At 65.8% G+C, this 48,065-nt stretch carries 41 protein-coding genes; 30 read left to right on the forward strand and 11 right to left on the reverse strand.

The genetic code is table 11. The features are described from left to right. Positions 1-399 precede the first annotated feature (399 nt). The 3 genes from Q358_RS0112195 to Q358_RS17400 are packed head-to-tail and all read right to left on the reverse strand — an operon-like array spanning position 400 to position 3,628. Entirely contained in the window at positions 400-1,803 is a 1,404-nt protein-coding gene (locus tag Q358_RS0112195) for a bifunctional DedA family/phosphatase PAP2 family protein (RefSeq protein WP_027962264.1), read from the reverse strand. A gap of 33 nt (positions 1,804-1,836) precedes the next feature. Then, positions 1,837-2,763: a diguanylate cyclase domain-containing protein gene (locus tag Q358_RS0112200; protein WP_027962265.1), complete on the reverse strand. Its 927-nt coding sequence runs from the start codon at positions 2,761-2,763 to the stop codon at positions 1,837-1,839. Continuing rightward, a complete protein-coding gene (locus Q358_RS17400; RefSeq protein ID WP_051530361.1) occupies positions 2,750-3,628 on the reverse strand; it encodes a hypothetical protein in 879 nt (292 codons plus the stop codon). Before Q358_RS17400 ends, Q358_RS0112200 begins: the two co-directional genes overlap by 14 nt. A 102-nt stretch (positions 3,629-3,730) precedes the next feature. On the opposite strand from Q358_RS17400, the gene Q358_RS0112210 reads away from it, so the two are divergent. The 11 genes from Q358_RS0112210 (at position 3,731) to lipB (ending at position 14,567) form a co-directional block, all read left to right on the forward strand. Then, positions 3,731-5,041: a glutamate-5-semialdehyde dehydrogenase gene (locus tag Q358_RS0112210; protein WP_027962266.1), complete on the forward strand. Its 1,311-nt coding sequence runs from the start codon at positions 3,731-3,733 to the stop codon at positions 5,039-5,041. A 47-nt stretch (positions 5,042-5,088) separates the two neighbouring features. Continuing rightward, on the forward strand, positions 5,089-5,730 hold the full coding sequence (gene nadD / locus Q358_RS0112215; RefSeq protein ID WP_051530364.1) for a nicotinate-nucleotide adenylyltransferase: 642 nt from the start codon (positions 5,089-5,091) through the stop codon (positions 5,728-5,730). A gap of 248 nt (positions 5,731-5,978) precedes the next feature. After that, complete coding sequence (rsfS, locus tag Q358_RS0112220) at positions 5,979-6,341, forward strand: ribosome silencing factor (protein ID WP_027962268.1); 363 nt, start codon at positions 5,979-5,981, stop codon at positions 6,339-6,341. Further along, positions 6,338-6,805 carry a 23S rRNA (pseudouridine(1915)-N(3))-methyltransferase RlmH gene (rlmH, locus tag Q358_RS0112225; protein WP_027962269.1) on the forward strand — a complete coding sequence of 156 codons (468 nt, stop codon included), beginning with the start codon at positions 6,338-6,340 and terminating at the stop codon, positions 6,803-6,805. The genes rsfS and rlmH overlap by 4 nt, the downstream gene beginning before the upstream one ends. Positions 6,806-6,844: 39 nt before the next feature. Further along, positions 6,845-8,701: a penicillin-binding protein 2 gene (mrdA, locus tag Q358_RS17405; RefSeq protein ID WP_043488268.1), complete on the forward strand. Its 1,857-nt coding sequence runs from the start codon at positions 6,845-6,847 to the stop codon at positions 8,699-8,701. A 54-nt stretch (positions 8,702-8,755) separates the two neighbouring features. Beyond that, positions 8,756-9,916, forward strand: coding sequence for a rod shape-determining protein RodA (gene rodA, locus Q358_RS0112235; protein ID WP_027962270.1), 1,161 nt, complete (start codon positions 8,756-8,758; stop codon positions 9,914-9,916). A gap of 129 nt (positions 9,917-10,045) precedes the next feature. Then, positions 10,046-11,113 carry a lytic murein transglycosylase B gene (mltB, locus tag Q358_RS0112240; RefSeq protein WP_027962271.1) on the forward strand — a complete coding sequence of 356 codons (1,068 nt, stop codon included), beginning with the start codon at positions 10,046-10,048 and terminating at the stop codon, positions 11,111-11,113. After that, positions 11,113-12,045, forward strand: a complete 933-nt coding sequence (locus Q358_RS0112245; RefSeq protein WP_027962272.1) for a septal ring lytic transglycosylase RlpA family protein — start codon at positions 11,113-11,115, stop codon at positions 12,043-12,045. Before mltB ends, Q358_RS0112245 begins: the two co-directional genes overlap by 1 nt. 97 nt (positions 12,046-12,142) lie before the next feature. Continuing rightward, positions 12,143-13,312, forward strand: coding sequence for a D-alanyl-D-alanine carboxypeptidase family protein (locus Q358_RS0112250; RefSeq protein ID WP_156940916.1), 1,170 nt, complete (start codon positions 12,143-12,145; stop codon positions 13,310-13,312). Between the two features lie 263 nt (positions 13,313-13,575). Continuing rightward, positions 13,576-13,887 (forward strand): HP0495 family protein, encoded by a 312-nt coding sequence (locus Q358_RS0112260; RefSeq protein ID WP_027962274.1) that lies wholly within the window; start codon positions 13,576-13,578, stop codon positions 13,885-13,887. Next, positions 13,887-14,567: a lipoyl(octanoyl) transferase LipB gene (gene lipB, locus Q358_RS0112265; protein ID WP_027962275.1), complete on the forward strand. Its 681-nt coding sequence runs from the start codon at positions 13,887-13,889 to the stop codon at positions 14,565-14,567. The genes Q358_RS0112260 and lipB overlap by 1 nt, the downstream gene beginning before the upstream one ends. On the opposite strand, the gene lipA is transcribed toward lipB, so the two are convergent. After that, positions 14,554-15,621 (reverse strand): lipoyl synthase, encoded by a 1,068-nt coding sequence (gene lipA, locus Q358_RS0112270; RefSeq protein ID WP_027962276.1) that lies wholly within the window; start codon positions 15,619-15,621, stop codon positions 14,554-14,556. The two genes, lipB and lipA, sit on opposite strands and share 14 nt — an antisense overlap. Positions 15,622-15,947: 326 nt before the next feature. On the opposite strand from lipA, the gene Q358_RS17410 reads away from it, so the two are divergent. The 7 genes from Q358_RS17410 (at position 15,948) to Q358_RS0112305 (ending at position 25,388) form a co-directional block, all read left to right on the forward strand. Next, complete coding sequence (locus Q358_RS17410; protein ID WP_425402557.1) at positions 15,948-18,485, forward strand: DUF3141 domain-containing protein; 2,538 nt, start codon at positions 15,948-15,950, stop codon at positions 18,483-18,485. A gap of 241 nt (positions 18,486-18,726) precedes the next feature. Then, positions 18,727-21,357, forward strand: a complete 2,631-nt coding sequence (topA, locus tag Q358_RS0112280) for a type I DNA topoisomerase (RefSeq protein WP_027962277.1) — start codon at positions 18,727-18,729, stop codon at positions 21,355-21,357. Further along, positions 21,354-21,851, forward strand: a complete 498-nt coding sequence (locus Q358_RS0112285; protein ID WP_027962278.1) for an NYN domain-containing protein — start codon at positions 21,354-21,356, stop codon at positions 21,849-21,851. Before topA ends, Q358_RS0112285 begins: the two co-directional genes overlap by 4 nt. 47 nt (positions 21,852-21,898) lie before the next feature. Then, on the forward strand, positions 21,899-22,330 hold the full coding sequence (locus tag Q358_RS0112290) for a hypothetical protein (RefSeq protein ID WP_027962279.1): 432 nt from the start codon (positions 21,899-21,901) through the stop codon (positions 22,328-22,330). Positions 22,331-22,609: 279 nt separating this feature from the next. Further along, the gene (locus Q358_RS0112295; RefSeq protein WP_027962280.1) at positions 22,610-24,202 is read left to right on the forward strand and encodes an ABC-F family ATPase; all 1,593 of its coding nucleotides are present in this window, start codon (positions 22,610-22,612) and stop codon (positions 24,200-24,202) included. Between the two features lie 127 nt (positions 24,203-24,329). Continuing rightward, the gene (locus Q358_RS0112300) at positions 24,330-24,944 is read left to right on the forward strand and encodes a L,D-transpeptidase family protein (RefSeq protein WP_027962281.1); all 615 of its coding nucleotides are present in this window, start codon (positions 24,330-24,332) and stop codon (positions 24,942-24,944) included. Between the two features lie 180 nt (positions 24,945-25,124). After that, positions 25,125-25,388 (forward strand): Lpp/OprI family alanine-zipper lipoprotein, encoded by a 264-nt coding sequence (locus Q358_RS0112305; protein WP_027962282.1) that lies wholly within the window; start codon positions 25,125-25,127, stop codon positions 25,386-25,388. Positions 25,389-25,511: 123 nt separating this feature from the next. Here Q358_RS0112305 and Q358_RS17415 read toward each other — a convergent pair whose 3' ends face one another. Together Q358_RS17415 and mfd are read right to left on the reverse strand one after the other, a co-directional pair. Then, positions 25,512-26,537, reverse strand: a complete 1,026-nt coding sequence (locus Q358_RS17415) for a L,D-transpeptidase family protein (protein WP_051530362.1) — start codon at positions 26,535-26,537, stop codon at positions 25,512-25,514. A 136-nt stretch (positions 26,538-26,673) separates the two neighbouring features. Next, on the reverse strand, positions 26,674-30,123 hold the full coding sequence (gene mfd, locus Q358_RS0112315; protein WP_027962283.1) for a transcription-repair coupling factor: 3,450 nt from the start codon (positions 30,121-30,123) through the stop codon (positions 26,674-26,676). Positions 30,124-30,333: 210 nt separating this feature from the next. On the opposite strand from mfd, the gene Q358_RS0112320 reads away from it, so the two are divergent. From Q358_RS0112320 to nqrM, 8 genes are all read left to right on the forward strand, one after another. Then, complete coding sequence (locus tag Q358_RS0112320) at positions 30,334-31,797, forward strand: glyceraldehyde-3-phosphate dehydrogenase (protein ID WP_027962284.1); 1,464 nt, start codon at positions 30,334-30,336, stop codon at positions 31,795-31,797. A gap of 265 nt (positions 31,798-32,062) precedes the next feature. Next, positions 32,063-33,412, forward strand: a complete 1,350-nt coding sequence (locus Q358_RS0112325; protein WP_027962285.1) for a Na(+)-translocating NADH-quinone reductase subunit A — start codon at positions 32,063-32,065, stop codon at positions 33,410-33,412. Then, entirely contained in the window at positions 33,412-34,638 is a 1,227-nt protein-coding gene (locus Q358_RS0112330) for an NADH:ubiquinone reductase (Na(+)-transporting) subunit B (protein WP_027962286.1), read from the forward strand. The genes Q358_RS0112325 and Q358_RS0112330 overlap by 1 nt, the downstream gene beginning before the upstream one ends. Beyond that, the gene (locus tag Q358_RS0112335; RefSeq protein ID WP_027962287.1) at positions 34,638-35,459 is read left to right on the forward strand and encodes a Na(+)-translocating NADH-quinone reductase subunit C; all 822 of its coding nucleotides are present in this window, start codon (positions 34,638-34,640) and stop codon (positions 35,457-35,459) included. The genes Q358_RS0112330 and Q358_RS0112335 overlap by 1 nt, the downstream gene beginning before the upstream one ends. A 2-nt stretch (positions 35,460-35,461) precedes the next feature. Then, complete coding sequence (locus Q358_RS0112340) at positions 35,462-36,130, forward strand: NADH:ubiquinone reductase (Na(+)-transporting) subunit D (protein ID WP_027962288.1); 669 nt, start codon at positions 35,462-35,464, stop codon at positions 36,128-36,130. Between the two features lies 1 nt (position 36,131). Next, positions 36,132-36,749, forward strand: coding sequence for an NADH:ubiquinone reductase (Na(+)-transporting) subunit E (gene nqrE, locus Q358_RS0112345; protein WP_027962289.1), 618 nt, complete (start codon positions 36,132-36,134; stop codon positions 36,747-36,749). Positions 36,750-36,815: 66 nt separating this feature from the next. Then, positions 36,816-38,048 carry an NADH:ubiquinone reductase (Na(+)-transporting) subunit F gene (gene nqrF, locus Q358_RS0112350; protein ID WP_027962290.1) on the forward strand — a complete coding sequence of 411 codons (1,233 nt, stop codon included), beginning with the start codon at positions 36,816-36,818 and terminating at the stop codon, positions 38,046-38,048. A gap of 131 nt (positions 38,049-38,179) precedes the next feature. Next, complete coding sequence (gene nqrM / locus Q358_RS0112355; RefSeq protein ID WP_027962291.1) at positions 38,180-38,434, forward strand: (Na+)-NQR maturation NqrM; 255 nt, start codon at positions 38,180-38,182, stop codon at positions 38,432-38,434. 308 nt (positions 38,435-38,742) lie between these two features. Here nqrM and Q358_RS0112360 read toward each other — a convergent pair whose 3' ends face one another. The 5 genes from Q358_RS0112360 to Q358_RS0112380 all read right to left on the reverse strand — a co-directional run bounded on the left by Q358_RS0112360 (position 38,743) and on the right by Q358_RS0112380 (position 43,418). Then, a complete protein-coding gene (locus Q358_RS0112360; RefSeq protein ID WP_027962292.1) occupies positions 38,743-39,321 on the reverse strand; it encodes an OmpW/AlkL family protein in 579 nt (192 codons plus the stop codon). A gap of 246 nt (positions 39,322-39,567) precedes the next feature. Next, on the reverse strand, positions 39,568-41,685 hold the full coding sequence (locus tag Q358_RS0112365; RefSeq protein ID WP_211248333.1) for a YjbH domain-containing protein: 2,118 nt from the start codon (positions 41,683-41,685) through the stop codon (positions 39,568-39,570). Next, complete coding sequence (locus Q358_RS0112370; RefSeq protein ID WP_027962294.1) at positions 41,682-42,494, reverse strand: capsule biosynthesis GfcC family protein; 813 nt, start codon at positions 42,492-42,494, stop codon at positions 41,682-41,684. Before Q358_RS0112370 ends, Q358_RS0112365 begins: the two co-directional genes overlap by 4 nt. Then, positions 42,485-43,198: a YjbF family lipoprotein gene (locus tag Q358_RS0112375; RefSeq protein ID WP_084286549.1), complete on the reverse strand. Its 714-nt coding sequence runs from the start codon at positions 43,196-43,198 to the stop codon at positions 42,485-42,487. The genes Q358_RS0112370 and Q358_RS0112375 overlap by 10 nt, the downstream gene beginning before the upstream one ends. Positions 43,199-43,211: 13 nt before the next feature. After that, on the reverse strand, positions 43,212-43,418 hold the full coding sequence (locus tag Q358_RS0112380) for a hypothetical protein (RefSeq protein WP_027962296.1): 207 nt from the start codon (positions 43,416-43,418) through the stop codon (positions 43,212-43,214). 328 nt (positions 43,419-43,746) lie between these two features. On the opposite strand from Q358_RS0112380, the gene Q358_RS0112385 reads away from it, so the two are divergent. The 4 genes from Q358_RS0112385 to Q358_RS0112400 form a co-directional block, all read left to right on the forward strand. Beyond that, on the forward strand, positions 43,747-44,871 hold the full coding sequence (locus Q358_RS0112385; RefSeq protein WP_027962297.1) for a polysaccharide export protein: 1,125 nt from the start codon (positions 43,747-43,749) through the stop codon (positions 44,869-44,871). Then, complete coding sequence (locus tag Q358_RS0112390) at positions 44,871-45,302, forward strand: low molecular weight protein-tyrosine-phosphatase (RefSeq protein WP_027962298.1); 432 nt, start codon at positions 44,871-44,873, stop codon at positions 45,300-45,302. The genes Q358_RS0112385 and Q358_RS0112390 overlap by 1 nt, the downstream gene beginning before the upstream one ends. Positions 45,303-45,359: 57 nt before the next feature. Further along, positions 45,360-47,570 carry a polysaccharide biosynthesis tyrosine autokinase gene (locus Q358_RS0112395; RefSeq protein ID WP_027962299.1) on the forward strand — a complete coding sequence of 737 codons (2,211 nt, stop codon included), beginning with the start codon at positions 45,360-45,362 and terminating at the stop codon, positions 47,568-47,570. A 277-nt stretch (positions 47,571-47,847) separates the two neighbouring features. Continuing rightward, a partial coding sequence (locus Q358_RS0112400; RefSeq protein ID WP_043488269.1) for an ISAs1 family transposase occupies positions 47,848-48,065 on the forward strand: 218 nt, incomplete at its 3' end.

Below are 48,065 nucleotides of genomic sequence, written 5' to 3' on the forward strand. Positions count from 1 at the left end.
TGAAGATGAGGGTTGCCAAGCAGGCGGTCGACACACTTTATCGCATGCTTGGGCTGAATCCGGCGCGGGAGCCGTCGTCCGACCGCGGTCAGAGACAGGCATTGCCCCGATAATAACGCCTCGACACATGTCGCGAGGGCGTTGAAGCGGGCTGAATGCAGAAGGGTGGCTGAAGTCGCCAGAATCCTGTGCAAGAATTGGGGCGTCTGCATGGGCTCCTCGGCATATTGTTTGTTTCGCGATTAACAACATGCCTGCCCATGCAGACTTTTTTCAATCCTAATGTACTGATTTTCTTATTCTATTCGTGGGGAGGCCTCAGGGACAGTCCCCTTGGCTGAGGGGACAGTCCCCCAACCCCACGGGGACAGTCCCCTTGGCTGTCCCCTTAGCCTCGGATCAGACCGGCGGCAGCCAGGCGACTCGCGCCGCGACCAGGCAGAGGGATGCCGTCGCGAGCCAGGGCCAGGGGCAGGGGGCGAGGGTGGGTCGTGGTCGGGCCTGCCAGGCCAGCTGTACCAGGGCGCAGATGACCAGCCCCAGCAGGGCGCCGCCGATCAGGTCGCTGAACCAGTGCACGCCGATCACCAGGCGGGACAGCGCCATCAGGGTGGCGGCGAGGATGGCCGCCCAGTAGGCCCAGTGGCGCCAGGCGGGGCTGAGTTCGCGGGCGGCGAAGGCGGCCGCCAGGCCGAACAGCACCACGGCGCTCGAGGTATGGCCGCTGGGGTAGGAGAAGGAGTCCGCCAGGTAGGCAGGGGCATCGGGTCGCGGGCGCGCGAAGAGGGCCTTGCTCAGGGTGTTGAGCGCCGCGCATCCCGCGAGTCCCGCGGTAATATGCCAGAAGGCATCGAAGCGTCGCCGTCCTGTCAGCCAGATGCCCCAGGGCAGGCAGAGTGCCGCGATACCGAGCAGATCCCCGATTCGAGCCAGCCCTTCGCCGACATGGGTCAGAGCGGGGTGGGCCAGGCCATCGAAGAGTGCCTGGATCTGGCGATCCAGGAGCAAGGGGCCGTGCTGGCCCTGGTGCATGACCAGCAGGGTCCAGCCCGATACGCCACCCAGCGCGAGTATCAGCAGTAGCAGGCTGGCCAGGGGAACCTCGCCATCGCTGCTCTGACGCAGCCATAGCGCCCGCAGCAGGGGGTGGCGCCGAGCCAGGCCGACACTCAGTCGATAGGCACGCCCGTGGCGGCCCGCGTGATGGCGAAGCCAGGAGAAGGCCACCGCCAGGGCGAGCAGCATCACGACCAGTATCGCCAGCGGCTTGTGGAGGGCGGAGGGGACGTCGAGCAGCTGCTCCCAGGTGCGCCCCAGCAGATAGCCCGGCAGCACATAGGCGGGGGCCCATAGCGCCGCGGAGGAGAGGTTGGCCCAGATGAAGGTTCGCGGTGGCATATGCAACATGCCGGCAATCAAGGGCACCATGGGGCGCACGGGGCCCACGAAGCGGCCCAGGAATACCGACAGCACACCATGGCGCTGAAAGAAGCGCGCGGCCCGGGCAATAAACTCGGGGTGGCGCGAGAAGGGCCAGCAGCGAGTAACCCGTTCACGCTGGGTGTGGCCGATCATGAAACTGGCACTATCGCCGACGACCGCACCGCTAAAGGCGGCCATCAGGGTCGCCGGCAGGGCCAGCTCCTGATGCCCCGCCATGGAGGCGGCGGCGGTGATCAGCAGGACGCCGGGCACCAGCACCCCCACCAGCGCCAAGGATTCCAGCGTGGCGATGCCGGCGATGATCAGCAGCAGTACCCCCGGTGATGGGGTGAGCTGGTAGAGGAACTCGGCGGGGTTCATGGCGAGCCTCCGGAGAGCGCTGCGAGCAGGGCGTCAGCCATCGGCGAGGCGCCGGGTCGTACTCTCCAGGCGACGCCTGAATGCCATGAAGGATTGTCCAGGGGTGTGCGCGCAGGTGGTTCCCCGTACCTCCAGGCCTCCCGTGGCGTGGAGCCTGGCATCGGCCACGGCATCCTCGATGCGCTGGCGAACCAGCAGGGCCCCGCTCTCGCTGGTGTTGGGCAATACCAGCCAGAAATCGGCCTCGCCGATGCGACCCAGCAAGTCGTGGTCGCGGCAGTGTTGTTCCACTATCTTGCAGAAGGTGTTCAGCAGGGCGTGGCGCGCCGGTCCGCCGAACTGTTCGCCGGCCATCTCCAGCTGAGGAAGGTGCAGCAGCGCCACGGCAAGCCGTTGGTCCAGTAGTTCGGTGCGCTGCATCTCGCTCTCCAGGCGCTCCAGCAAGGGCTCCGCCTTGAGGGCGGAGCACTCCTGGTCCCAGGGGTCGGTGGCCAGCAACAGGGCATGCTGATGGCGAACGCCCCAGGGGGCGAGACCGGCGGCCATCACCAGGGCCAGATATGCCATGGCCGTCGGTGCCGACAGGCCCTCGCTCGCCAGCAGCAGCCAGATCGGTGCCAGGATGACGTTGAGCAGGGTGGCGGTTCCAAGCGGTAGCAGCAGCAGGGTCAGGACCGCCGGCAGCCCCAGCCATAGCAGGGTCAGGCGGTCTTCTCCCGGCAGGATGGTGGCAATCAGCAGGTAGCCGCATGTCAGCACCAGGTAGGCCGAGAGGCGCGCGGTTTCCTGTTGCCCCAGGCTCATCAGGGCGGCGGTCAGCAGCAGCGGCGAAAGCAGGGCCGGCAGCAGAATCCGGTGATAGTCGCCGACCAGATAGTGCCACACGGCCTGGCCGACCAGCAGCAGGGCGCCGAGCGCATAGAGGGCCGCCAGCAGCCGCGGCGAGTCAGACGTCGACATCGGTCGTGGCTCCCCGGGTCGTGGTGAAGGGCTGTTCTTGTCGATCCAGTGCCTGGCGTTCCAGGGTGATCGAGCGAGTTGATGGCAGGGTCACCAGTCGCACTCGCACCACCCTGTCCAGGTGGCGCATCAGGGTCTCGCGCCGGGTCTGCGCCTGGTCGGCATCGCGGCAGATCAGTATGGCCCCCAGGGTATGGCTATCGAGGCGATAACAGTGCTCGAAGCGCTGGGTCATGTCGCATAGTTGCCCGGCTACCCTCCACAGGTGGCGCCGGCGCGTGCGGAGCAGCAGGAGCTCGGTGTGGGTGCCGTCGCGCCGGGCCCGGGTGCTTTCCCGGACCAGGTCGCCGGTGAGCCTGGCCTGGGGCCAGAGGCGTCTTCCGGGGGCCAGGCTGCCGCGCTCCCTGGCCTGTCGGTACAGGGGCGCCAGGCGCCGCGCCCGAATGAGCCCCAGGGCCAGCAACAGGGCGAGCACCAGGCCGCTGGCCACTGCCTGTTCCACGGGCAGCAGGCGGGCGACCCAGGCCCAGGAGAGCATCGCCAGCAGGGTGTTGAGAGCGGTCATCCAGGCGGGTTGAGGCAGCATGATCAGGGCGGCCCAGGCCCAAAGCCAGAAGGGGTAGCGCTCGGCAAAGGTCCATATCAGCGCGCCGAGCAGCAGGCTGGGGAGTAGCTGCCAGGGAATCATGGGCGGGCGTCGATGGTTGAACTCGACCAGGGCGGCACTGGTGCCGAGCCAGGCCGCTGCCAGGCCGAGCAGCCATCCTTCCGACGGGGCCTGGGCAGTAGGTATCATGAGTGTCGGAAACAGTGCCGCCAGCAGCAGATAGAAGCGCAGCAGGTTGACTTTGTACTTGCTCTGCATGGTGGCTTAGTATGACTCCCTATTACGCAGTGTGCCGATGTAGCGCCAGTATAGCGCCGTTTCGGTACCATCAGGCCAAGTCCACAGGAGACTCTTTCTGGCATGTCAGCTCAAGTCCAGCGTAACGGTACCGCAACCGGCGGTGTCGAGGAAATTCGCGATATCGATGCCTACATGACTGGCCTGGGGCAGTCGGCGCGGCAGGCCGCCGCGAGCCTGCGTCGCACGCCCACCGGCTCCAAGAACGGCGCCCTGCACGCCATGGCCGAGGCACTGGAAGCCTCCCGGGGCGAGGTGTTGGCGGCCAACACCCGGGACCTGGAGCGCGGGCGCGAGAGTGGCCTCGATGCCGCGCTGCTCGACCGCCTGGCCCTGAACGACGATCGTATCGATGCCATGATCGAGGGGCTTCGCCAGGTCGCGGCTCTGCCGGACCCGGTGGGGGAGGTCGACGGCCTGCGTGCCCGGCCCAGCGGTATCCAGGTCGGTCAGATGCGCGTCCCCCTGGGGGTGATCGGCATCATCTACGAGTCTCGTCCCAACGTTACCCTCGAGGCAGCCAGCCTGTGCCTCAAGTCGGGCAATGCCGCCATCCTGCGGGGCGGCTCCGAGGCGCGCGAATCCAATGCGGCGATTGCCGCCTGCATCCGCGAGGGCCTGGCCGCCGAAGCGCTGCCCGCCGGGGCCGTGCAGGTGGTGGCGACCACCGACCGCGCCGCCGTGGGGCGCTTGATCGCCATGCCCGAGTTTGTGGACGTGATCATTCCGCGGGGCGGCAAGTCCTTGATCGAGCGCATCACCCGGGAGGCTCGAGTGCCGGTCATCAAGCATCTCGATGGTGTCTGCCACGTCTACCTGGATGCAACGGCGGATCCCGAGAAGGCGCTGGCCATCGCGGTGAACGCCAAGACTCATCGCTACGGCACCTGTAACACCATGGAAACGCTGCTGGTCGATGCCCCCCTGGCGCAGGCGCTGTTGCCGAAGCTGGCCGCGGCCTACGCCGAGCATGACGTCGAGCTACGCGGCTGCGAGCGCACCCGGGAGATCCTCCCGGAGGCCTCGGCGGCCGGCGAGGAGGATTGGCAGACCGAGTATCTGGCGCCGGTGTTGGCGATCCGCGTGGTCGACGGCATCGAGGCCGCCATGGCACATATCGAGCGTTACAGCTCCCGGCACACCGATGCCATCGTCACCGAGTCCTGGACCCTGGCGCGGCGCTTCATGGCCGAGGTGGACTCGAGTTCGGTGATGGTCAACGCCTCGACCCGCTTCGCCGACGGCTTCGAGTATGGCCTGGGGGCCGAGATCGGCATCTCCACCGACAAGCTGCATGCTCGCGGCCCGGTGGGCCTCGAGGGCCTCACCACCCACAAGTATGTGGTCATGGGCGACGGCCAGGTTCGCCAGTGAGCCGGAACCTTGCCTCGGGCGCCGGGGAGCGCCCGGTGCGCCTCGCCATGCTGGGCGGTACCTTCGACCCGGTGCATCTGGGGCATCTGCGCAGTGCCGTCGAGCTTCACGAGGCGCTGGCCCTCGACCGCGTTCACCTGATCCCCGCCAAGGCGCCGCCGCTGCGGGGGGAGCCCAGCGTGGCACCCGAACAGCGACTGGCGCTACTGCGCCTGGGGATCGGCGATACCCCGGGCCTGGTCGCCGATGATCGCGAACTCTCTCGTGTAGGGCCCTCGTACAGCGCCGATACCCTGGCCTCCCTGCGCGAGGAGTGGGGGCCCGATGCGCGGCTGGTCATGGCGCTCGGCCATGATGCCTTCCTGCGACTTGCCGAGTGGCACGTACCGCAACGGCTATTCGACCTGGCCCACCTGGTGGTGATGGATCGCCCCGACCACCAGGCAGCGCTGCCGGCGGCGCTGCGCGAGCTGATCGACGGGCGTGAGAGCGAGGATGTCGAATCGCTGATGAGGCGTCCCGCCGGCGGCCTGCTGCGCCTGCGGCTGCCCTCGCGGATGGCGATCTCGGCGACCGCGCTGCGTGAACGGCTCGCCGGCGGGCGCAGCGTTCGTTATCTGCTGCCCGAGGCGGTGGAGCGGCATATCATCGCCAACGCTCTCTACAGGCCAGACCGAGACTGCACCTAGGACTACAGCCCAGGGCTACAGCGTCCCGGGGCTAATCTGGCGACAAGCCTACGAGGAGGCGCTGTGAATACTTCCTTGTACGCTACCGACGCCTTCCCTGGCGTAGGACCTCCTCTTCGACTTGTCCCCAGCGCCCCGGGGCTAATCTGGCGAAAGTCGAAGAGGAAGCATGACCTTGGGAACGGACCCTGTCAGACGGCGGTCAAGGCGTTACAATGGTCATTCAACGACACCTGACAGAAGACCCTATGCATAACGATGCTCTCAAGACCCTGGCGGTGGACGCGCTGGAAGAACTCAAGGCCAAGGATATCGTCCAGCTGGATGTGTCGCGGCTCACCAGCGTGACCGACCTGATGATCATCGCCAGCGGCACCTCGACCCGCCACGTATCGGCACTGGCCCAGCGTGTGGTGGAGCGCGCCAAGGAACAAGGCAGGCAGCCGCTCGGCGTCGAAGGCGATGCCGAGGCCGACTGGGTACTGGTGGACCTGGGCGGAGTGATCGTCCATGTGATGGTGCCCGAGACCCGGCAGCTCTACGACCTGGAGCGGCTCTGGGCCGACCTCCCCAGCGACCTGGAACGTGAAAACGAGCTTTCCGGCGTATGAGGGTCCGCCTGCTGGCGGTAGGCACCCGCATGCCCGCCTGGGTCACGGAAGGCGTCGAGGAGTACCGCAAGCGCCTGCCCCGTGACTTCGCCCTTGAGGTCGAGGAAATCGCCCCCGGGCAGCGCGGCAAGAATGCCGACCTGGCTCGAGCCATGGCGAGCGAGGCCGAGCGGATCCGGGCCCGGCTGCGTGGCAATGAGCACCTGGTCGCCCTGGAAGTGGGCGGCAAGGCCTGGAGCACCGAACGCCTCGCCGAACAGGCCGAGAACTGGCGCCTGGCCGGCCGGGATGTGGCCTTGCTGGTCGGCGGCCCCGACGGCCTGGCGCCGGAGCTCTCCGCCGCCGCCGACCAGCGCTGGTCGCTGTCACCGCTGACGCTGCCCCATCCGCTGGTACGTATCCTGCTGGCCGAACAGCTCTATCGCGCCTGGACACTGATGGTCGGTCACCCCTACCACCGCTGAGTCGACGCCTCGCCGCTTTCTCGTCACACCGGACATTCGATGCGCAAGTCACGCCACAATCTCAAGAGCCCCGAGCAGGAGTTGCGTATCTTTCGGGTGCGTGCGCTGCTTGCCCTGCTGCTCGTGTTGCTCCTGACCGGCCTGCTGGTGGGGCGCCTGGCCTACCTTCAGGTGGCCCAGCACGAGGTCTACACCACCCGCTCGGAGAAGAATCGGGTACGTGTCGAGCCGCTGCCGCCGACCCGGGGGCTGATCTACGACCGCAACGGAGTGCTGCTGGCCGAGAACCGCCCGACCTATAATCTCACCCTGGTGCGCGAGCGCGTCGAGGACCTCGAGGCCACCCTGGACCGCCTGGTGGCGATCCTCGAGCTCTCCGAGGAAGAGGCGGAGGCGTTCCGCGTGCGCTCGCGTCAGCGTAAGCGTCCCTTCCAGCCGGCGCTGCTGATGAGTGACCTCAACGAGGGACAGATCGCGCGGCTGGCGGTCAATCGTCACCTCCTGCCGGGGGTCGAGGTCGAGGCGCAGCTGCTTCGCTATTATCCCGATGCCGAGGTGATGGCCCACGCCCTGGGCTATGTGGGGCGGATCAACGCCGAAGAGCTCGAACGCCTGGATGCCGGCCGCTATGCCGGCACTCACTTCATCGGCAAGACCGGCGTCGAGCGTTTCTACGAGGAGGAGCTGCACGGCGAGGCCGGGCTGAGAAAGGTGGAGACGAATGCCCGGGGCCGAGTGTTGCGGGAGCTGGGGCGAACCGACCCGGTGCCCGGCAAGGACCTGACCCTGACACTGGACAAGTCGCTGCAGGAACTGGCCTTCGAGCTGCTCGACGGCCGACGAGGCGCCATCGTCGCCATCGAGCCGGCCACCGGCGGCATCCTGGCCATGGCCTCGGCACCCGGCTATGACACCAACCAGTTCGTGACCGGCATCGATGTCGCCTCCTATCGCGGGCTGCAGGAGGACATCGATCTGCCCCTCTATAATCGGGCGATCCGTGGCCATTACCCGCCCGGCTCCACGATCAAGCCTTTTCTGGCCATGGCCGGGCTGGCCGAGGGGGTGATAACGCCGGGCAAGACCATTCATGACCCCGGTTACTTCCAGCTGCCCAACGACGATCGTCGTTACCGTAACTGGCTGAGCTGGGGGCATGGCCGTGTCGACCTCGAGCGCTCCCTCGCCGTCTCCAACAACACCTACTACTACACCCTGGCGCATGATCTGGGCATCGATCGCATCTACAGGAACATGACCAACTTCGGTTTCGGCACTCGGGTCGCGCATGATGTCTTCGGCCAGAGTCGTGCCCTGATGCCGTCCCGGGACTGGAAGCGGGAGCGTTACGATCAGGCGTGGTATCCCGGCGAGACGCTCTCGGTGGGCATCGGGCAGGGCTACTGGCAGGTCACGCCGCTGCAGCTGGCCACTGCCACCGCGGTGTTGGCCAACCGCGGGGACTGGGTCAAGCCGCGCCTGGCCCAACGCCTCGGCGATGAGGCGTTACCCGAGGCTCTCCCGGATACCCCCGAGGATATCGATCTGGCCAACGAAGGCTGGTGGGACAGTGTCTTCTCCGGCATGGAGAAGGTGGTCTCCGGCCATGAGGGGACCGCCAGGCGCACCGGGGTGGGGCTCGAGTATCGCATGGGCGGCAAGTCGGGTACCGCCCAGGTCTTTTCGCTGGGTCAGGACGAGAAATACAATGCCGATGAACTGGCCGAGCGGCTGCGCGACCACGCCCTCTTCGTGGCCTTCGCGCCGCTCGAGGCGCCGCAGATCGCCGTGGCGGTGATCGTCGAGAACGCCGGAGGCGGCAGCACCCATGCCGCGCATCTGGCGCGGGCGATGACCGATGCCTGGCTGCTGGAAGACGAGGAACCCGATGCCTAGAACGTTCGTGGGGAGAAGACGCAAGACGATGGACGCCTGCCGGAAGACAGTCCCATGGGGCTGAATGACCTGTCGCGCTCCTGGCGATCGCACCCGGTCGGGGCGCCGGCCAGCGGCATGGCGCGGCGGCGCGGGTTCTGGCAGCGGGTTCACCTGGATCCCTGGCTGCTGGGCATGCTGCTGGTGCTGATGGTCGCCGGCCTGGTGGTGATGTATAGCGCCAGTGGCCAGCGTATCGACACGGTCGCTTCCCAGGGCATCCGCTTTGGTGTGGCCCTGGGCGTGATGATGATCATTGCCCAGTTCTCGCCGAGCACGCTGATGCGCTGGGCGTTGCCTGCCTACCTGCTGGGTGTGGTGATGCTGGTGGCGGTGGAGCTGGTGGGGGACATGGGCATGGGGGCTCAGCGCTGGCTGGTGATCCCCGGGGTGATCCGCTTCCAGCCGTCGGAGCTGATGAAGCTGGCGATGCCCATGATGGTCGCCGCCTTCCTGAGTCGCCGCGAGCTGCCGCCGGGCCTCAAGGACATCATGGTGTGTGGGGTGATCATCGGAGTGCCCGTGGTGCTGATCGCCAAGCAACCCGACCTCGGCACCTCGCTGCTGGTGTCGGCCTCGGCGGTCTTCGTGGTGTTGCTGGCGGGGCTGTCCTGGCGCGTCATCGGCCTGCTCGTCGTCCTGTCGGCGTCGGCGTTGCCGCTGCTGTGGATGAACATGCACGAGTATCAGCGCAAGCGCGTGCTGACCTTCCTGGATCCGAACAGCGATCCCCTGGGGGCGGGCTGGAATATCATCCAGTCGACGACCGCCATCGGGAGCGGGGGCGTGCTGGGCAAGGGCTGGCTGGAAGGCACCCAGTCCCAGCTCGAGTTTCTGCCCGAGCGGCATACCGACTTCATCGTCGCGGTGCTGGGCGAGGAGTTTGGCCTGGTGGGGATGCTGGCCTTTTTGCTGCTCTACCTGCTGATCGTGTGTCGTGGCCTGTGGCTCGCCGCCCAGGCTCAGGAGACCTTCGGGCGGCTGTTGGCGGGCAGCATCATCCTGACCTTCTTCATCTACGTGTTCGTCAATGTCGGCATGGTCAGCGGTATTCTCCCCGTGGTGGGCGTGCCGCTGCCGCTGGTCAGCTTCGGCGGCACCTCCAGCGTGACCTTGATGGCCGGTTTCGGTATTCTCATGGCCATTCATGCCCACCGCCGCCTGCTGCCTCGCTGACGGCGCCCGGGACTGTCCCCGGCAGTGGTGCCGATGCTGGCGACGAGCATAAACATTGACCGGATGGCGCGGCCGGGGACAGTCCCGATGGGTGCCAATCGGATCAGAGATCGACAGAGGGAATCGTACATGACGCCGTCACGTATTCATGGAAGGAAGAGGCGCCTGGCGACGGTGGCCTGCGCCGCCTTGCTGGCCAGCTCGACACTGGCCGCTCAGGAATTTGCCCCCGAGGGTCATGAGGGGGCCCAGGCGCTGGTCGATGAACTGGCCGGCGAGACAGCCGATCGCGCCTGGCTGGAAGATGCCATGGGAGAGGCACGTTATCGCCAGGAGGTCCTCGACGCCATGTCGGGCGCCGCCGAGGGACGCCTGCGCTGGGATGAGTATCGCGGGATCTTCCTGGACGACAAGCGCATCCAGAATGGCGTCGCCTTTATCGAGGCACACGCCGATGCCTTCGCCCGCGCCGAGGCGGAGTATGGCGTACCCGAGGAAGTCATCGCCGCCATCCTGGGCGTGGAGACCCGCTACGGGCGCATTACCGGCGACCATCGCGTGCTCGACTCCCTGGCCACGCTGGCCTTTCATCATCCGCGACGCGGCGATTTCTTCCGCGGTGAGCTGGCGGCCTTTCTGGAAATCGCCTACGAGCAGCAGGTGGCCCCGGGCGAGCCCCTGGGCTCCTATGCCGGCGCCATGGGGTATCCGCAGTTTATTCCCACCAGCTACCTCGCCTATGCCGTCGACTTCGACGATGATGGCCTGCGCGACCTCTGGACCAATCCGGTGGATGCCATCGGCAGCGTGGCCAACTACTTCGCCGAACACGGCTGGCGCGGCGATGAGCCGATCCTGCATGAGGCCACGGGACCGGCGTTGCCTCCCGAGGGTATCGACTTCAATCGCGCGGCGCGTCGCCCCGCGGTGAGTGCCGAGGCGTTGCGTGATGCCGGCATCGAGGTTCCGGCCGCGCTGGGCGATGAACGCCGCCTGCTGCCGGTGGCCCTGGAAGAAGGGGAGGGCAACTGGCGCTATGTGCTGGGTGACTTCAACTTCTATGTCATCACTCGCTACAACCATAGCCATCTCTACGCCATGGCGGCGGTGGAGCTTGCCGAGGCGATCGCGGCGACGCGTGACCTCGAGGCCCACTGGCTCAAGGCGGTGGATGCCGATAACGAGGAGGCGTCCTGATGCTGTGGCGCTGGCTGCCCGTCGCTCTCGGAGTCGTCCTGGCCGGCTGTGCCGGCGACGGCGGGTCCGTCCCCTCGGATGCCGATACGTCCGACACGGCATCTTCTTCCGGGCGCTATGCCATGTCGGGTGATGCCTACCCCCAGGAGCCGCCGGACGTCAGCCGGGTGCCCGATGCCGTGCCTCGCAAGGAGCCGCTTTCACGCGGCGGCAATCGCTCCACCTATGAGGTCTGGGGCAAGACCTACCATGTCCTGCCCGACGCGAGTGGCTACGTGAAGCAGGGTACCGCCTCCTGGTATGGCGAGAAGTTTCATGGCTATGCCACCTCCAATGGCGAGATCTATGACATGTACAAGATGTCGGCGGCCCACCGCTCGCTACCGCTGCCGTCCTTCGCCCGGGTGACCAACCGGGATAACGGCCGCTCGGCGATCGTCAGGGTCAACGACCGGGGGCCCTTTCACAGCGAGCGGGAGATCGACCTCTCCTACGCCGCGGCGGCGCGACTGGATATTCTCGACAACGGCACCGGCCGGGTCACGGTCGAGGCCATCGATGTCGATCGCTGGCTCGCCGAGAACGGTGAGGGCGGTGCCGGCACGAAGCGGGCGGCCGATACCGCACGCCAGGGCGTGGTCCCCGCGGCGACCGCCACGGCGACCCAGGCGCCTGCCACGCAATCCCGGCGGCCGGAGGACAATGCCGTGAAGCCTCCGTTATACCTGCAGGTGGCGGCGTTGAGTTCCGCTCATGGTGCCCGCGACCTGCGGACTCGCCTGGAGAGTGATCTGTCGCGGCCGGTGCGGGTCGCCGAGGCCGCGGGGACACATCGCGTGCAGGTGGGCCCCATCTCCCGCCTGGACCAGGTCGAGCCACTGCGCGAGGCGTTGCGGCGCGCCGGCTTCGCCGAGAGTTTTATCGTCAAATGAGGTCGGCTGACTGGCCTCGATCCCCTTTACAGAATGACCTGACGAGAGTCGCCCCATGAAAGAGCTGTTTACCCTACGTCCTGGCCGTCTGCTGCCGATGCTGATGGCCTGTCTGGTACTTGTCGTTGCGGCGCCTGCCGTGGCACAGGAGGTGCCGGTACCCAAGCCCCGGACCCTGATTCCTTCTCCGCCACAGCTGGCGGCGAGTGGCTGGATCCTGATGGATGCCGACAGCGGCCGCGTATTGACCGCACACAATTCCGACGAGCGTCTGCCGCCGGCGAGTCTGACCAAGCTGATGACCGCCTATCTGGTGGAGCGCGAACTCGATCGTGGCAATATCGCCATGGACGACATGGTACCGGTGAGCGAGAACGCCTGGCGCACCGGTGGCTCCAAGATGTTCATCGAGGTGGATACCGAGGTCTCCATCCGCGACCTGCTCTACGGCATCATCATTCAGTCGGGCAACGATGCCAGCGTGGCCGTGGCCGAGTACCTCTCCGGCGGCGAGGCCCCCTTCGCCGACCTGATGAACCAGAATGCCGATCGCCTGGGGCTGAGCAATACCCACTTCCGTAATGCCACGGGGCTGCCCGCCGAGGATCACTATTCCACGGCTCGCGATCTCGCGCGGCTCTCGCGCCATATCATCCAGGATTACCCCGAACACTATAAGATCTACGCCGAGAAGTACTTCACCTACAGCGATATTCGCCAGCCCAACCGCAACCGCCTGCTGTGGCGCGACCCCAGCGTCGATGGCCTCAAGACGGGTCACACCGAAGCGGCGGGCTACTGCCTGGTGGCCTCGGCCAAGCGCGACGACATGCGCCTGATTTCGGTGGTGATGGGCGCCAACTCCGAGGAAGCGCGTGCCCAGGAAACCCAGAAGCTGATCAGCTACGGCTTCCGCTACTTCGAGACCCTCAAGCTCTACGATCGTGGCTCGGTGCTCAATACGCCCCGGGTATGGGGCGGCGATATCAACGAGCTGCGCGTCGGCGTCGACGAGGACGTGGTGATGACCGTGCCCCGCGCTCGAAACGACGAACTCACCGTCAGCCTGGATATCCAGACCGATATCGAGGCGCCTGTCCAGCAGGGCGAGCGCGTCGGCACCCTGGAGGTACAGCTGGGTGACGAGGTGGTCGGCGAGCGGCCCCTGGTGGCCCTGGACGCCGTGGAAGAGGGCGGCTTTATCAAGAAGCTGATCGACCGGGTGCAGCGCTTCTTCTCCAGCCTGATCGGCGGCTGGTTCGACTGATAGGTCAGGCGGGGCTAGCCATCGAGCTAGCGCCCCAGAGCCAAGGGGCGCTGGGGATAAGCCGAAGAGGGGGTCCTATGCCATGGACGGCATCGGTAGCGTACAGGGAAGTATTTACAGCGCCCCCTCGCAGGCTTGTCGCCAGATCAGCCCCGAGCCGTCGAGCTTCCAGTTTGCTGGCCTGATCGTCTGGAGCCTGGCATTGGTCACCCGGGCAGGGCTCGAGTAAAATGGCCGTATATTCACGACTCTCTGGAACAAGCATGAACGACAAGTCGCTGCGCGACCTGCGTCGCCCGAGCAAGCCGGCCTCCGGCGAATCGCCCAGGATCACCTTCCCGTGCCAGTATCCCATCAAGGTGGTCGGAGATGCCGCCGATGATTTCACGGCGGTGGTGTGCCAGATCATCACCCGCCATGACCCCGAATTCGATGCCGCGACCGTGAAGGTCGTCGATAGCCGCAATGGTCGCTTTCAGTCGGTTCGGCTGACCATCACGGCCACCGGCGAACCCCAGTTGCAGGCGCTGTTCGAGGAGCTCAAGGCCACCGGCCGCGTGCATATGGTCGTGTGATGGCCGAGGATTCCACGCTGCCTCCCATCGAGCCGCCTCCCATCGAGCTGCATCGCCTGGGGCGGCGCCCCTACGAACCCGTGTGGCGCGCGATGCGCGAGCTCACCGACGGGCGCGATGCCGCCACGCCCGACCAGTTCTGGCTGGTAGAGCATGACCCCGTCTTTACCCAGGGCAAGGCGGGCAAGCCCGAGCATCTGCTGATGCCGGGCGATATTCCGGTGGTCCAGACCGACCGCGGGGGCCAGGTGACCTATCATGGCCCGGGCCAGGTGGTGCTCTACCCGCTGATCGATGTGCGTCGCGCCCGGATGGGCGTTCGCGAGCTGGTCAGTGCCCTGGAAAACGCGGTGATCGCCATGCTCGCCGACCATGGGGTCAAGGCCCGGGCGCGGCCCGATGCGCCGGGCGTCTATGTGGATGGCGGCGCCATGGGCGAGGCCAAGATCGCCTCGCTGGGACTGCGCATCCGCCGTGGCGGCAGCTTCCACGGCGTGGCCCTCAACATCGATGGCGACCTGTCCCCCTTCCAGTGCATCAACCCCTGTGGTTATGCGGGGATGGCGATGACGCGCCTGGCCGACCGGGTCGACGATTGCCCCGACATGGAGACGGCCGGCGAGCGCCTGGCGGAGTGCCTGGCGCTCGAGCTGAAGCGCGAACTGATCACCCCACGTTGATCGCGTCGATGCGGTTGGTGTCCTGCTCCTGACCGGGCACCTCGGCGGGGGCGGCCAGTCCCAGGTTGTTCTTCTCGAACACCCGGTCGGCGCGATAGCTGGAGCGCACCAGCGGACCCGACGCCACCTCCATGAAGCCCTTCTCGAGCCCCAGGCGGCGATAACGGTCGAACTCCTCGGGGCTCACCCAACGCTCCACCGGCAGGTGGTTGCGAGTGGGGCGCAGGTACTGGCCCAGGGTGACGATATCCACGCCGATGGCGCGCAGATCATCGAAGGTGGCCAGTATCTCCTCGTCGGTCTCGCCCAGGCCCAGCATCAGGCTGGTCTTGGTCAGCACGCGCGGATTATGGGCCTTGGCATGGGCCAGCACATCCAGCGTCTTGCGGTAGCCGGCACGCGGGTCGCGGACCCGCTCGGTCAGGCGCTCGACGGTCTCGACGTTCTGGGCGAACACCTCGAGACCGGAGTCCACGACCCGCTCGATGGCGGTGTGGACGCCGTCGAAATCGGGGGTCAGCGCCTCGACCACCACCTCGGGGGTCCGGGACTTGATGGCGCGAATGCAGTCGGCGTAGTGAGTAGCGCCGCCATCCTCGATGTCGTCGCGGTCCACCGAGGTCAGCACGATATAACGCAGTCCCATCAGCTCCACCGACTTGGCGGTGTTGGCCGGCTCCTCGGCATCCAGCCAGCCGCCGGGGTTGCCGGTGTCCACGGCGCAGAAGCGGCAGGCGCGGGTGCACACGGAGCCCATCAGCATGATGGTGGCGGTGCCGTTGCTCCAGCACTCTCCCATGTTGGGGCAGTGGGATTCGGCGCACACCGTGCTCAGGCGATGCTCGCTGACGTTGCGCTTGACGGCTTCGAAGCGCTCGCCGCCGGGGATCTGGGCACGCAGCCACTTGGGCTTGCGTCCCGGGTCGACGCCGCCTTCATCGCCGGCATCAGGCTGGCGGCGCTGTTTGATACCATCCTTGATGGCGGCGAAGCCGTGCTCGGTGCGAAACTTCTTGCCGCTGGAAATGGTGGTTTTCGGGGTGCTGTCGCTCATAGGGTCTGACCCCCTCCGCTCGGCGTCTTGTGGGCTGGCATGGCCGGGGTGCCCCGCTCGGGGTCGCCGGTCCGGCCTGGCCCGCCTTGGCGCTGTTGGGTTGCTGGTAACAGGCGCCAATCTACCATAGCTGCACGCGCTCGGCATGGGGGAGCGGCGTTTCGATCGACACCGGCGCCGGCCGTTTTGGTCCTCTGGAAACCCCTCGGGAAACCAGAAGGGGCTCGTCGGCGGAATCTAATTGCGTTATATTGCGGTGCAACAAAGGGCGAATGCTACATTCTTGCCGATCCTAATTCCCTGACCGCCAACACCAGGAGGTCACCATGATGACCCTACCCATGCCGACGCCACCGGCCGCTGCGCTCAGCCTTGTCGACCCCTTCGGCTTCGGCCGTGCCGCGGGGCGCTACTGGCTCGACGCATTCGAACGCAGCGTCCTCTACCTGGATGTGATGCGTGAGCGTGGCAACCAGTATCTGGAACACATCGAGCAGACCCGGCTCAGCGTGCTGGGCTTCGATACCGAGCTGTTGATGGACGGCTTCGACCTGCCGCGGCCGGTCAACTACGAGCTCTTGCGTATCGTGCCGCCCGACGGGCAGCCCACCGACCCGCAGATGCGCCCCTTCGTGGTGGTGGATCCGCGTGCCGGTCATGGACCGGGCATCGGCGGCTTCAAGGCCGACAGCGAGATCGGGGTGGCGCTGCGGGCCGGTCATCCCTGTTATTTCATCGGGTTTCTGCCCTATCCGGTGCCCGGCCAGCAGGTCGAGGACGTCGTGGAGGCGGAAATCGCCTTCCTGCGTCATGTCAACGAGCGCCATGGCGAGATTTCCGAGAAGCCCATGGTGGTGGGTAACTGCCAGGCGGGCTGGCAGGTGATGATGGCCGCCTCCCTGGAGCCCGACCTGTTCGGACCGATCCTGATTGCCGGGGCGCCGCTCTCCTATTGGGCCGGGGAGCGAGGCAATGCCCCCATGCGCTACTCCGGCGGCATGACCGGGGGCAGCTGGCTCACCTCGCTGTTCAGCGACCTGGGCAACGGCCAGTTCGATGGTGCCTGGCTGGTGCAGAACTTCGAGAACCTCAACCCGGCCAATACCTTCTGGTCCAAGCAATACCGCCTCTATTCCCGGGTGGATACCGAGGCCCAGCGCTATCTCGACTTCGAGCGCTGGTGGGGCGGTCATGTGGTGCTCGGCGGCGACGAGATCCAGTATATCGTCGACAACCTGTTCGTCGGCAACCGCCTGTCCACCGCCCAGCTGGTCACCTCCGACGGCCGGCGTATCGACCTGCGCAACGTGCGTTCGCCCGTGGTGGTGTTCTGCTCCCGGGGTGACGACATCACGCCACCGCCCCAGGCGCTGGGCTGGATACGCGACCTCTACGAAGGCAGCGAGGATATCCTCGCCAACGAGCAGACCATCGTCTACTGCGTGCACGACACCACCGGTCATCTCGGCATCTTCGTGTCCGGCAGCGTGTCGCGCAAGGAGCACACCGAGTTCACGGCCAACATGGACTATATCGATGTGCTGCCGCCGGGCCTCTACGAGACCACGATCTCGGAAGCCGAGGAGCGCGATGACAGCGAGCTGATCGAGCGTGACCATCTGCTGGAGTTCACGCCGCGCAGCGTCGAAGAGCTCGACCAGGTGGTCAAGCCCAGCATCGAGGATGACAGGCGTTTCGCCACCGTGGCACGGATCTCGGAAATCAACCTGGGCCTCTATCGGGCCTTCGTGCAGCCCTGGGTTCGCGCCATGGCGACGCCCGAGTCGGCTCACTGGATGCGCCGCCTGCATCCCAATCGCCTGGGGTATCGTCTGCTCTCGGATCAGAATCCGCTGATGACGCCGGTCCCGGTGCTGGCCGAGCGGATTCGTGCCGATCGTCATGCCCTGGATGAGGCCAACCTCTTCCGGGAGCTGGAGTCGGTCGCCTCGGACCAGATCACCCGAAGCTTCAATGCCTGGCGCGATCTGCGCGACGGCAGCGTGGAGCGCCTGTTCCTGGATGTCTATGGTCAGCCGTTCCTCCAGGCCCTGGTGGGGCTGGGGGGCGATGCCCATGTCCACCGCCGGCGTCCCGGCGCCGAGCCCGAGCATCGTCGCTTCATCGAACGGCGTCGCGCCGAGCTCACCGAGAGCATCGCCGATGGTGGCAGCCACGAGGCGGTCATCCGGGCCTTGATCTTCGTGCTGGGCGGGGCGACCTCCACCGATGAGCGTAACTTCAAGCGGCTGCGTGCCTCCCGCGCCGAACTGGATCCGCAGCTCTCGCTGGCCGACTTCAAGCGCCTGATGCGCGAGCAGTTCTTTATCCTCAAGCTGGATCGCAAGGCGGCCATCGAGTCGCTGTCGACCCTGCTCGAGGGGCAGAGCGCCGAGCAGATTGCCGCCCATCTCGAGCATATCGAGCATGTGCTGGCAGCCAGTGGTGGCCTCTCCGAGAGCTCCGCCAGGCGGCTCGAGCGGGTGCGTGAGCTCTTCGAGCGCGCCATCGATCACGCGCCCCGGATCGAGGCGGAGTCCCGTGCCGAGGCCGAGGCCTGGCTGGGTGAGCGGGCCCAGGCCCAGCACCTGGCCTACAGCGAGCTCGAGGGATTCATGGATGAACGCGAGCCCGAGGTGAAGGAAGTCGAACCAGAGGTAAAGGAAGTCGAGCCCGAGGTGAAGGAAGTCGAGGCCCCGCACGTTGAGCAGGCCGCCAGCAAGGCGGAGAAGCCCGAGAGGCCGGAGGCGTCACAGGAGCCGGAGGCGTCGCAGAAGGCCAGGCCGGCGGGGAAGCCATCGTCATCGCGGCGGCGTGGCGGTGCCAATCGCCGCAAGCCCAAGGGCGGTAACGGCTCGCGCTGATCGCTCACCAGGCGCTATTCGACGCCCCCATTGCCCGGTGCAATGGGGGCGTCGTCGTTTGGGGGATGCTTGCCCGGGCATGTTCCTCGGTCTAGGGTCAAGGGGCCCGACCCCGTCGTGCTACTGGCGTGATGCCTGGCGCTGGGGTAGGGTAAGCGCATTTTTCATACGCCCTGGTTGGGCGGCAGGAACTCGCCAGGCACGGCACCGGGTCCGTGTCACCGACACTTAGTGGAGCACTATGGGCAAGTCACTGGTCATCGTTGAGTCGCCGGCCAAGGCGAAGACGATCAACAAGTATCTCGGTAGCGACTTCATCGTGAAGTCCAGCGTAGGTCATATCCGCGACCTGCCGACCAGCGGCTCGGGAAAGACGGCCACCGATCCCAAGGAGCGGGCCCGGCAGGCGGCGGCGACCCGCAAGATGTCGCCGGAAGAGAAGGCGGAGCATCGTCGGCAGAAGGCCGAGGCTCAGCTGATTCGGCGCATGGGCATCGACCCCGAGCACGGCTGGAAGGCCAATTACGAGGTCCTGCCCGGCAAGGAGAAGGTCGTTGCCGAGCTCAAGAAGCTCGCCGAGAAGGCCGATGCCGTCTATCTCGCCACCGACCTCGACCGCGAGGGTGAGGCCATCGCCTGGCACCTGCGCGAGACCATCGGCGGGGACGAGACGCGCTACAAGCGGGTGGTGTTCAACGAGATCACCCAGAACGCCATTCAGGAGGCGTTCCAGGACCCCGGCAGCCTCAATATTCCCCGCGTCGAGGCCCAGCAGGCGCGGCGCTTCCTCGACCGGGTGGTGGGCTTCATGCTCTCGCCGCTGCTGTGGGCCAAGGTGGCCCGGGGGCTCTCGGCGGGGCGCGTGCAATCGGTGGCCATGCGCCTGATCGTCGAGCGTGAGCGAGAGATCCGTGCCTTCGTGCCCGAGGAGTTCTGGGACGTTCACGCCGGCCTGACGGTCGACGGCGGCGAACCGGTGCGTTTCGAGCTGGTGCGCCAGGATGGCAAGGCCTTCCGGCCCACCTCCGAGGCCGAGACCCTGGAGCGCATCGCGGCGCTGCGCGAGTCGGCGCTTGCCATCACCTCCCGGGAAGACAAGCCGACTCGCTCCAGGCCCAACGCCCCCTTCATCACCTCGACCCTGCAACAGGCCGCCAGCGGCCGCCTGGGCTTCTCGGTGAAGAAGACCATGACCCTGGCCCAGCGTCTCTACGAGGCGGGCTACATCACCTATATGCGTACCGACTCCACCAACCTGTCCAAGGATGCCGTGGCCAGCGTGCGCGACTTTATCGGCGATGAGTTCGGGGCGCGCTACCTGCCCGAGACTCCGCTTCGCTATTCCAGCAAGGAAGGCGCCCAGGAGGCCCACGAGGCGATTCGACCCTCCGAGGTGGGGCGGCGTGCCACCGACCTGGCCGGCATGGAACGCGATGCCGAGCGCCTCTATGAGCTGATCTGGCGCCAGTTCGTGGCCTGCCAGATGACCGCCGCCGAGTACCTCTCCACGACGCTGACCGTGGAGGCCGATGGCTATGAACTCCGGGCCAAGGGACGGGTGCTGAAGTTCGATGGCTACACCCGGGTGATGAAGCCCATGGGCCGCAAGGATGAGGATCAGTCGCTGCCGGACCTGGCCCAGGGCACGTCCATGAGCCTGGCGAGCCTCGACCCCCGCCAGCACTTCACCAAGCCGGCGGCGCGCTATACCGAGGCGAGCCTGGTCAAGGAGCTGGAGAAGCGCGGCATCGGCCGTCCTTCCACCTATGCCGCGATCATCTCCACCATCCAGGACCGGGGCTACGTCAAGCTGGAGAACCGCCGCTTCTATGCCGAGAAGCTGGGCGATATCGTCAGCGAGCGCCTCAAGGAGTCGTTCCCCGACCTGATGGACTACTCCTTCACGGCGCGCATGGAGGATGGCCTCGACGAGGTGGCCGAGGGCGAGCGCAACTGGCAGGCGCTGCTCGATGCCTTCTATGCCGAATTCAAGAAGGAGCTTCAGGCCGCCGAGAGCGAGGAGGGCATGCGCCCCAATCAGCCGGTGCCGACCGATATCGACTGTCCCAGCTGTGGTCGCAAGATGCAGATCCGCACGGCGTCCACCGGGGTCTTCCTGGGCTGCTCCGGCTACAACCTGCCGCCCAAGGAACGCTGCAAGACCACCATCGACCTGTTGCCGGGCGAGGAGGCCGTGGCCGCCGACGCCGACGAGGCCGCCGAGACCGATGCCCTGCGCGCCAAGCATCGTTGTTCGACGTGCGGTACCGCCATGGACAGCTACCTGATCGACGAGACGCGCAAGCTGCATATCTGTGGCAACAGCCCGGACTGCGGCGGCTACGAGATCGAGCAGGGCAAGTTTCGCATCAAGGGCTACGATGGCCCCACCATCGAGTGCGACAAGTGCGGCAGCGAGATGCAGCTCAAGAGCGGGCGCTTCGGCAAGTATTTCGGCTGCACCAGCGACGCCTGCAAGAACACCCGCAAGCTGCTCAGGAGTGGCGAAGTGGCGCCGCCCAAGATGGACCCCATCGACATGCCGGAGCTGGCCTGTCAGAAGGTCGACGACCACTATGTGCTGCGCGACGGCGCCAGCGGCCTCTTCCTGGCCGCCAGCAAGTTCCCCAAGAACCGCGAGACGCGCCCGCCGCTGGTCAAGGAGCTCAAGGCGCATGCCGAGGAGCTGCCCGACAAGTATCGGTACCTGCTCGACGCCCCCAGCGAGGATCCCGACGGTCGTCCCGCCCAGATCCGCTTCTCGCGCAAGGCCAAGGAGCAGTTCGTGATGACCGACGAGAACGGCAAGGCCACCGGCTGGAAGGCCACCCACGACGGCAGCAAGTGGCAGGTGGAGGACAAGCGCAAGTGACACCGGGCGTCAGCGGCCAGGGGGAGCGCCTGGCCGTCTTCGTCGACGTCCAGAACGTCTACTACACCGTGCGTGAGGCCTACGGCCGTCACTTCGACTACAACGCCTTCTGGGCGCGGTTCGCCGCCGCCCGGGAGGTCGTGGTGGCCAATGCCTATGCGGTGGAGCGCGGCGACCCTCGTCAGCGCCACTTTCAGGGGATCCTGCGGGCCATCGGCTTCAATGTGAAGCTCAAGCCCTTCATTCAGCGCCGGGATGGCTCGGCCAAGGGGGACTGGGATGTGGGGATCACCCTGGATGCCATGGAAGCCGCGCCGGGGGTCGACCGGGTGGTGCTGGTCTCCGGCGACGGTGACTTCGACCTGCTGGCGAGCCGCCTGCGAGAACGCTTCAAGGTGAGGGTCACCGTCGTCGGGGTGGCGGCGTTGACCGCGGACTCCCTGGTGCGTGCGGCGGATGAATTCGTGCCCATCGAGGGGGCGCTGCTGCTCTAGTTCGCTCGTGATATGCTGCCCTGAAGAAGACAACAGAGGAGACCGCCATGAACGACCAGATTCTTTCGCCCAAGATGCTGGGTTACTGGAACGACGAGGATATTGCCCAGGCCACCGACGAGCCGGGTATCTACTGCATCTATCGTGCCGCCAGCGACCCGGAAACCGGTAACCTGGAGGTCCAGGAGCTGCTCTTCGTGGGCGAGAGCGGCAGCGCCCGTCACGGTATCCAGCATGGTGAGTCGCGTCCCGAGTGGGAGGCCTGCCTGGAGGAGGGGGAGGAACTCTGGTATTCCATTGGCCCCTGTGGCCGGGTCAATCGTGAGCGTCTCATGGCGGCCATGATCCACGCCCACAAGCCGCGCCTGAACCAGCACAGCTCCTTCCTCGAGCGCTTCCCCTTCGACCGCACCACCGTGCATCTCTATGGCAAGAAGGACAAGCTCCAGGCCATCTTCACCGTTCAGCGCCTGGACTGAGCGGAGGCCCACACGCTCCGGCATGATGCCAATGGCTCCAGCAGGGCTGTCGCAGTCATCAGCCGCGAGGGGCGCTGGGGGTAAGCCGTAGAGGAGGTCCTATGCCATGGAAGGCATCGGTAGCGTACAGGGAGGTATTCACAGCGCCTCCTCGAAAGCTTGCCGCCAGAACAGCCCCTGAGCGTGGCAAAACGCAGGGTGAACCAAACCGTGACACTGTGAGGCGCGATAATAATCGGTACAATCGCGCCCCCACACTGTTTCGACCGGACACCCGCCTTGATCGCTACCGCCAACATCACCATGCAATTCGGGGCCAAGCCCCTGTTCGAGAATGTCTCCATCAAGTTCGGCAACGGTCACCGCTACGGCCTGATCGGTGCCAACGGCTGCGGCAAATCCACCTTCATGAAGATCCTCGGCGGCGACCTGGAGCCCTCCTCGGGCCAGGTGATGGTCGAGGCCGGGGCACGGCTCGGCAAGCTGCGCCAGGACCAGTTCGCCTTCGAGGACGAACGGGTCATCGATACCGTGATCATGGGCAATACCGAGCTGTGGAGGGTGGCCGCCGAGCGTGAGCGGATCTATGCGCAGCCCGAGATGAGCGAAGAGGACGGCATGACCGTGGCCGACCTGGAGGTCCGCTTCGCCGAGCTCGATGGCTACACCGCCGAGGCCCGGGCCGGTGAGCTGCTGCTGGGGCTGGGCATCCCGCTGCACCAACATGCCGGCCCCATGAGCGAGGTCGCCCCGGGCTGGAAGCTGCGCGTGCTGCTCGCCCAGGCGCTGTTTGCCGACCCCGACGTGCTGCTGCTCGATGAGCCCACCAACCACCTGGATATCAACACCATTCGCTGGCTGGAAGGCATGCTGACGGCGCGCAGCTGCACCATGATCATCATTTCTCACGACCGGCACTTCCTCAACAGCGTCTGCACGCATATGGCGGACCTGGACTATGGCGAGATTCGGCTCTTCCCCGGGAACTACGATGAGTACATGACGGCCGCCACCGCCGCCCGGGAGCGCCAGCACGCCGACAATGCCAAGAAGAAGGCCCAGATTGCCGACCTGCAGGCCTTCGTCAGCCGCTTTTCGGCCAATGCCTCCAAGGCCAAGCAGGCCACCTCCCGGGCCCGTCAGATCGACAAGATCAAGCTCGAGGAGATCAAGCCGTCCAGCCGGGTCAGCCCGTTCATTCGTTTCGTGCCCGCGAAGAAGATTCATCGCAATGCGCTCAATGTCGAAGGGCTCACCCAGGGCTTCGCCGGCGAGGCCCCGCTGTTCGAGAGGCTCGGCATGACCGTCGAGGCCGGCGAGCGCATCGCCATCATCGGCCCCAACGGCATCGGCAAGACCACGCTGTTGCGCACCCTGGCCGGCGAGCTGGCCCCCCAGGCCGGCAGCGTGAAGTGGACCGACAGCGCCGATCTCGGCGTCTTCGCCCAGGATCATGCCGATGACTTCGCCAACGAGGCAACGCTGTTCGAATGGATGGCCCAGTGGACCGACGGCGGCGAGCAGGAGGTGCGTGGCGCCCTGGGCAGGATGCTGTTTTCCAGCGACGATATCGACAAGTCGGTAAAGGTGATTTCCGGCGGCGAGCAAGGGCGCATGCTGTTCGGCAAGCTGGCCCTGACCCATCCCAATGTGCTGCTGATGGACGAGCCCACCAACCACCTGGACATGGAGTCCATCGAGGCGCTCAACCTGGCGCTCGAGAACTATGCCGGCACCCTGTTCTTCGTGAGTCACGACCGTGAGTTTGTCTCCTCGCTGGCGACCCGGGTCCTGGACATGAGTCACGAGGGGATCATCGACTTCAGCGGTGGCTACGACGACTACCTCAGAAGCCAGGGGGTATTCGCTTGAGGCCACCGCAGCCGGGTCGATATTCTCGCCGGCCTGTCGGGTCGTCCGGGGATGCGGTATAACTTGTCCCGTCGTGTTGTCGGTCACCCTCGACGACGCCCGATCAACGTTCAAGAGTTGCCCAACGATGACTTCACTCTCCCGTCGCCGCTTCAGCCGACTCGCCCTCGCCGCGCCGCTGGCGCTGCTGGCCATCGAGCCGGCCCGTGCCAACCTGATCGAGACACAGCTCTCCCGGGCGCACCTGCCGCGCCACAGCGAGGAGCTGTGGGTGCTGGTGGACGACGACGAGGCCACCCTGACCGTCTATCGGGGCAACCGTGAGCTGGCCCGTTTCAGGCCGATCTCGCTGGGGCGGGGTGGCGCCCGGCCGATGCGCCTGGAGGGCAGTGGGGCCACGCCCAAGGGGGAGTTTCGCGTCAATCGTTTCAACCGCGAGAGCGACTGGCACCTGTTTATCGGGCTGGATTATCCCACGCCGACCCATGCGCGGGTGGCCCTGGAAGAAGGCATCTATACCCAGCAGGACTATGATGACTACTTTCGTTACTATCGCAGGAAGGGCCACCCGCCCCAGCATACGGCGCTGGGAGGCTTCATCGGCCTGCACGGGATCGGCAAGGGGGACCCCGATATTCATCGCCGGTTCCACTGGACCCAGGGGTGCGTGGCGGTGACCGATCAGCAGATCGAGCAGCTGGAGGGGCTGATCGATATTGGCACACGCGTCGTGATCCGCTAGGCTGTATCACGCGCAAGGGACGTTGGAAGCGATGGACAAGCGCCGTTGTGTATAATAAAACAGCGCTGACCCTGTGCCCCGAGCACGAGTCGCTCAAGACGCGCCTGCATGTTGCAGGCAAGACACCTGTCTTATCAGGTTTCTTTCAATGCAGTACCAAGGAAGACCAAGGAGAACATCATGACTCTGAAGACCACCCTGAAGCTGACCGCCGCTGCCGCATCTCTGGCCGTTCTGGCTGGCTGTGCTTCCACCGGTGCCCTGGAAGAAGTCCGTACCACCGCCGAGTCCGCACAGGCCGACGCTGCAGAAGCTCGTAGCATCGCTGTTCAGGCGCAGAACACTGCCAACCAGGCCCAGCGTGATGCCCAGGCGGCTCTGCAGATGTCCGAGCAGAACCGTGACGAGATGAACCGCATGTTCAGCCGTTCCATGCAGAAGTAAGACTGCAAGGAAGGCTGGCATCGCCCCAGGGCGATGGCGGTTCTGCAGAAAAGGAAGACCCCGCCTCAGCGGGGTCTTCCTGTTTGCGCCTGCCCGCCTCGGGGCGGCTCGACTTGTATCCGCTCAGTTCTCGGCGATGCCCTCGTAGAGGCCCGGCGGTTCGTCCATGGATTCATCCTCGGCCGACTTGAGCAGTGAGACCGCCATGCCGTCGGGGGACTCGACCACTTGCCGCAGGCGCTTGTAGTCCACCGCTGGCTGCTCCTCGCCGAAGGCCTTGGCCAGCTTGTCCATGGCAAACATCAGCGGCTCGAAGCCTTCCCGGTTTTCTTCCAGGGCCGGATAGGACTCGGCCAGCAGTTCCTCGTCTTCCGTCCAGCCGGTCTTGAAGGGCTGGTCGATGATATTGACGCGCGTCCCGCTGGGCACGCGCTCATACAGGGACTCGATATCCTGGGGGAACATGCGGATGCAGCCGCGGCTGACACGCATGCCGACGCCATCGGGCTTGTTGGTGCCATGGATCAGGTAGCTGGGGAGTCCCAGCAGGATGGCGTGGCGTCCCAGGGGGTTGTCCGGGCCGGCGGGCACGACCGACGGTGCCGGCTCGCCCCGGGCGGCGGCTTCGCGGCGCATCGAGGCGGGCGGCGCCCAGGCGGGGTCCTTGACCTTGATGGTGGTCTTGGTCACGCCCTGGGGGGTGGCGAACTCGTCGCGGCCCACGCTGATCGGGTAGGTCTCGACCACGCCGGACTCGGAGTAGTAGTAGAGGCGCAGCTCCGACAGGTTGATCACGATGCCTTCCTGCTCGGCGTCGGGGAGTACCCGGCGGGCCGGAATGGTGACCTCGGTATCGGCATAGGGGGCCCAGATGCTGACCTCCGGATTGGCCATCCGGATCGCCTCGTAGCCCACGTTATGCTCGCGGGCGATATCGACCAGGGTGTCTCCCTCTTCGACGGTGACCGTATAGTCCTCGCCGATCACGCTGCCTTCCTCGGGTAACGCATAGTGGCCGCGGGGCAGCTCATGGACCTCGTCGTAGCCAGGGGTGGCCGCCAGTGCGCCGGAGGCAAGCAGGGGGCCAAGTCCCAGGGTCAAGGCCAGGGCCAGGCGGGCGCCTTTTCGGCTCGGTGTCAGGGTGTTCATAGGATCGTTCAACTCCCGGGGCTTGTGGGGCACCGGTAACTCCCTTGACCGGTGCCCGTGGGCGGTGAGATGCGGCGTATGATAACAGTATAGGGGAGCGCGATCGCCGTTAAATCGCGCTCCCGCAACAGTCGCGTCAGGCGGCCTGGGCCTTGTGGTTCAGGGTCTCGAGCAACTGCTCCACGGCCTGGAAGCGTGCCTCCTCGTTCTCGGTGGCGGCCTCGAAGCGCAGGGTGTCGGCGCCGTCCAGGCGATAGCGCCCGGGTTCGTGCTGAATCAGCCCCACCAGGGTCATGGGGTCGACGCGGGTGTGGGCGCCGAAGATGATGCGGCCCCGCTCGGGGCCGGCCTCCAGGCGGGTGATACCCAGGCGCTCGGCGCGCTGGCGGAGCCGGGTCTGGCGCAGCAGGGTCTTCACCGGCCCCGGCAGCAGGCCGAAGCGGTCGATCATTTCCACCTGCAGTTCCTTGAGCTCGGCCTCGTTACCGGCGCTGGCGATGCGCTTGTACATCACCAGTCGCTGCTGGACATCGTGGAGGTAGTCGTCCGGGATAAGGGCCTGCAGGTCAAGGCTGATCTCCACGCCCTCATCCAGGGGGGCCTCGATGTTGGGGGTCTTGCCGGCGCGGATGGCCGCCACGGCGCGGTCGAGCATTTCCATGTAGAGGCCATAGCCGATCGCCTCCATCTGGCCACTCTGGTCGTCGCCGAGCAGTTCCCCGGCGCCGCGGATCTCCATGTCGTGGCTGGCCAGCGTGAAGCCGGCGCCCAGGTCCTCGGCGGCACCGATGGCCTCCAGGCGCTTGATGGCATCCCGGGTCATCGCCTTGGGCGGCGGGGTCAGCAGGTAGGCATAGGCCTGGTGGTGGCTGCGCCCGACCCGGCCGCGCAGCTGGTGGAGCTGAGCCAGGCCGAACTTGTCGGCGCGCTCGATCAGGATGGTGTTGGCGCTGGGCACATCGATGCCGGTCTCGATGATGGTGGAGCACACCAGCACGTTGTGGCGCTTGTGATAGAAGTCGGACATCACCCGCTCCAGGGCGCGCTCGGGCAGCTGGCCGTGGGCCACGCCGACCCGGGCATCGGGCACCAGTTCGCGCACCGTCTCGGCGGTGGTCTCGATGGTCTTGACGTCGTTGTGCAGGAGATACACCTGCCCGCCGCGGAGTATCTCGCGCAGGATCGCCTCCTTGAGCACCGCCTGATCGTGGCGCTGCACGAAGGTCTTGACCGACAGGCGCCGCGCCGGTGGCGTGGCGATGATCGACAGGTCGCGGATGCCGCTCATCGCCATGTTCAGCGTGCGGGGGATCGGCGTGGCGGTCATGGTGAGGATGTCCACCTCGGCCCGCAGGCTCTTCAGGCGTTCCTTCTGGGCGACGCCGAAGCGATGCTCCTCATCGATGACCAGCAGGCCCATCTCGGGGAGCCGCATGGATTTCGAGAGCAGCTTGTGGGTACCGATCACGATATCCGCCTGGCCCTCCTGGATGCGCTTCAGTGTTTCGGCCTGGCCCTTGCCGGCGGTGAAGCGCGAGATCAACTCGATATTGACCGCGGTGTCGGCGAAGCGGTCCCGGAAGTTGTCAAAGTGCTGGCGAGCCAGCAGGGTCGTGGGCACCAGCACCACCACCTGGCGGCCGGAGTGCACCGCCAGGAAGGCGGCCCGCATGGCCACCTCGGTCTTGCCGAAGCCCACATCGCCGCATACCACGCGATCCATGGGGCGCGGCGCGGTCATGTCCTCGATCACGGCCTCGATGGCGGCGCGCTGGTCGGGGGTCTCCTCGAAGGGGAAGGCGGCGGCGAAGCGTGAATATTCGGCGTCCGGCGGCTCACAGGCAAAGCCCTGGCGGGCCTCGCGGCGGGCATAGATATCCAGCAGCTCCGCGGCGGAATCGCGGATCTTCTCGGCGGCCTTCTTCCTTGCCTTCTGCCACTGCTCGGAGCCCAGTCGGTGCAGCGGGGCGAGCTCGTCATCGGCGCCGGCATAGCGCGAGATGAGGTGCAGGCTCTCCACCGGCACATAGAGCCGGGCCCCGTCGGCGTACTCCAGGGTGACGAACTCGGCGGCCTGGCCGCCGGTCTCGAGGGTCTCCAGGCCCCGGTAGCGCCCCACGCCATGGGCCTGATGGACGACCGGCACGCCGGGGCGCAACTCGGAGAGGTGGCGAACGGCCAGTTCATCGGCATCGGTGGCCTTTTCCCGGCGGCGGGACTGGCGTACCACCTCGCCGTAGAGTTCGGCCTCGCTGATCACCGCGAGGTCGGGCTCGGTCAGCCAGAGCCCGGCCTCGAGCTCGCCCTCGGTGATGGCGGTGGGGGCATCGCCTGCGAGGAAGTCGGCGAAGCCCTCGACGTGGGGCAGCGCCAGGCGCAGGGGCGCCAGGGTCTCCTCCAGGGCCTCGCGGCGCCCGCGAGACTCCGCCACGAACAGCACCCGGGTATCGCCGCGGGCCTCCAGGAAGCGGGCCAGGGGGGCCAGCGGTTCCCTGGCCCGGGCGTTGATGCCCACCTCGGGGGGGGCCTGGGTGGCCGGGGCCAGGGCGTGGCGATGCTCGCTCTCGGCGGTGAGTTCGACGCGCGGATGGCGCTTGATCGCGGCGAACAGCTCGGCGACCGGCACGAAGGCGCGATGGGGCGGCAGCAGCGGCCGGGTGGGGTCGACCCCCAGGTTGTCGAAGCGGCTCTCGATGGAGGCCCAGTGGTGCTCGGCGGCGGCCAGGCAGCCCGGCAGCAGCGCGACGCGGGTGCTCTCGGCGAGGTGCTCGAAGAGGGTGGCCGTCTCCTCGAAGAACAGCGGCAGATACTGCTCGAGGCCGGGGGAGGGGATGCCCTTGAGCGCATCCAGATAGAGCGGGCACTGGCGCGGGTCGACATCGAACAGCGTCTCGAAGCCCTCGCGGAAGCAGGCGATGGCGCCGCGTGACAGCGAATACTCGTGGGCCGGCAGCAGCTCGACGCGCTCCACCTTGTCGGCGCTGCGCTGGGTGTCGGGGTCGAAGGTGCGCAGGGTGTCGATCTCGTCATCGAACAGGTCGATGCGCAGCGGCGCCTCCGTGCCCATGGGGAACAGGTCGATCAGGGCGCCGCGCAGGGCGTATTCGCCGGGCTCGTAGACGGTCTCGACGGCCCGATAGCCGGCCCGGGAAAGGGCGTCGCGAAAACCCTCGCGGTCCAGGGTCTGGCCGACCTCCAGGGTCATCACGCGCCCGGCGATATACTCGACCGGGGCCAGGCGCTGCATCAGGGTGTTGATGGGTACCAGCACGATGCCGTGGGCGCCATCCTGGAGCTGGCGCAGGGTTCGCAGGCGCGCGGAGACGATGTCCTGATGGGGAGAGAAGCTGTCGTAGGGCAGGGTCTCCCAGTCGGGGAAGGGCAGCACCGGGACCCGGCTGAAGAAGCGTAGCTCATTCTCCAGGCGCAACGCCTGGGCGGTGTCGGCGGTGACCACCAGCAGCGGGGCGTCGCCGGCCAGGCGTGAAAGGGCCAGGGCGGCGGCGCTGCCCTGGGGCATCTGCCAGTAGCGTGTTTCGCGTAGCCCCTGGGGGGGCGGGGGATCGAGCGGCGTGAATGTTGGCATGGTCTCGTATTGGGCTGTCGGCGGGCGCGGCCCGACGGATCCTGTGGGGTTCCTCGAGGACGGTCATCATACCAGTCCTCCCGAGTCTTGTAGTCAAACGCCCGGTCCTGTAACCCGCCTACAGCGGGTGCGACCATCCAGCAATTGCCGCGGGGCCCCGGCCCCGGGATAATGACCGGGAACCCTTCGATTCCATCAGCGAGGCCACACGTGAGTCAGCAACCCTCTGATATCGTCTTCCAGGAATGGCACGACAACCAGGCGTTAGTCGAACAGATGATCCCGATGATCGGTAGCCTCTACCGTCATAACAACGTGGTTACGACTCTCTACGGGCGGTCGCAGTTCAATCGCAGCGTGATCCGTATTCTCAAGGATCACCGCTTCGTGCGGAAGGTGGAGGGCACCGAACTCTCCGTTCAGGATACCTACCCGCTGGTCAAGGCCATGACCGAGCTCAACCTGGGGCCGGCCCATGTCGATATCGGCAAGCTGGGCGTGGCCTTCAAGAAGCAGGGCGGTGGCGACGCCGTGGCCTTCCTGCGCGAGGAGCTCGCCGAGATCGTCGACGCCCATGGCGCCGATGCCGGCAACGGCGAGCCCAAGGACGTGGTCCTCTACGGCTTCGGCCGCATCGGCCGCATCCTCGCCCGCGTGCTGGTGGAGAAGGCCGGTGGCGGCAACCTGCTGCGCCTGCGTGCCATCGTGGTGCGCGGCCGCGGTGACATCGCCAAGGACCTCGAGAAACGCGCCAGTCTCCTGCGTCGCGACTCCGTGCATGGCCCCTTCGACGGCACCATCAGCGTCGATGCCGAGGCGCGCACCCTCACGGCCAACGGCAATGTCATCCAGGTGATCTACGCCGACGCCCCCGCCGATGTCGACTACACGGCCTACGGCATCGACAACGCCGTGGTGGTGGACAACACCGGTATCTGGCGCGACGAGGCCGGCCTCGGCCAGCACCTGCAGTGCAAGGGCGTGGCCAAGGCGCTGCTCACCGCCCCGGGCAAGGGTGATATCAAGAACATCGTCTACGGCATCAACCACGATGCCCTGGGCGACGATGACCGCATCATCTCCGCGGCCTCCTGCACCACCAACGCCATCGTGCCGGTGCTCAAGGTGCTCAACGACGAGTTCGGCGTCGAGCATGGCCATGTCGAGACGGTGCACAGCTACACCAACGACCAGAACCTGATCGACAACTACCACAAGGGCGACCGTCGCGGACGCAGTGCGCCGCTCAACATGGTGTTGACCGAGACGGGGGCCGCCAAGGCGGTGGCCAAGGCATTGCCCGAGTTCGATGGCAAGCTGACCGGCAACGCCATCCGGGTGCCGACCCCCAACGTCTCCATGGCGATCCTCAACCTGCGCCTGGAGACAGCCACCGACGCCGACGCGCTCAACGACTTCCTGCGTCGCATGTCGCTGGATTCGCCGTTCCAGAAGCAGGTCGACTATGTCGACTCCCCCGAGGTGGTCTCTACCGACTTCGTCGGCAATCGCCATGCCGGCATCGTCGATGCCAAGGCGACCATCGCCAACGGCCGGAACGCGGTGCTCTACGTCTGGTACGACAACGAGTTCGGCTACAGCTGCCAGGTGATTCGTATCCTGCAGCACATGTCCAATGTCAGCTTCCTCAAGCTGCCCCGGGCGAAGGCGTAGGCCCGACGGCCTGCCTTTGAAGGGGTGATGTCGAGGGGCAGGGAGAGAAATCTTCCTGCCCCTTTCTCATTTTGCGGCATGGCCGGAAAGCGCGGCATGCCGCCCCCTGCGACCCTCTTCCCCTTGCCTCGGATCACCACCTGCGACCTTCGCTCAGGTGGTCATCACCCTGCCTTGTCTTTATAATATGGTGGATTTTTGGGGTGGGCCGGGTGTGCGTCCTAGCCCTTTCCTTCGTTTTCCGATCCATCAACTGGGCGAGACTATGATCGAAGTCAAGAAAGGCCTGGATCTCCCCATCACGGGAGCGCCCGAGCAGCGTGTCGACGACGCGTTGCCGGTGCGCCACGTGGCGGTCCTGGGCACCGATTATGTCGGCATGAAGCCGACCATGGAGGTCAAGGAGGGAGATGCCGTCAAGCTTGGCCAGCTGCTGTTTACCGACAAGAAGATCGACGGCGTGCGCTTTACGGCGCCGGCCGCCGGCAAGGTGGTGGCCATCAACCGCGGGGAGAAGCGTCGGCTGCTCTCGGTGGTGATCGAGGTCGACGAGTCCGAGCAGGCGGTGGAATTCACCGCCCATGGCCGCGACAAGCTGGCCGGGCTGGAGCGCCAGGCCGTGGTCGATCAACTGGTCGAGTCGGGCCTGTGGACCGCACTGCGCACCCGCCCCTACTCGCGTACGCCGGCCATCGACGGCGTGCCCGCCGATATCTTCGTGACGGCCATCGATACGCACCCGCTGGCGGCCGATCCGGCCATGGTGATCCACGAGCGGTCCCAGGCCTTCGAGGATGGCCTCAAGGTGCTGACTCGCCTCACCGAGGGCAATGTCTATCTGTGCAGTGGCCCGGACAGCAGCATCCCCGGCGGCAACATCGACGGTGTCCAGGCCCAGACCTTCGCGGGACCGCACCCGGCAGGCCTGGTGGGCACGCACATCCACCACCTGTCCCCCGTCGCCCTGCACAAGCGCGTCTGGACGATCGGCTATCAGGATGTCATCGCCTTCGGCAAGTTCTTCGTCGAGGGCAAGCTGGACGTCAGCCGAGTGGTGGCCGTGGGCGGGCCCCGGGCCGAGAAACCGCGCCTGCTGCGCACCCGCATCGGCGCCAGCACCGAAGAGTTCCTGAAGGGGGAGGTCATCGACCCGGACGATACCCGCGTCATCTCCGGTTCCGTCTTCTCCGGCTTTACCTGCGAAGGCAACCTGCGCTATCTGGGTCGCTTCCATAATCAGGTCAGCCTGCTCGAGGAAGGCAACAAGCGGGCCTTCATGGGCTGGATCTCGCCAGGCAAGCATCGTCACTCGGTGATGGGCATCTATCTCTCGAAGCTGACCGGCCTCAAGGACTATGCACCGACCACGTCGACCAATGGCTCCGAGCGCGCCATGGTGCCGGTGGGCGCCTACGAGCAGGTCATGCCCCTGGATATCCTGCCCACACAGTTGCTGCGCTCGCTGATCGTCGGCGATATCGAGACCGCCATGCAGCTCGGGTGTCTGGAGCTGGATGAAGAGGACCTGGCCCTGTGCACCTATGTGTGCCCCGGCAAGTACGAGTACGGTCCCATCCTGCGTGACAACCTCACCACGATCGAGAAAGAGGCTTGATGATGGGTATTCGACAGACACTCGACAATCTCGAGCCGCACTTCCACAAGGGCGGCAAGTACGAGAAGTTCTATCCGCTCTACGAGGCGGTGGACACGATCTTCTACGCGCCCCCCGATGTCGCCAAGACCACCGCCCATGTGCGCGACGGCGTCGACCTCAAGCGCATCATGATCACCGTCTGGCTGTGCACCTTCCCGGCGATGTTCTTCGGCATGTGGAATGCCGGCTGGCAGGCCAACATGGCCATCGCCGAGGGCTATGGCTCCATGGCCGGCTGGCGCGAGGCCATCATGATGGTGCTGTCTTCGGGCCATAACGCCGACAGCCTGTGGGCCAACTTCGTGCTGGGGGCGACCTACTTCCTGCCGATCTACCTGGTCACCTTCGTGGTCGGTGGCTTCTGGGAGGTGCTGTTCGCCATCAAGCGGGGCCACGAGGTCAACGAGGGCTTCTTCGTGACCTCCGTCCTCTATGCGCTGATTCTCCCCGCGACCATTCCGCTGTGGCAGGTGGCGCTGGGCATCACCTTCGGCGTGGTGATCGGCAAGGAGATCTTCGGCGGTACCGGCAAGAACTTCCTCAACCCGGCACTGACCGGCCGCGCCTTCCTGTACTTCGCCTATCCGGCGCAGATTTCCGGTGATGCGGTGTGGGTCGCCGCCGATGGTTTCACCGGTGCCACGGCACTGTCCACGGCCTTCCAGGATGGCATGACCGCGCTCAGCGACAAGTTCAGCTGGTGGGACGCCTTCCTCGGCTTTATCCCCGGCTCCGTGGGTGAGACCTCGACGCTGGCGATACTGATCGGCGGCGCGGTACTGCTGTGGACAGGCATCGCTTCCTGGCGGATCATGCTGGGAGTCTTTTTGGGCATGGTGGCGACCAGCGCGCTGTTCAACCTGCTCGGCTCCGACTCCAACCCGATGTTCGCCATGTCATGGTACTGGCACCTGGTGGTGGGCGGCTTCGCCTTCGGCATGGTGTTCATGGCCACCGATCCGGTGTCCGCCGCCATGACCAACCAGGGACGACTCATCTTCGGCGCCCTGATCGGCGCCATGACCGTGCTGATCCGCGTCGTGAACCCGGCCTTCCCCGAAGGCATCATGCTGGCGATCCTGTTCGCCAACCTGTTCGCGCCGCTGATCGACCACTTCTTTGTTCAGGCCAACATCAAGCGCCGACTCAAGCGCACCGGTGCACCGGCCGAGGAGACTGCCTGATGGCACAGAGCAATAACTCCATCAAGAAGATCCTGACGGTGGCGTTCGCACTCTGCATCGTGTGTTCGGTCATCGTCTCTACCGCCGCCGTGGCGCTGCGTCCGCAGCAGCAGCTCAACCAGGAACGGGACCGCAAGTCCAATATCCTGGCCGTGGCGGATCTGTATGAGGAAGGCGTCGATATCGAAGGGACCTACAGCGAGAAGATCACGCCCCGCGTGGTCGAGCTCGAGACCGGCGAGTACTCGGACGAGTACGATCCGCAGACCTTCGACAGCTTCGAGGCCGCCAAGGATCCGGCGCAGTCGCGTACGCTGTCCGGCGAGAAGGACATCGCCGGCCTGTCGCGCCAGGAAAACTACAGCACCGTCTATCTGGTCGGCGACCCGGATGATCCCGATCAGATCATCCTGCCGGTCCGCGGCCAGGGCCTGTGGGGCCTGATGCGGGGTTACCTGTCCGTTCAGGGTGACGGCAATACCATCGAAGGCATCACCTTCTATTCCCATGGTGAAACACCGGGCCTGGGTGGTGAAGTGGACAATCCGCGCTGGAAGGCCCAGTGGGATGGCAAGGAGGTCTTTGCCGACGCCGACAGCGTTCAACCGGCGATTTCCCTGGTCAAGGGTGGCGCCAGCGGCGAGAACGAGGTCGACGCGCTGTCCGGTGCCTCGCTGACCAGCAAGGGTGTGACCAATCTCGTCCAGTTCTGGCTGAGCCCGGCCGGCTTCGGTGAATACCTGGCCAAGTTCCGTGCCGAGGTATCGCCGCAGAGCGTCGAGACGGCGTCCCCCGTGACCGATGAGAGTGAAGGAGCCTGACGATGTCCGAACCGACCCCCAAGGGCGTCCTGACGACGCCGATCTTCAAGAATAACCCCATCGCCCTGCAGATCCTGGGGATCTGCTCGGCCCTGGCGGTGACCAGCAGCATGAGCGTGTCGCTGGTCATGACCATCGCGGTGATCTTCGTGACGGCCTTCTCGAACCTGTTCGTGTCGCTGATCCGTCATCATATCCCGTCGTCCATCCGCATCATCGTGCAGATGACCATCATCGCCTCGCTGGTGATCGTGGTGGATCAGATCCTCAAGGCCTACGCCTACGAGATGTCCAAGCAGCTCTCGGTGTTCGTCGGTCTGATCATCACCAACTGCATCGTGATGGGCCGCGCCGAAGGCTTCGCCATGCAGAACAGCCCCCAGCTGTCGTTTCTGGACGGCGTCGGCAACGGGCTGGGCTACGGCTTCATCCTGATGACGGTGAGCTTCTTCCGCGAGCTGTTCGGCTCCGGCAGCGTCTTCGGCATGACCGTGCTGGAAACCGTGCAGAACGGCGGCTGGTATGTGCCTAACGGCCTGCTGCTGCTGCCCCCGTCGGCCTTCTTCATCATCGGCCTGATCATCTGGGTAATGCGCTCGCTCAACCCGGAGCAGATCGAGGAGAACGAGTTCAAGATGAAGGCCAACACCGAACCGAAGGAGGCCGTGTAACATGGAACACTATCTGAGCCTTTTCGTGGCCTCGGTCTTTGTCGAGAACATGGCCCTGGCGTTTTTCCTCGGCATGTGTACCTTCATCGCCGTGTCCAAGAAGGTGTCTTCCGCCATCGGCCTGGGCATCGCCGTCATCGTGGTGCTGACGGTGACCGTGCCGGTCAACAACCTGGTCTACACCTTCCTGCTCAAGGAAGGGGCCCTGACCTGGACCGGCATCAGCGGCGCCGAGAACATCGATCTTTCCTTCCTCGGCCTGCTGAGCTATATCGGCGTCATCGCCGCCATCGTGCAGATCATGGAGATGTTCCTCGACAAGTATGTGCCGGCGCTCTACAACGCCCTGGGCGTGTTCCTGCCGCTGATCACCGTGAACTGTGCCATCCTGGGTGGCGTGCTGTTCATGGTCGAGCGTAACTACAACTTCGGTGAGTCGGTGGTCTACGGCTTCGGGGCGGGTACCGGCTGGGCGCTGGCCATCACCGCGCTGGCCGGCATCCGCGAGAAGCTCAAGTACAGCGATGTTCCCGGCTCCCTCCAGGGGCTGGGCATCACCTTCATCACCGTGGGGCTGATGTCGCTGGGCTTCATGTCCTTCTCCGGCATCCAACTCTGAGCCGTCTTGAGGCCCCGGCGCCGGCGGCGCCGGGCACCCGACAACGTCTAGCAATAGGAAACCGACATGGTTGATACATCAGTCATCTTGCTCGGTGTGGTCATGTTTACCGTGATCATCATCGGTCTGACGGCGGTGATCCTGGCCGCGCGCAGCCGGCTGGTCAGCACCGGCGATGTGCAGATCGAGGTCAATGGTGATCCCGAGAACACCATCACTACCCAGGCCGGGGGGAAGCTACTCAACACCCTGGCCGCCAACGGCATCTTCCTCTCGTCCGCGTGTGGCGGCGGCGGCTCCTGCGCCCAGTGCAAGTGCCGCGTCGAGGAGGGGGGCGGTGCCATCCTCCCCACCGAGGAGGCCCACTTCACCATGCGTGAGAAGAAGGACGGCTGGCGTCTTTCCTGTCAGGTACCGGTGAAGCAGGACATGAGCATCGAGGTGCCCGAGGAGGTCTTCGGCGTCAAGAAGTGGGAATGCGAGGTCATCGAGAACCCCAACGTCGCCACCTTCATCAAGGAGCTCAACCTCAAGCTGCCCGAGGGCGAGGACGTGGCCTTCCGCGCCGGCGGTTACGTGCAGCTGGTGGCGCCGCCCTACGATATCGCCTTCAAGGACTTCGATATCGATGAGGAGTACCGGGGCGACTGGGAGAAGTTCGGCCTGTTCAACGTCTCCCACAAGAACAACGAGGAAATCATCCGCGCCTACTCCATGGCGAACTACCCGGAAGAGAAGGGCATCCTCAAGTTCAATATCCGCATCGCCACGCCGCCGCCCAACACCGACCATCCCCCGGGTCTGATGTCGACCTATGCCTTCAGCCTGAAGGCGGGCGACAAGGTCACGGTGATGGGGCCCTTCGGCGAGTTCTTCGCCAAGGACACCGAGGCCGAAATGGTCTTCGTGGGTGGCGGTGCCGGCATGGCGCCGATGCGCAGCCATATCTTCGACCAGCTCAAGCGCCTCGACTCGAAGCGCAAGATCACCTTCTGGTACGGGGCGCGCTCCTGGCGCGAGACCTTCTACAACGAAGAGTACGACAAGCTGGAAGAAGAGCACGACAACTTCGAGTGGCACCTGGCGCTCTCCGACCCGCAGCCCGAGGACAACTGGGAAGGCCCCACCGGCTTCATCCATAACGTCCTCTACGAGAACTACCTCAAGGACCATCCGGCCCCCGAGGACTGCGAGTACTACATGTGCGGACCGCCCATGATGAACGCCTCGGTGATCAAGCTGCTGCTGGATCTCGGGGTGGAGCCCGAGAACATCATGCTGGACGACTTCGGCGGATGATGCCAAGCGTCTTCGGGTGATGACGAGGGCCGGCCACAAGGCCGGCCCTCGTTGTATGAGCAGGCCCCGTTTTCGGCCGAACGCGCAGCAACACACACTGTCTACCCTGTACGTCCCAAGGAGAGAACCTGATGACTATCTGGCTTATGGCCTTCGCCTTCATGTTGCTGATCGTGGCGGCCATGTCCGTCGGCGTGATCATGGGCCGCAAGCCCATCGCCGGCTCATGTGGCGGGCTCAACCAGCTCGGCCTCAAGGACGGTTGCGAGATCTGCGGCGGCAAGGACGATGTCTGCGAGGAAGAGAACCGCAAGCCTGCCAGCGAGCGCCGGCGCAGCGACGAGAGCCGCGGCGCCGACCTGGGCTACGACGCCACCCGGCGGTAGAGAAGGGGACAGTAGAGAAGGGGACAGTCCCCCAACCGCCGGGGACAGTCCCCCAACCGCCGGGGACAGTCCCTCAACCGCCGGGGACAGTCCCCCAACCTCCGGGGACAGTCCCCCAACCTCCGGGGACAGTCCCCCAACCGCCGGGGACAGTCCCCCAACCGCCGGGGACAGTCCCCCAACCGCCGGGGACAGTCCCTCAACCGCCGGGGACAGTCCCCCAACCCCGGGGACAGTCCCCATACCAACGGGGACAGTCCCCCACAGGCGGGGACAGTCCCCATACCCCTGGGGACTGTCCCCTTTGCTTAGAAGCGGTAGGTGACACCCGCGCCGACGGTCAGCGGGTCGACTCGTACGTCGTCGACGGTTGTGCCGGACTTCTCGAATTCGGCGTCGACGTCGGCGTAGCGGGCGAAGCCGGTGGCGCTGAGATTATCGGTAATGACCAGATCCATCCCTGCCTGGCCGGCGATGCCGTAGCTGTCGTCCACGTCCATGCCGGCACCGCTGACGCTGGAGAAGCGGGTGTAGTTCATGCCCAGGCCGACGAACGGCTGCACGCGGGCATCCGCCACGCCACCCAGCGGGTAGAACTGGAGCAGTAGGTTGGCGGGCATGCGGTCGAGGCTTCCGGCATCACCGGTGCCTAGCGCGTAGTCATGCTCGACGTCTTCGCCGATACCCAGCTCCACGCCCAGTTTGTTGTAGAAGAGGTAGCCGCCGGCCAAGCCGAACGCGTTCTCGCGGGAGAGCGCATCGGTGTCGAGATCCGACTTCCCGAATTCGCCCCGTACGTATACGTCACCCGCCTGGTAGGCCATGGCCTGACCGGCAACGAGGGTGAGTGCCAGAGTGCTGGCGGCAAGTGCAGAAATCATTCGCATGGGGGAGTCTCCTTATCAAAATAAAGTAATCGGGGACTGTCCCCGAAAGGGCCGTGGGGACTGTCCCCGGTGGTGGGGGACTGTCCCCGGTGGTGGGGGACTGTCCCCGGTGGTGGGGGACTGTCCCCGGTGGTGGGGGACTGTCCCCGGTGGTGGGGGACTGTCCCCGATGGTAGGGGGACTGTCCCCGATGGTGGGGGGACTGTCCCCGGGGGTATGGGGACTGTCCCCGAGAGTGCCGCGGGCCTACTCCCAGGCGGCGCTTTTGTGTTCCTGCCAGTAGCGGCCGAGGTCGCGTTCTTCGGTGATGCCGTAGAGCGAGTAGCGTCGGTCCAGGGTGGCGCCGCCGTCGCGGGTGAGGGGTCGCCAGGCGATGTCGGCGCGGTCGCGGCTCGAGCGGGTGAACATGGCGTCGAAGGGGATCGATAGATAGAGCCCCTTGTCGAATCCGCCTTCGCCGAAATCATCATCGGCATCGGTCCAGGTGCCCCAGGCGCCGATGCGCACGCCGGAGTTGAATTCACGCGACAGGTCCAGTGTGGTGCCCACATCGCCGGCGAGGTAGCGACCCACACTGAACTTGGCCAGGACGTCCTCGATGCCGGTGTCCACATAGCCGGTCAGGTGGCCGGTCCAGGCGTCGTAGTCGCGCAGCTCGAAGCCTTGCTCGAAGTCACGCTGGCGGACCCAGTTGACATCCAGGCCCAGGGCCACCGGGCTGTCGAAGGGGTGATAGAGCAGCTCGCCGCCGGCGCCGGCGTACATCATCTCCAGCAGGCCGCCGTAGCCCATGGCGTACCAGTCTTCGCCCAGCTGGGCGGTACGCGTGTACTGCAGGTTCTCGATCCCCAGGCTCGATTCGGCCAGGTAGTCGCCGATATAAGTGCGTACCCGTGGCAGCTCGGAATCGGCGATATAGTCGTAGTCGTCGAGGTTGTCGAAGGCCGTCCAGGCCACCTGGCCGGAGAACCAGCCGTGGCGATCGGTACGGTATTCGGCGTCGAGTACCGCCATCAGCCGATAGAGATAGCCGTCCGGGCCGCCGAAGTTCTGATCCAGGCGCGGCCCCAGGCTCCAGTCGAACCGCCGGGGCTGCGCCTCGTAGAGCACCTCGCCGCGGGGCTCACGCAGCTCGGCATGGGCATAGAGCCCGTAGAGGTGATCGTCCTCGCTGTCGGTGGAGCGGGTCGCCGCCACCAGGGCACGGCGGTCGTGGACATCCTCGCGCAGCGAGAGGCCGCGGTTCTCCCAGCGAAAGCGGAAGCGTTCCACGCCGTCGTCGGCCTGGGCGTTGAGGATGCGCCCGGCGCGCACCTCGCTGTGCATCAGCGAGGGGTAGGTGACCGGTTCGCCGGTCACGGTCAGGTCACGGCCATCCCGGGAGATGGATGACACGGCGATGCCGGCATTGTCCTGGAGTTCCTGGCTCACGGCCGCCCAGTTCTCCCGGGGGGCGGCCTGGGGATCCGCCGGTGGCGGGTCGCGCTTGACCTGGCCGAGCCCGGCCAGGTCGATGGCGTAGCTGACCCCGGCCATGGCGGTATCGCCCCGCTGCCAGCCGGCGCGCACCTCCAGGTTATCGGTCAGGCCAAGCCGGGCACCGTAGTTGAAGCGGCTCTCCTGCTCCTGGTCATTGGCCAGCGGTTCGTTGGCGTAGTCATTGCCTTCGTATTCCAGCTGTAGTACCAGCGGATCCCAGGGGGTCTGATACTCCACCCCGCCGAATACCGCCACCGGGCCGCGGAACAGCGCATCCAGGGCGAACTCGCCGCCCTGGTCGCCACCGGCATCATCGGGACGCTCATCGAAGCGGTCGTGTGCCCAGCCGAGGGGCGAGTCCGCATCCGCGGCGTTGCCCAGATAGCCCCAGCCCAGGCCCAGGCTGAAGTCGAGGTCGTACCAGCGCTTGCTGGCCACCAGGTACTCCGAGCCGAACAGGGTAGTGCCGCCCACATCCCGCAAGCCCAGGGCCAGTTGGGGCCAGTAGCGGCTTTCCTCGAGCAGGCGCAGCTTGATATCGAAGCCCTTGTCGAGATAGCGATCGAACAGCTCGGAGCCGCGATCCTCGACCTCCACGTAGCGGAACCCGCCCTCGAGCCATTCCGCGGGCTGGAAGAACAGGCTGTAGCGACGATAGGGCGAGGTCCGGCTGAAGCCCACCATCATGCTGCCGATGGGGGCCATGCGTGCCGATGGTGTCTGCATCAGGCCCACGCCGCCGAAGTCACTCTGGCCGGTACCCAGCTCGCCGGCCAGGCCATCCGCCAGGGCGGGCGAGGCCATGGCCGCCAGGAGCAGGGCGCCCGGGTGAGCCAATGGTCGGCAGTTGACCCGGGAGTTGGCCCTGAGGTGCTTGCTGCTCATTGGGTTGGTTCCCTCACTCCGGTGTCGTTGTGTTCGAATACCTCACACGCATCTCCGGGCAGCCGGGTGGCGAGATAGCCGGGAAGGCGCCGATTGACGACCCGGGCCGCGGCGCTGTAAGGCCCGGACTCGGGCAGCGGCAATATCACCCGGCTCCCCGGCGTGAGCGGGGTGGCCTGGTGGTTCCAGGCGGCGATGCCCCGGGTATATAGCGTGCCGACGGGCGTTATCAGGGTCGCCGTTTCGGCCTGCCGAGTGGCCGTCTCCGGCAGGGCGGCAAGGCCCTGGGCGAGAGTCATGTCCTGGCGCCAGGCAACCCTGGATACCCCGCCGTGATGCCAGACCTCGACCCAGGAGGGCACGGGGCAATGGCCCCAGAGCGAGATATCGTCGAGCGGCAGGTCGCCGCGCTGATGGGCGCCTAGCCAGGGCAGATCGTGGCGCCCGGGGGTCCTGGCGGGCAGGGCGGGTTGTCCCTCGAGCTCGGCGTGCCAGGCGCGCAGGCCCGCGGCCAACGCCGGCCGATCGATGAGCCGGGCCTCGGTGACCAGGGGGCCGAGCTCCGCCATGAGCCGCCGGCGCTGAAAGTCGAGCGCGTCGGCGGTGGCTTGCTCCAGTGCGAAGGCATGGCGCCAGGTCACGCGCCGGTCGCTCTGCTTCAGGGTGTCGAGCCAGGCATCCGATAGCCGGGGCGCCGGCTGCTGGGCGATTGCCGCCAGGGGCAATAGCAACCCGGCCAACACCAGCCCGGCGAGCATCAGTGCTGTGCCGATTACCCTTGCCTTCGGGAGGCGCGTGGTTACCACCATTGTCTTGCCACCTCCCATTCCAGGGTGGGGCCGTCCGGCCAGGCCTGCTCCTCGCCGGCCCATAGCCTCAGGCTCTGGGGGTCGCGCCACAGCTTGCCCGCGGTGGCCTCGCCATTGGCCCATTGCAGGGTCATTTCACAGGGTTCCAGGGTCAGGGTGGCCAGTGGCAGCGCATGGGCTTCCGGCTCGCCACACGCCAGGCGGCCCGTGGCGGCCATCCGGCGCGGCAGGCCAGCGGGGTCTTGCCAGGTGCGGATCAGGCGAAATGTCGTCGGGTCTTGCTGTCGCCAGGGGGCCTGGGTATCGGGCAGGGCGGGAAAGGCCGTATCCAGCAGGTTTTGCGCAAGCCCCACGGTGGTATGCAGGCCCTCGTGGCGCAGCGTGACCAGGCCCTGGTTGCCGGTGGGCCAGTAGGTCTCGCCATTGGCCTGGGCGGCGAGTACCACCAGCCCCTGGCGGTCGCCGGCATCCAGCCGTAGGCTGGCATAGGGAATCCCGGCGGCCCTGTCGGCGAGGCCTTTTTCCTCGCTCAGCGCGTCGCTGAACAGGGCAGCCATGGGGGAGGCCCCACCGCTGGCACAGCCCGCGATGGCCAATGGCAGCAGGGCAGAGCCGACGAAAAAGGCGGCGCGCAGACACAAGAGAGCCGCCCTTGGGCGGCTCTGTCGCGTCGCGCTGCCGGAAGGCGAAGACGCTGACGGCATGCTCACTCCGGTGTTAGTTGGTACCGGAAGAAGAGGATGAGCCGCCGGAAACGGCCACCCCGATGGCCACGGCGATGGCGGCACCGATACCGATGGTCAGCGCCGGGTTCTCGGATACCATCTTGGCGAAGCCGGAGGCGCCACCGCTTTGCGGGGCCGACGCCTGGACGGCGGAGTCGGGTGCGTCGCCCTGGGCCATGGCCAGGGGGGTAGTCAACATGCCTGCAATCGCTACCAGAGCAATACCTTTTTTCATACTGAGGCCTTCCCGTTGTGATCTCCCGGGCCATGCCATCACCCGGGTTGTCGATGTTGTTCGACCCCAAGGGTAATGGATTTGGCGGCACTTGTCTCGCCAGGTGAGTCCCGAACGAGGCAGCCGCCAGGCTATCGGGGATAACGTTTGGTGATAACGTTTAGTGATAACCCCGGCGCTCGGCGATAGCCCCAGAGTTTGATCACGCGAGGTGGAGGGGGGGGCGGGCCGTCGTGTATGATGCTTCACCATCTTTAGACCGATTTCATGACTTCACGACGGGCAAGACGCCATGCCGAATGCAACATCCATCAAGCTAGCGGTAACCCTGAGCGGTCTCCTGTGGTTAAGTGGTTGTGCGCTGGCCCCGGGTGGGCACATCGACAACCGCTATGAGGCAGCGCCCATTGCCGAGCTCGTGGATATCGAGCCCATCACGCCGGGGCTGGTGGCCACTTACCGCCAATCGGTCAACGGGGCCAGTGCCATGCCGGCGGATCTCGCCCGGGCGCTTGCGACCTATGAGTACCGCATCGGCAAGGGGGATGTCCTCAACATCATCGTGTATGACCACCCCGAGCTGACGATTCCCGCCGGGGCCGAGCGCAGCGCCGCCGAGGCCGGCAACCAGGTGCGCAGCGATGGCACCATCTTCTACCCCTATGTGGGGCGCCTGAAGGTGGAAGGCCTGACCCTGGAAGCGGTTCGCACCCTGCTGACGCGGCAGTTGTCGAATTTCATCATGGAGCCCCAGATCGATGTGGGCATCGCGGCGTACCGCTCCCAGAAGGTCTATGTCAGTGGCGCCGTGGCAGACCCCGGCAGGCTGCCGATCACCAATGTGCCGCTGACGCTGACCGAGGCGGTGAGCCTGGCGGGCGGCGCGCAGGAGGCCGCCAACTGGCATGACGTCATCCTGACCCGTGATGGCGAGGAGGAGCGCCTCTCCCTGTACGCCCTGTTACGGCAAGGCGACAAGCGCCAGGAGCGCCTGCTCCAGGATGGGGATGTGCTGCATATCCCCAGCGCCGAGAACCAGGGGGTCTCGGTGATGGGGCAGGTCAATCGCCCCGGCAATATTCCGGTGGGCAACGAGCGCCTGACCCTGACGGATGCGATCTCCCAGAGCGGAGGCATCGACGAGCGAAGCGCCGAGGCCTCCGGCATCTTCGTGATCCGCCCGAAGTCGCCGGAGCAGGACAGCGACCGGCTCGCGACGGTCTTTCAGCTGGACGTCAGCAATGCCATGGCCTTCTCCCTGGGTAGCCAGTTCGCGTTACAGCCCCAGGATGTGATCTATGTGACGACGGCCCCCATTGCCCGCTGGAACCGCGTGATCAGCCTGCTGCTGCCCTCCATCAGCCTGCCCGGTACCGCCGCGAGCACCGTGGATGACGTAAGAGACGTTAATAACTGATGTTCGAGCATGTTCTCGTGGTCTGCATCGGTAATATCTGCCGCAGCCCGGTGGCCGAGGCCATGCTGCGCCGGGCGTTGCCGACCAAGCAGTTAAGCTCCGCCGGCCTCGGGGCCCTGGTGGGTCAGGGCGTCGACCCCGGCGCCCGGGAGCTCGCCGAGGCCGAGGGCCTGGATGTCAGCGGCCACCAGGCCCGTCAGCTCACCCGCGAGATGCTGGTGGCGGCCGACCTGATCCTGGTCATGAGCCAGGGGCAGCGCCGGGCCGTCGGTGAATTGGCGCCCCAGGCCCTGGGCAAGACCATGACGCTGGGCCGATGGCTGCCCGGCGAGCCCGAGATTCCCGACCCCTATCGCAAGAGCCGCGACGCCTTCGCCTACGCTCACCGGCTCTTGAACGATGCGACGAGCGCCTGGGCGAAGCGCCTCTAGCCACCCCGGTGTCGTCTGCGCAAGGCCCCATAACCAACGGATTTCATACCCTTCATCATGAGCGAAACACAACAGCACTCCACGCCTGCGGCCGCAGCCGATGAAATCGATCTTGGCCGCCTCTTCGGCCTGTTGCTTGACCATAAATGGCTCATCATCGCGGTCACCGTGCTCTTCGCGGTGGCGGGTGCGGCGTATGCCTTGCTGGCCACCCCGATCTATCAGGGCGATGCCCTGGTGCAGGTCGAGCGGCGCTCGTCCGTCAGCCCGTTGGGGGATCTTTCCGAGGTGTTCGGGCAAGAGGGCGAGTCGAGCACCGCGGCCGAGGTGCAGATCCTGCAGTCGCGCCTGGTGCTGGGCCAGGTGGTGGAGCGCATCGGGCTGGATACCGTGGTCACGCCCAGGCAACTACCGGTGATCGGCGGCTTCTTCCGCCGTAACGGCGTGGAGCGCCCGGATTTTCGCCAGGGGGAGCCCGAAATCTGGGCCGGCGAGTCCCTTCAGGTCGGCCGCTTCGAGGCGGCCAGGAAGTGGCGAGGCCTGCCCCTCACCCTGCGTGTGGAGGGGAGCGAGCGTTATTCGCTCTGGCATGACGACGAACGCCTGGGGGAAGGGCGGGTGGGTAGCCTGGCCGACCTGGCGCAGGGGGGCATCCAGCTGCGCATCGCCGACTGGCAGGCCCCCGAGGGGGCCGAATTTGTGTTGCAAAAGCGCTCCATCCCCGCGGCCACCGGCAATCTCAAGTCCCGGTTAACGGTGGCTGAGGTCGGCGGCGGGCGCAACAGCAGCACCGGCATGCTGAGGCTCACCCTGAACGGCACCGATCGCGAGGAAATTCGCACGGCGCTGGATGCCGTGGCGGAGACCTTTCTCACCCAGAATGTGGAGCGCCAGTCGGCGGAGGCCCAGCAGAGCCTGGAGTTCCTGCGTGAGCAGGCCCCGGAGTTGCGTGCCCAGCTGAGCCAGGCGGAAGACGAGCTGAACAGCTATCGCGTGGAAATGGACAGCGTCGATCTTTCCAGCGAGTCCCAGGCGGCAATCGAGCAGTTTATCGCCCTGGAGCAGCAGCTCAACGAGCTGGAATTCCAGGAGGCGGAGCTGGCCCAGCGTTTCACGCCCAATCACCCGGCCTATCAGACCCTGCTGCGCAAGAAGCGCCAGCTGCAGCAGGAGCGTGCCGAGCTCAACGAGAGGGTCAACGAGCTACCCGCCGCGCAGCAGGAGGTTGTGCGCCTGACTCGGGATGTAGAGGTGACCCAGGCCATCTATGTCAATGTGCTGAACAAGACCCAGGAACTGGAGGTCGCTCGCGCGGGTACCGTGGGTAATGTGCGTATCATCGACGATGCCCTGGTCGCTGGCACCCCGATCGAGCCCAGAAAACCCTTGATCGTGATAGTGGCGACGCTACTGGGCGGCATGCTCAGCGTGGGCTTCGTGCTGCTGCGTGGCCTGCTGCGCCGTGGGGTCGAGTCGCCGGAACAGCTGGAAGAAGCCGGCATGCCGGTATACGCCACCGTTCCGCTGTCCGAAGAACAGACCAAGCTGGCTCAGCGGGTCAAGCATCGCCGCGACAGGAAGGCATCCAGCATCAGCGGGGGGCTCTTGGCCGAAAGGGCCCCTACCGACAGTGCGGTAGAGGCGCTGCGCGGCCTGCGTACCAGCCTGCACTTCGCCATGATGGAAGCCGGCAATAACCGGCTGATGATCACCGGCCCGAGCCCGAATATCGGCAAGAGCTTTATCTCCATCAACCTGGGGGTCGTCTGTGCCCAGGCCGGCCAGCGCGTGCTGGTGGTGGACGCCGACTTGCGCAAGGGGCACGTGCACCACGCCTTCGGTGAGAAAGCGGAAGGCGGGCTCTCCGATGTGCTCTCCGGCCAGTCGGGCCCCGGCGCCCTGATCCGCAAGACCCGCATCGAAGGGCTGGATTACGTCTCGCGGGGCAAGGCGCCGCCCAACCCGTCCGAGTTGTTGATGAATGTCCGGTTCAGCGAGTTTCTGGAAGAGGTGGGGGCCACCTATGACCTGGTGATCATCGACACCCCGCCGATTCTCGCCGTCACAGACGCCGCCATCGTCGGCAAGCAGTGTGATACCAGTCTGATGGTGGCGCGCTTCCAGCAGAACCCGGTGAAGGAAATCCAGATCGCCAGCCGCCGCCTGCAGGCCACGGGCGTCGATCTCAAGGGCATCATCCTCAACGCCATGGAGCAAAGGGCCTCCACCTACTACGGATACGGTTATTACGCGTATTCCTATAAATAGGTGCCAAGCCGGAAACCCTTGACGAACAGCACCGGAGCCCAGCCCAACAGCAATTTGGGCTGAGCCCACACCCGGCCCCACGCCAGGAAGCCAAGACAGCTCGCTAACACTCAGCAAACGGCCTCAGGGATGCGCCATGGACACCCTGGGGCGGTAGCGTGCCTAACCGCTTGGCACAGGGAAAATGCATGAAAAACCGCTCTACGACGGGCCTCGTAGCGCTTTACCAATAGGAGCTCATGTGGTCATCTAGCAGCTTTCGCTCATGGATGATCCGATGCTGACACCGTCTCTTATGCACCATTTATCGATTGTTCCCGACTTCCGCCAGGCGTGGAAAGTGCAGCATCAGCTGTCGGATATCCTGTTTCTGATCGTCTGTGCGGTGATCTGTGGTGCAGAAGGTTGGGACGAAATCGAAGATTTTGGCCACGCGAAGTTAGATTTTCTCCGCCAGTACGGCGATTTTGAGGCTGGCGTGCCGAGTCACGATAC

Source organism: Halomonas halodenitrificans DSM 735 (genome assembly GCF_000620045.1).
Taxonomy (GTDB): Bacteria; Pseudomonadota; Gammaproteobacteria; order Pseudomonadales; family Halomonadaceae; genus Halomonas; species Halomonas halodenitrificans.

Coding starts and splice junctions, on each gene's coding strand:
- Q358_RS0112260 (WP_027962274.1), top strand. CDS start 13,576: ATGAACGACAAGTCGCTGCGCGACCTGCGTCGCCCGAGCAAGCCGGCC.
- lipB (WP_027962275.1), top strand. CDS start 13,887: ATGGCCGAGGATTCCACGCTGCCTCCCATCGAGCCGCCTCCCATCGAG.
- Q358_RS17415 (WP_051530362.1), bottom strand. CDS start 26,537: ATGAACACCCTGACACCGAGCCGAAAAGGCGCCCGCCTGGCCCTGGCC.
- Q358_RS0112375 (WP_084286549.1), bottom strand. CDS start 43,198: ATGCCGTCAGCGTCTTCGCCTTCCGGCAGCGCGACGCGACAGAGCCGC.
- Q358_RS0112385 (WP_027962297.1), top strand. CDS start 43,747: ATGCCGAATGCAACATCCATCAAGCTAGCGGTAACCCTGAGCGGTCTC.
- Q358_RS17400 (WP_051530361.1), bottom strand. CDS start 3,628: ATGCAGAGCAAGTACAAAGTCAACCTGCTGCGCTTCTATCTGCTGCTG.
- Q358_RS0112360 (WP_027962292.1), bottom strand. CDS start 39,321: ATGCGAATGATTTCTGCACTTGCCGCCAGCACTCTGGCACTCACCCTC.
- topA (WP_027962277.1), top strand. CDS start 18,727: ATGGGCAAGTCACTGGTCATCGTTGAGTCGCCGGCCAAGGCGAAGACG.
- nadD (WP_051530364.1), top strand. CDS start 5,089: ATGCTGGGCGGTACCTTCGACCCGGTGCATCTGGGGCATCTGCGCAGT.
- Q358_RS0112395 (WP_027962299.1), top strand. CDS start 45,360: ATGAGCGAAACACAACAGCACTCCACGCCTGCGGCCGCAGCCGATGAA.
- Q358_RS0112305 (WP_027962282.1), top strand. CDS start 25,125: ATGACTCTGAAGACCACCCTGAAGCTGACCGCCGCTGCCGCATCTCTG.
- nqrE (WP_027962289.1), top strand. CDS start 36,132: ATGGAACACTATCTGAGCCTTTTCGTGGCCTCGGTCTTTGTCGAGAAC.
- Q358_RS0112245 (WP_027962272.1), top strand. CDS start 11,113: ATGCTGTGGCGCTGGCTGCCCGTCGCTCTCGGAGTCGTCCTGGCCGGC.
- Q358_RS0112325 (WP_027962285.1), top strand. CDS start 32,063: ATGATCGAAGTCAAGAAAGGCCTGGATCTCCCCATCACGGGAGCGCCC.
- Q358_RS0112365 (WP_211248333.1), bottom strand. CDS start 41,685: ATGAGCAGCAAGCACCTCAGGGCCAACTCCCGGGTCAACTGCCGACCA.
- mfd (WP_027962283.1), bottom strand. CDS start 30,123: ATGCCAACATTCACGCCGCTCGATCCCCCGCCCCCCCAGGGGCTACGC.
- Q358_RS0112210 (WP_027962266.1), top strand. CDS start 3,731: ATGTCAGCTCAAGTCCAGCGTAACGGTACCGCAACCGGCGGTGTCGAG.
- lipA (WP_027962276.1), bottom strand. CDS start 15,621: ATGAGCGACAGCACCCCGAAAACCACCATTTCCAGCGGCAAGAAGTTT.
- Q358_RS0112335 (WP_027962287.1), top strand. CDS start 34,638: ATGGCACAGAGCAATAACTCCATCAAGAAGATCCTGACGGTGGCGTTC.
- nqrM (WP_027962291.1), top strand. CDS start 38,180: ATGACTATCTGGCTTATGGCCTTCGCCTTCATGTTGCTGATCGTGGCG.
- nqrF (WP_027962290.1), top strand. CDS start 36,816: ATGGTTGATACATCAGTCATCTTGCTCGGTGTGGTCATGTTTACCGTG.
- mltB (WP_027962271.1), top strand. CDS start 10,046: ATGACGCCGTCACGTATTCATGGAAGGAAGAGGCGCCTGGCGACGGTG.
- Q358_RS0112195 (WP_027962264.1), bottom strand. CDS start 1,803: ATGAACCCCGCCGAGTTCCTCTACCAGCTCACCCCATCACCGGGGGTA.
- Q358_RS0112200 (WP_027962265.1), bottom strand. CDS start 2,763: ATGTCGACGTCTGACTCGCCGCGGCTGCTGGCGGCCCTCTATGCGCTC.
- rlmH (WP_027962269.1), top strand. CDS start 6,338: ATGAGGGTCCGCCTGCTGGCGGTAGGCACCCGCATGCCCGCCTGGGTC.
- rodA (WP_027962270.1), top strand. CDS start 8,756: ATGGGGCTGAATGACCTGTCGCGCTCCTGGCGATCGCACCCGGTCGGG.
- Q358_RS0112390 (WP_027962298.1), top strand. CDS start 44,871: ATGTTCGAGCATGTTCTCGTGGTCTGCATCGGTAATATCTGCCGCAGC.
- rsfS (WP_027962268.1), top strand. CDS start 5,979: ATGCATAACGATGCTCTCAAGACCCTGGCGGTGGACGCGCTGGAAGAA.
- mrdA (WP_043488268.1), top strand. CDS start 6,845: ATGCGCAAGTCACGCCACAATCTCAAGAGCCCCGAGCAGGAGTTGCGT.
- Q358_RS0112250 (WP_156940916.1), top strand. CDS start 12,143: ATGCTGATGGCCTGTCTGGTACTTGTCGTTGCGGCGCCTGCCGTGGCA.
- Q358_RS0112380 (WP_027962296.1), bottom strand. CDS start 43,418: ATGTTGACTACCCCCCTGGCCATGGCCCAGGGCGACGCACCCGACTCC.
- Q358_RS0112370 (WP_027962294.1), bottom strand. CDS start 42,494: ATGGTGGTAACCACGCGCCTCCCGAAGGCAAGGGTAATCGGCACAGCA.
- Q358_RS17410 (WP_425402557.1), top strand. CDS start 15,948: ATGATGACCCTACCCATGCCGACGCCACCGGCCGCTGCGCTCAGCCTT.
- Q358_RS0112330 (WP_027962286.1), top strand. CDS start 33,412: ATGATGGGTATTCGACAGACACTCGACAATCTCGAGCCGCACTTCCAC.
- Q358_RS0112340 (WP_027962288.1), top strand. CDS start 35,462: ATGTCCGAACCGACCCCCAAGGGCGTCCTGACGACGCCGATCTTCAAG.
- Q358_RS0112300 (WP_027962281.1), top strand. CDS start 24,330: ATGACTTCACTCTCCCGTCGCCGCTTCAGCCGACTCGCCCTCGCCGCG.
- Q358_RS0112290 (WP_027962279.1), top strand. CDS start 21,899: ATGAACGACCAGATTCTTTCGCCCAAGATGCTGGGTTACTGGAACGAC.